Source organism: Pseudomonas sp. ANT_J12, assembly GCF_008370045.1.
GTDB lineage: Bacteria > Pseudomonadota > Gammaproteobacteria > Pseudomonadales > Pseudomonadaceae > Aquipseudomonas.
In genome coordinates this window covers 1-56,876 of the sequence record NZ_VOBN01000029.1, presented here as the reverse complement: position 1 = coordinate 56,876, position 56,876 = coordinate 1, and the positions used below count along the sequence as shown (strand labels likewise).

Below are 56,876 nucleotides of genomic sequence, written 5' to 3'. Positions count from 1 at the left end.
GCGATTCTGGGTGCCGAAATGACCCCGAGGCGCAAAACTCAAATCCCTTGTTCCCCGATTCGTAAATCTGCAATGAGTCACGTTCCGCCGATAATGATCGCGCTTGGATCAGTTGGTACCAGGAGGCATATGTCTCTAACTGCAAGATCGATTCGGCGCAGCCCTGGAAAACCCCGAGATGCGAGTAGGTCAATAACATCCTGACAAGACATTTAGTCACCTCGGCGCACTGCTGTGCGGTGAAGTAATGTTCGGAATCATCAAGGACAACAGAAACGTGGTTATCCACCACTTCGATGAAAGCTGTATACGAGTCATGGTCAGTAAATTCATGCCACTTCATTTGTCGTTCGACCCTAAAAACGACGTTGCTTGCAGCCAAATCCCCACCATTCATAAAAGCATCCGCAGATTAATTTGAATGCAAATACAAACGGCTCGCCACGCATAAAACTTTAGCAGCAACCAAAAATTTACCGACCCACTAAGAAAGATAGCTTTATCAGCTATCGCCCCTATCGACTCAGGAATACACGCTCTATCTCGCACCGAATATGAATTTACGATATTGCTCTGTGAAAGTCAGGAATGCAGGCTCAACAGGGTATCGAGTATTTTTTCTAATCGTGACTTCCACTTCATCCCAAGCACCTACAATTTTCTGCATATACCTATTATATTCACCTCGACCAAGCAGGCCTCTAACAACCAAAGTAGAAATATCAACTTTCCCATGAGACAAATGGAAGTGCGTAAATAGCGCACCAAGGTCTGCCGCCTGCTTCGTAAATTTTAGCAATTCTTTTCTCGTAGCCTTATAACCTAATCCTTTGCAGAGAAGCTCCAATGTTTCATAGATGCGCGGGATGATTAACTCAAGCCTAAAAATGGAGTTTGGGTGTGTGCCTGATGGATAATCTTCTGCGACTTTAAAAACTCCACCGTTGAAACGGTAAAAAACACAGGAAAGCCCACATAGCAAAAGGTAAGAAGCAGCAATCAGGTCAGACTCTGCGTGGGTTTTATTGACCCTTTTTGGATCTGCAAAATGTCTCAACAATTCAGATATGCATCTAGTGGTAGCCTCAGCATCAGCCGCTAGCTCTGTTGTATGGTAGAGGAGTGCTTCTCTCCCTTGGATTTTTTCGGGGATATCAATCTCAAGTTCATCCGCATAGGACATTCCCAGCATTGCATCCCCATCTGCTCTCACTACGCCGTGCTCTTGGTTCAAGTGCGCCAGCTCATGGAAATAAATCCAAGTCAGGGATGCCAAGAACATATTTTTAATGCAATTCTCTTTGGTGAACTCATCTGGAAGCAACGGCAAAGACATGAAATCCGCAGGAAATTTTGCTATTAATGTTATCGTCCGCCTATCTTGTGTAAACTCAATAAAATTCTCAGCATCACGATAAAGCTGACGAACAAGTTCGTAGTTAATTATAATCTTATGATCTGGCGGATCGCTAAAAACGGAGGACAATGGCGCTTGAGCGTTAAATTTCTTCTCTTCCGACCATACAACGGACAACTTCCCGCCTAACTTTTTATATTTACTCTCATTCAAGTCACCCGTAATAGCTGCAATCACATCCATCGCATAACAATTAATTTCGACATCACTCATGTAACTCATGCGCACCAACCAACTATTCTAATAATTATAACAACAGGACTAAATTTCATAATTTACTTCGGGGCTGCGTTTTCAAGCTTCAGCAAAAAATCGCCGTTCCGGTAAGACCACAGGCTCATGGATACTTCTCTATAAACTTCACCAACCCCATGCGCCTGCGTGCGTAACCCCGCGCCACTTGATGAGGACAGCTAGGTCGCAAAAATTGTAAGTTATTGAGTAGCTACACTCGAACCAGGAGACGGGCCTTCGCTGAAGGTGTAGTTAATGACGACGTCATTTCTGATCAGGACATCCAGAGTTTTCTGAGTACCCGTTGTCGTAACCTTCATCGTGACTACATAGCTTTGCGCATGCGCTGAGCCGTTCGTGTACGTATAGATCCACTTCTCGTCCGTTTCGCTCACAGCGCTCTTAGCGTATGGCTCACCGAAAAGCGATGTGAGCTCCGTAGTGGTCGTCTTTCCCTTCTCTAATCTGGTCACATTCGCTGAGGAAAAATCTCGGCCAGCTGTGAAGTGGGAAGTGGCGCATCCGCCGAGTATGAAGCATATTCCTATTGCTACGATGAGCTTGTTCATGGTCATCCATGGTGAACTGAAAGGTTTGAGACTAACGTTCGCAGCACCAAAATGCCATCACATCATTTGAGGAATAGATCATAGATTTGTGTGTGTCGCAGCTTATGAGCGCCCTTAGCCTGTAAGGCCAAGGCAATCTCCAAAGAAAATACGACGGAGATCCAAATACATGGAAAACAAAATACGTGCTGAAGAAAGCCTAAAGCGCATAGCTGCTTTGGCCGACACGCTGGAAGCAGAGGAAGGCGTCTGCCCTGTATCGAGGATCGAATTGGTCACTTGGATCGCTAACCAGCTTAGCGACCTTGACGTTCTCATTGCAGCCGGACAAGAGCCGCCACCGGCACTGCGCAAGCTCTACGCAGAGTGGATACGAGTAGCGTAACTTGTGCTGTGACCAAAACCGATCATAGAGTTCGGCCCATCCCGGGCATTTACCAGTCTGTGTACTGGTCTAGGACATGGCAGCAGGCATGAATCGGGAAACCGGTGAATACAGACTAAGAATTTATGAAGGCCGGTCAGGATGGCAAAGAAATCTCGCTTTTATGCAGTTGTACATGGACGTCAGACCGGTATCTTCGACAAATGGGATGGCGGAGCCCGCCTTGCTATCGATCATTTCCCTGGCGCTGATCACCGTGCATTCAGGACACTCGCACTCGCCGAGGAATGGTTCCGGCAGAACACGCGTAACCCGCACTCCCTTCACTCGCCGATCTATCACTTTGATACCGAAACGATCGCTAAGGCGCCAGGTGAAGTCGCCCTGCAAACGACGCTGGACGGTAATAGCTCAAGGCGAATCGTCGTCTACGCCATTATCGACCCAGAAACGGAAGAACCATTCTATGTTGGTGAGACTGGGCACTTCCCTCGTCGCCAACAAGCCCATCTGAGAACGGCGCACGAGAGAACGAAGCGAGCTGCAGCCAAGATCGCGCAGATTCTTGCCAAGGGACAGGTGCCCGTATTTAAAGCTATAGAATTCTGCGAGTCCAAAGAAGCCGCATTAGATGCCGAGACCAAGTGGATCAAGCACTATGTCGAGAGGGGGTATACCGTCTGGAATCGTCTGAGAGAGCATCGAGAAATTAAAGAACTCCATCGTGCTCCCAAGATGCAGATGGACATGATTATTGGAGACGGCCCTTTTTTACTCGGCCCTCACTCCTACCCTTCTCGGTTTGAACTCAAGACCAGGCTGCACAGTTACCTATCGCGAGAGCCTTTCGGTCGGGTGATCCATCCCACAGCGATCGAGAAGCTCAGCTTGATATGGGAAACGACTACGCACGCTGTACCAGCGCAAGAGTTCTGGGTCGTGCCTGGAGATAACTTTCCCCGTCTTCAAGTGATGCAGGCGGATGGAGCTATCGTCGATTTTGACTATACGACGGCGATTGACCGTATCTGCTGAGACCGATGACGCACCCGCTCCCCAGCGTCCATTTTGGGGCAGAAAGTCATCGGGTTAACCAGTGAACGACCAGATCATGGGAAAGCACACCTACAATGATCACCGAAGTCTCAGTTTGGCGTTTGGGAGCAACCCTTAAAGGAACGAATGCCGGCAGTGCCCGGCTGCTGACTGATCCCGGTAAAGCGGCAGCCACTTGCGAATAACATTGGTGTTGATGCCGTGGGTGATGGCGACGCTGGATATGGTCGCACCGGGTTGCAGGCATTCTTGAACAACCTGGGCTTTGAACGGTTTGGGATAAGAGCTTTGTTGGCGCATGGAAATCCTAACGTTAAGGGCGATCGCGTCCGCTTAAAATACGCGGACGCCATCGCCCTTAATGCTGGAGTTCGGAGGGTGACTTGGCCGGACGGTTACCTATCTACTCTCCATTTGCCGGTAGCATCACTGATGGCTGGCACTACCTGTCGTATCGGGTGTGGCAAAGGTGTCTTTGGCGGGTTTCCGACGCTACGGGGACTCATCTGAATGTGAGCAATCCCTTGACTACATCGATGATGCCACCAGAGGCAATCGCTCCGATGATGAGATGCTTCAGCTGGCCAAAGAACTCCCACTCAGCCAGACCAACTCCTGCGCCTAAGAGTAGGGTTGTCATTGCCAAGTAGCGCCAGGCAGGAGCAAACAGCATGAGGAGCTTGGGCACGGGGGTCTGCTTGAGCAGTTCGTCGACGTACTTGCGATACTCACGGCCAAGATAAGCAGCTATGACCAATAGTAAGGAGGCGAGAACGAAAGCCATGCCCTGCGTAAGCGGCACGAAAAACAGCGCACCGCAGCCGATGCTAAGCAAGCCTCCAAGCTTGGAAAGCTGCCCAAAATAAGCCCTTGCAACCTTGTAACCATTGGAGGGCATAGCGGGGTCGAAACTAATCTTCATGAACATGTACAAACCCTCAGTTCGCTTCTATCTAGCGGCACTTTCAGCAGCCTTTATCACCAACGCAGAGCAGCCTTCGCCACTATGTTCAGATCAGATCGTGATACCACAGTGCTTAGCTCAGGCGCGTGCAATACATTTTCAACGGCATGCACATCGGATAGTTTATCTTTGCGATGGACGTTCATTAGGTTCTCGATGAACTCCAAAACCTCGTAGCCCTCATCTTTGTCGACCTTCGCTCGGTCTAGTGGGCCGATGTATTTCCCATCACCCTTATCACGCTTCCATGTATAAACGTATTTGTCTTCCTGCAAATTGCTGCGCTTCAATTTAATGGCCAAGATCTGATCTCCTCAGTGTAATCAAAAGTAAGAACAGGGGTCGCTTACGACAGCCTGCATCCACGAAGAAAGAATGTTCGCGCCCAGATCAGCGCTTCAAATGAACGCTGATCCAGGCCTAGGCCTTTAGCTTGTGTGACACAACGAGGAGCACCAGCGGCAGCCATTCGACTGGCGATAGGTGAGCCGCGCCTGGCGTACCGCCGACGAGCAGGTTGCGTGCTGACCAAGATCGAGACGATTTATCGGTAAGGGCAGATAGCTGCAAGTGCTGGTATGCACCTCATGATCACCGTTGGTCTGGGCATTCTTATTGACCAAATACTGAGCCATGATTAGTTACCTCGCTCTTTGTTGGATTGCGAAAGAACCGACCCAGCGAGGGTCTTGGTCGTGGCGTTGTACTTCTCACTTTCCAGCACGTGGCTAGCCTTCGTTTCCATCTCGGCACTGGTTTGCTTGCCGGTGGAAGCTTGTGCCATCGCGGAGGCGGCCAGTTGCTTTTGGATAGCCGAAGCGCTCGAGCTGCGCAGGGTTTCGGAAGCCAAAGTAGCGACCGAAGAAGAGGTTTTTTTGGTGTTCTTAGACATGGTACTGCACTCCACATACTGCTCAATTTTGATAGCAGACGGGAACACCCTCTATCGATAACCTACGCAAGAGCGTTGACACCCCAGCATGAGTTATCTCTAATGCGCATCCCGCCAGTGTTTGCATTGGATTCAGGGATAGTAGGTGCGCGCGTTCCGTCTCCAAACATAGCGCGCGCACTTACTGACATTACCTTAGCCCACGGCAGCCAAACGAAACACAAGATGTGGTGTTTAGATTCGGCTTAAACACAAGATAATGTGCTATTTGGGGTTATGCAAGGTGGCAACCTGTGGATAACTTGTGCATTTGTGCCGAGTTGGATCCACAAAATAGACTGTACGTATCCACAGCCCTTGATTCTCAAGACTTTCTTTGAAAAAACCTGAAATGTCTTGTTACGAATTGTTCTGGCTATGTCCTTAGCCAGTGATTATCGAACTATACCCGAACTGAAACTGGCACATAAATGGCGCAGTAAAATGCCACTTTTATGACGAGGGCTATTCATTCCTCAAGGGCCCAACATGGTCATGTCGATTACAACAATCAGCCAAAAGCAGCCGTTCAAGCAATCGAACGGTAACGTAAATCCGGCCCCTTTTCTGTCTGCCCCCCTTTTTCCGTCCTTTTTCCACTTTGCAGGGCATAGCGATGCAAGCCGAGTTGAAGTCCACGCGTCATAAAAGGCAACATACTGCGCAAACCATAAGATTGTAACGCCGCAAGGAAGCCCTCATGGCCCGGACTATTTACAACAAGCCTACCCGCGCTCTGCTCAAGGACATGCTCGTGAGCTGGAATCTCCAACCAGGTCAAGTATTCACCGCTGCTCGCGCGATACAGTGGTTTGCGACGCACTACCCCAAACTGAAGCCAGGCAGTATCCGCGCGCATTTAGTCCAAGCTGCCACGAACGACCCTAGTCGCCTGCATCATCCTTCGACCAATAGCACTGATGACATTCTGTTCAAGGTTGCCCCTGGGGAGTTTCGACGCTATGAAGCGGGTAAGGATCCGGCGCCCATTCGTGAAATGGTAAAGGGTGATATTGCCGAGCAAGAAATAGAGGAGATTGAAAGCGGTTGCGACGGCTCCGACGAATCCATCCTGCCCGGCTCCACCGAGTTTCTACTGGAGAAAGACCTACAGCGTTACCTGGCGGAAAACCTTGAATGCATCGAGCCGGGCTTGAAACTGTACGAAGACGAAGACCTACGAGGCATCGAATACGAAGCGGGTGGAGGTAGACGTATCGACATTCTCGCCGTCGACCGCAATGGTGCTTTCGTCGTGATTGAGCTCAAGGTTTCTCGAGGTTATGACCGCGTAATTGGGCAATTACTGCGCTATATGAACTGGGTTCGGCGCGATCTCGCGGAGCTGGGGCAAAAGGTACGCGGCATCATTGTGTGTCGCAGCATGTCCGAAGATCTGCGACTAGCCTGCTCAAGCATGAAGAACGTAGAACTGTTCGAGTACAAGCTTTCCGTAGCTGTAACCAAAGTACCAGCGCTACAACTACCAGAATGAAGACAGGCACACGGTCAATCTAGCAGCGCACGCGCAGTAGGTGACTGAAACAAGGGAAGGAAATACAAATCGCCTCCTTTTGCTGCTTGCTTTGTCTTCCATCACTACGACTCACTGAAACTCAGGATAGATGATGCCTTTTTATATGATCACCTTCGGATTAACTCAAATTGATGAGCTGTACATTGGCAGAACCAACGAGGAGACCGTTGCGAGTGCAAGAGGGCTCATCGATCAATGGCCCGAATACGCTGCCATGTCCGATGAAGAAATCATCGAGCTAGCAAAAGCAGATGAGCTAGAGTTTGACCTTATTGAGATCCATGACACATGGCCAGGAGAGAATTTAGATCACCAGCAGCTAGTTGATATTTATGAGTCACAGCAAGGCGGCTGACTTTTTGATCAAACAGTACAAATAGGGCAGATCTATTTTTTGTAGATTTCCCGTTCTTACCGGCCTCATCGAGTCATTACCGGTAGCTTTGGGTCGTTCTCTGCCGGCCACTGATTCACCGCTCACACAACTTCTACCTAAGGACGCTCATGGCCGATTCCAGCACCAGCATTAGTAAAGCCATCACCACTAGCACCACCTTCGTCGATAAAGCGGTTGAATTTCGACACTTCATGCTGCTGATTTCCTTCCTGCTGGCACTAGATTCATGCCTCATGATTTTCTATAAAAAGAATCTGCTGCAGTCGTTCGGCAAATTGGACGCTCCCGAGGTGAACGCAGGAGGAGCATTAGTTTTCCTTGGTATCTTTGCGTTTTTGATGGCCCTGTTTTTTCCTGTTTTGCGTCAGGTTCTACTAGCATTCACCTCATGGATAAAGTTGCTGTGCCGAACCAAAGGCAAGGAGATCAACCATGACTTTCGCGATACGTCCACCGCGCGCCGTAAAGCGCTCATTCATAGAGACAAGCTAATCGTCGAGCTCTTGGACAAGCAGGAGGCACAAAGAAGGGATCACGAAACCAATATGAACATTGCCTTTGGTCTGGTGTTTATGTTTGCTATCAACTTTCTTAATCTGGGTACGGGCGAAGTGCTGTCGCTCACTCAGACAGCTGCAACGTTACTAGACACCATCACCGGTTTCTGGGCGAGTACGTTGATCCTAATGGCATTTGGTACGTTTAACTTCTTCTTATTAGTGATACTCGCCATGTCGCTTACCCCTGAAACCAGCGAAAAAATCTACCTGCCTGAGTCCGACGAGGAGAAGGCTGCGCGGATAGAAAGAGAAAAAAAGATGCGGCTGCCAAATGGTGTCTACCTAGGCTAAGGACTATTCATACTCTATCCCTGCCAAGCTGTCTCACCGTTGAGCGGTATCACGACAGCCTTCTCGGGCCGGCCAATGATGGGAACATCACTGGCGTGTATACGTAGACAGTGACCGTAACCCAGATAGGCCAACCCTGACAGTCTCGATCCTAGGTTTCGACACCAACCAGAACGTGATCTCCAAATGGGTTCACAACTACGAGCCTCTGGTCTCGGTTCGCACGACCGCACTGTCGCCAGTTGTTGAGATCGACGACTCGCTACCATTCCGCCGCGACAAAGACGTCGCACAGAAAGAAACGAAAGACACTGACTTGAAAGATGAATAACACGACAGGCTCCCTACCTTTGGGTGATGAGTTCTCACCCGACAAGCTCCGCCTCGCCAGGTGCGCGGCGGGGCAATCCCTTGCAGAGATTGGTGAGCTACTCGGTGTCACACGACAGTACGCGCACAAACTTGAAGTCAACGCGATACTCTCACGGCCACCACCTCCCGTGGGTGGTGGCACTTGCATCAAAGCCTACCATCAAGCTGGGCTTTTGCCGTTTAGTGGTAGTGGTAGTCGTTCGTTTTATGGTTGCGATGGCAACCTTTTGAATCAGTACCGCCGCTGTGCGCGAAGGCAGCAACGGACGTAATCGAAAGTAAAGCGGCGATCAAAAGGGCAGACAGTTTCATCAGGGCTTGCTCCATGCTTATGTTTTCTATATCCGTGAGACCTCTCAGCTCCGCAGCGTATGGCTAATTGCCTTCATTGGGCAAGCGACTTTCTTACTCTCCCTCCGGCAGTGCTGATATAGCGGTAAGGCGCTTCTGAAATGGCGGCGAAAACGGCGTCAACGTGAGGCAACGTGAGGCAACGAGTATTAGCAGGCGTCAGCAGTTCGCCCGATTTGGAACGCAATACGTAGGCCGCGAGGGCGCTACAGAAAAGCGGAAAAGAGAGTCGTCCCGGAATGACAGATAGCCCATCTCCGGCTTCACCAACCGCAGGTGGTCGATGACCATGGTCAGCATCGCCAGCCACTTGATCAGATCCAGGCTGCTGCTTCGGCTCTTGAGCGAGATATGTTGGTCGTAAAAGCCATCATCATGCCCAACCCAGGGTGACGGCGGTCAGCACGAGATAACGAATGCCCTTGGCCAGGGTAACTATCAGCAGGAAGCTCCAGATAGGCTCGCGCATCACTCCAGCAACGACCGTTAATGGATCGCCAATGATGGGCACCCAGCTCAGCAATAACGACCAGCGCCCATATCGCAAGTAGGATTGCTGGGCCTTTTCGAGCTTGCTCTCGCTCACCGGAAACCAGCGCTTGTGGCGCAATCGCTCAACGGAGCGACCCAACACCCAATTCAGCGTAGAACCGAGAACGTTGCCGAAGGTAGCGACCGCCAATAACGTCGAAGCGATGTACCGGTCTGAGACCAACATCGAGACCAGCACGGCTTCAGATTGCATTGGCAATAACGTGGCGGTACCGAATGCCGCCAGAAACAGACCAACGTAGCTGGTGAGTTCGAACACTCGGACTTCGCCTTATGCGGTCAGGCCCATCCAGCCATGGAAGCCCACGTACAGACCAACACCGATGATCAGTACGCTGGACAGGTACGGTGCTCGACGAGCCACGGTGCCCAGCCACGGCCAGCGATTGGAGGCCTGTTTAGCACCGATGGCTGCCGCAGCACCGACCGTGACTAAGGTAAGGGCCAAGCCGATGCTGAAGCACAGGACGAGCATGCCACCCAGCGCCACTTCTTTAACCTGAAGACACAGCAACAGAACGGTGATGGCAGCCGGACAAGGAATCAAACCGCCCGTCAAACCGAACACGACGATCTGGCCCGTGGTGACCTCGCGGTTGGTAAAGCGCTTACGGATATCGTTGGCATGTGCGCGCTCGTGCGCATCCTGATAGCCGTCAATCGACAACTCCAGACCTTCCAGTTCGGAATGCGCATGCCCGTGATCATGCTCCTGGTAGTCCAGATCATAATCATGGGAGTGGCCTGCATGCCCAAGACTCAGGCGAGCACTGAACTCATGAGGTTCCGGGATATCGACTGCCGACTCCAAGAAGCCTTCGCGCTCGACGAAAGAGAACGACTGGGTGCTCCCGTCTGGACGGGTAGTCATCAGGCGAACATCCGAGGCCGCCCAGGAGTGTCCGGTCAATGTCTTTAGGCGCCAATGCGGTGGCATACCTACTTCAAAAATCGACAGTTCGATGCGCCCGTGGCCGGTATCGATTCGATGGGTCTCGTCATGATGACCATGGTCATGCTCGCCGTGGTGGTGATCATCACCTTGCTCAAACTTGAACATCTGCTCACCGTGCCAGGTACGCCACAGCATCCACAGCGCAATTACGATAATCAATGCAGAGGACGCGAGCTGGAAGTACGGCTCAGTGGTTTGAGCGTCCAGACCTTTGCCCAGATGCATGCCGCCGATGGCGACCAACCACACCACAGCGGTGTGCGATAGCGTCGCGGCCAAGCCCAACAAAACAGCCTGTTTGACCGAGCCACGGATGGCCACGATGAAGGCCGCCATCATGGTTTTTGAATGGCCCGGTTCTAGGCCATGCAAGGCACCGAGCAGAATAGCGCTCGGGAAATACAGCCAGGCGTGACCCCCGCCTTGTTGCAGCAGTTCAGCGAAATTGGGCATTTCAGACCTAGAGGTACTTGGTGATTTGTTTGAACGCTTCCAGCGGTGCGCGCTCGCCATTGCCTAACGCCGAAACGGTGTCCTCAAGGCAGTGATCGATGTGATCCTGGATGAGCGTGCGCTTGGCTTGGCAGACCGCTTTTTCGACAGCGTGCAACTGCTGAGCAATGTCCACGCATTCACGACCCTCTTCGATCATGGTGATGATGCCGCGTAAATGGCCATCAGCCCGCTTGAGGCGCTTGATGATTCCCTCGTGACTTTGGTGGGTGTGGGGGTGGCTGTGTTCGTGTTCGTGCTCACTCATGACTTGAGCCTCAGGCCTCAATGAATTACGCTCGCATCCTATCCCCCCTGGGGGGATATGGTCAAACGTATCAAAGCCCTACTCAACGAGTTGAAATCCGAACGCTATGCTCAGCAGAACACTGACAACGACGGTGGTAATCGCGCTTGCTCTCGCCATGTTTGTGGCCTGGGCCGGGCATACCTATACGTTGTCAGTGATGTCGAAACAGCCGGCCTGGGAGATTGCGCAAGACGCTCATCACTCCCATGAGGAGCAAGCCGAGATGTCGTGTGCGAGCTGTTCGGATCACTATCACTCCACGTTGACCCCTGACCACCAACACGAAACGCCACAGCTCAGTTCTGCGTTGACTTTGTCTGCGCAGCCGAAGCTGTCCATGCGACTCGAAGCCCCATCCTATTCCGTTCCTCGTCCGCCGATTTTCTTGATCGAGCGGCCACCCCGTCCTTCGTTCGCATCCTGACCATGGCCGTACTGCGGCCTTTGATCCCTGCAACGTAGGATTGATCTATGCATTCGCACTCGATGAGCGGCGTTGACGCATTTACTGCGCCTTCGCGTCGCCTGCTACTGCTGTTGTTTTTGTTTGTCGCGGCACTTTTCCTCGCAATGCCCGAGGCGATGGCTCATGCCGTCGCCGAAGGTGATAAGGGGTTCATCCAGGAAAGCTCCGGCGTCATGTTGCTGCCCTTCATCTACATGGGCGCCAAGCACATGATGACGGGCTACGACCACCTGCTGTTTTTGTTCGGGGTGATCCTCTTCCTCTACCGTCTAAAAGACGTGGGGCTCTATGTCACGCTGTTCGCCGTAGGGCATTCGATAACGCTGCTGCTTGGCGTACTGACTGAGATCAGCATCAGCTCCTACATCATCGACGCCATCATCGGTTTTTCGGTGGTGTACAAGGCGCTCGACAACCTGGGCGCGTTCCAGCGCTGGTTTGGTTTCCAACCCAACACAAAAGTGGCCACGCTGCTCTTCGGCCTGCTCCACGGTTTTGGTCTGGCGACGAAGATTCAGGAGTACGAGATCTCGCCTGACGGCCTGATTCCGAACCTGATCGCCTTCAACGTTGGTGTCGAGATCGGCCAATTGCTGGCCCTTAGCGCGATTCTCATTTTGATGGGGTATTGGCGGGGCACCGGCAGTTTCTGGCGTCACGCCTATACCGCCAACGTCGCCATGATGAGTGCCGGTTTCCTGCTGATGGGTTACCAGATCACCGGCCTGTTTGTCTCTGCGTAAGGAATTCTGACCATGTTCAATTCTCCGCTTCCAACTGTTAATGAATTGCCTAGCACTCGCAAACTGGTGCGTTCGACCGTCATTGCACTGCTGGCTGCGGTCGGCCTGCTGGTGACCGTTGTCATGCCTTCGGAGTACGCCGTTGATCCAACGGGTGTGGGCCGAGCACTGGGACTGACCCAGATGGGCGAACTGAAGATCGTGCTCGCGCAAGAGGCCTTGGCAGATGTAGCCCCACCGCAACCGGCAGCGCTAGCTCCAGCTCCAGCTCCAGCTCCGCAGCTGGAGCCAATCCAACCTGCTACGAAACCTGCCGTTCAGCCAGTGGCGACACCTGCCCCAGCTTTGAAGACCAATCAAATGACCGTCACGCTCAAGCCAGGTGAAGGGACAGAAATCAAACTGGAGGTGCTGAAGAACAAGACTGTCAGCTATGAATGGACAGCGGTTGGTGGGCCCGTGAACTACGACACCCATGGCGAGCCCTACAACGGTGAAAAGGGTTACTTCCACAGCTACAACAAGGGCAAGCAGGTCAAAAGTGATAGAGGCGAATTCACCGCGATTTTTGACGGCACCCACGGCTGGTTTTGGCGTAATCGCAGCAACAACGACGTGACCATCTCACTGAAAACGACGGGCGACTACTTGAGCGTCAAACAGTAATCCGAGGCAGCGATGGCTGTTCCATTGCCGAAAATGCGGCCTCAACCTGACCGCAGAACATTTTTTCATCCGATTTCTTGAAGAGTCCTTCCATGAAAACCACAACAACGCTGACTCGATCAATGCTCCTGATCTGCTTCCTTAGCCTGATGACGGCGTGCGGTGGCGGTGAGAAAGGAGCAGCGTCCGAGAGCGCTGAGCACGGACACTCACACGAGTAACACCCTGAATAAAACAAGGCCGCATTTGCGGCCTTGTTTGTTTCTAGATTTCAACCTGCGTACCCAGATTGATCACTCGACTCACTGCCTTCACTGCAACACTCGTGGCCCCTGTGAACGACGCAGAAACTCGCGCAGGCTCAAACGCCCGCTGCCCCGCTGAAACGTAGCGTGTACGCACCGAGAGTTCACGGTTGTCAGCACCCAAAATTGCCCCTCGCGCTCAGCTTTGATCACCTCAGAAGTACGAATCAAGTGGCCGTCGCCAAAACTCCCATACTGGTCTTTTCGGTTGTGACCAAAAACCACGCCTATGCATCAGGTGGGCGGCCCTTCCTGTCGTACTTTGATCAAGAGTGACAAAGGTATCATTGGTAGGCATCCATTTTCTCGACGCCAACTGCTATTTCGGCAAATTGGGTAATGAACTGCTCGACTGGTAGAATTAGGCCAGCTACACAGCCACCACGAGAAATCACATGACCCCAGAATTGACTGAGGAAGAGATGCGCCGAGCGCTCTTCGGCAGCCCCGCGCCAGCAGAACAAATTATCGCCACTCCGGTACAAGCTCCTACGCCGGATATCGCGCCAGCTCAACCGGTAATACCGCCACAGAAAAAGAAGGCCGCGAAGACGTTCACGCCCCGCTTGAAAGTGACCCTGCGCGTCGGCAACGAGTTTGAAGGCAAAACACACGAGATGATCCACGAGGCTGATACCCTGAGTACACTCCTGGCAGAGCAGGAAGCTGTTAAAGCAGCCAGGAAAAAATATCGATACGTGGAAGTGGTTTCGGTCAAGTCAATGTAAAGCCACTAATTTGTCACTGATCCGTAGCTAGAAACACAGCTATATCCTTGACACGATGCTAAACCTATACGGTCAAAACCGGCCCTACGCCATTGGATATGCACGAAGGCAGCAACGAACGAATGTATGAAGAAAGCGTTCGGCAAATACATCCTTCGCGCCTGGAGCGAAACGCCATGAAGAGCAACCGATGCATTATCGACTATTAATTGCTACCAACGAAGCCACCGCTGTCCTAGTAACGCGCCTATAGCGGTCGGAACTAGCATGCCCAACATGTACCAAGCCCCCCAAAATGGAACCTCCATTTCAGGGCAATGCAGACAATAGGCGATCGTAGCCATCGCACCTGCCAACAGTCCACCACAGGCACCTGCCAGCGTCAGTCGCGTCGGAGCCAACCCGCGTAAGGCCCAGAAAACAGCGATGAATCCTGGAATCGAGAGCAAGGTAATGTTCATTGCGCATACCCGCCAAGTCTTACCCAGAATGATCGCGACGCGCGTATCGGGAGCTGCGGTCATGAGGACATAGAGGGTACCGGCCCACAGCGCTGCCACCGCCGCACTGATCAGGAGTTTTCCGGAGCCCGGAGTTACGCCAGGTCTTGCCAGGCGCGTCACCACGCTCAGAGCGCCGATCATCAGGCACAACGGAAAGGCGATCTTCGCCCAGAAGATCGGCGTTGCTGCCACTGTGGCCAGGTCTGGACGAACGCCCAATATGATCGTCACCAACAAGGTGGCAACCACCAGCCCCGCCAGCACCGCGACACCGAAGCGTTTGGCAAGCGCATGCCGGTCGACTGGGGTGACCCCGGAGGCGAGCATGCCAATAAAATCATCAGTTTTCATAGTGCACCTCTAATCTTCAGCGCCAGCGCTTTAAGCCCGCGATGGATGCCGATCTTAACGGCTGACTCCGACAACCCTGTCATTTGCGCAGTTTCAGTGACAGATAATCCCTCAAGCTTCACGTGCATGATCGGCAGACGCTGACGCTCAGGTAACTGCTCAAGCAACTTGCCCAGATCGCGACTGGCCTGCGCGGGCTCAAGATGAGGCTCGGCAAACAGTTCCGCTGCATCGTCGAGGGTGTCGTTGAAGACCTCGTGGCGCGACCGTCCTCGAAAAAAGTCTGTGAGCTTATAGCGGGTGATAGCAAAGACCCATGCCGTCAGTGGCTGATCCGTCCGATATGTATGGCGACCGTTATGCACGGCCAGCAATACCTCTTGCAGCAAGTCCTCGACTTCACTGGGCTGGCGTTGCAGCCGGGCTCGCAAAAAGCCGCGCACATGACCACTTAACGCCGACAGGAACGAGCGATAAGCCCGCTCGTCGCCCTCAAGGCCTGCGAGGAACAGAGCCTGAAGTTGCTTTTCTCGGCTGCGCAACGCGTCGTTATGTGTAGTTCGTTCCATCGTCTGCCCTGGTTACACAAAGGGTAAAAATATTTTTTGTACCTATACGACGCCAGCCCTGATGACAGGCAACGGATGATGCTAGCGCTCAAGGACATAAGGCAACAATCGGTCTCGCTTGCGGCTTATGAAAAGTTTTTGAAAAATATTTTTTGGTGGCTGTAACCGGATAGGAAAAGCCAGCGAACTACTTATCGGATCGCAAGTACAGCGCACTCCTGCACTGATACGACGACCCATCCCCATGATCCCGGAGTAACAGCTATGAACAATCTGAAACTTGCCGCCCTCGCCGTTGCCTTTTCTTCCTTCGCTGCCGGCGCCATCGCCGCAGAGACCCCAACCGCAGCCGGTTCCATGGATAAAGCAGGCGCCATGGAAAAATGTTACGGCGTTGCCATGGCTGGTCACAACGATTGCAAAGCCGGCGCCGGCACCACCTGTGCTGGCACTGCCAAAATGGACTACCAGCCTAACGCCTGGAAAAACGTTCCAGTCGGTACTTGCACCACTATCAAGACACCAAAAGGCACCGGCACTCTTACACCTATGTAATACCGACACCATGGGGCACACGCCAATCATGAACAAGCCATTCCAGATCGGGGCCGGACTCGGCCTCAAACCGAACCACTATGAGGTCGCACTCGAGTGTACCGTCGAGGGTCTCTGGTTCGAAGTTCATCCGGAAAACTACATGGTTGGTGGTGGCCCCCGTTTGGCATGGTTAGAGGCCATTGGCGAGCGACACCCACTGTCGTTGCACGGTGTCTCGCTCTCGCTGGCGGCGGACTGTCCGCCGGACGAGGAGCATTTGAAACGCCTGAAAATGCTCGCGGATCGCGTTCAACCGTCATTGATTTCCGAGCACCTCGCGTGGTCAGCGTGGCGTGGTCAATACCATCCTGACTTGCTGCCATTTCCCCGCACTGGCGAGGCGTTGCGGCGCATCGCAAGCAATATCCAACGCACGCAAGATGTACTGGGGCGTCGCATCGCGGTCGAAAACCCGACTCACTATTTACAACTTGAAGGTCATGACTACAGCGAACTCGACTTTCTCACTGAGCTGAGTCAGCGAACCGGCTGCGGTTTGCTGCTGGATGTGAATAACGTGCACATCAGCGCCCATAACCTGGGGTTCGACGCAGCCACTTATCTGGATGCTTTCCCGGCCAAAGCGATCATGGAGATTCACCTGGCTGGATTCACCCAAGACCCTGGCCAATCAACATTGCTGATCGATAGCCACGACGCACCTATCGCTGAAGGTGTCTGGCACTTATACCAGCGACTGATCGAGCGGATCGGCCAGCGTCCAACATTGATCGAGCGCGACGATCATATTCCTGATTTCGACGATTTACTGGCTGAACGCAACCGGGCACAGACCGTGTTGAACCTTGGGCAATACCAACGATTGCAGGTGGCGATATGAAGCCGTCGCTCGCAAGCTTTCAGGATGCATTCGTGGATGCGTTGTATGGCACCGAATCATCCCTCATGGAATCACTTACAAATCAGCCCGGTTTTACGGTGTATCGCAATACGGTACTCAAGGGCACGACTGATGCGCTGCTCGCCAATTTTCCAACTGTAGAGCGCCTGGTGGGCACTGACTGGCTCAGGAGTGCAGCCGCGATACACGCGCGACTGTCGCCGCCAACGGATGCCCGGTTGCTGCACTACGGCGCCGACTTCCCCGGCTTTCTCGACAGTTTCGCGCCTGCGCAAGACATGTCTTATCTGGGCGACGTCGCGCGTCTAGATCTGCTCTGGACACAGGTGCATTGTGCCGTTGATGAACCGGGTCTGGAGCTAAACGACTTGTCGCAGTTTCCCGAGACAGAGCTTGGCAACCTCCGTCTAACACCAAGTGCCTCCAGCCGTTGGCTCTGGCTACCTGATTGTCCCGCCTACACGATCTGGCGGGTCAATCGCGAACAACTGGAAATGCAAGAAGAACTCGACTGGCAAGGTGAAGGCGCGCTGCTGACACGTAAAGCCGGTCGCGTGCATTGGCAAGCCGCCAGTGCTGCGGACTGCGCGTTTCTCGACGCGTGCGCAGCGCATCTGCCACTCGATCTCGCGGCAGACAAGGCCATTGAAACCGAGCCAGACCTGAATCTGGAAAATCTCATTATCCGTCTGGTGAGTGCCGATGCATTCGCTGCGGTGGACTTGGGCCGACCCTCCTGAAAACTGATTACTGACATCATCAACGGAGCAAGCCATGGACACCCTCCAAACCCGCTCACCCGCCGCTGACCACTCCCTGCGCGGCCTCTGGAATCGCGTCGCGAACCGACTGAGCACACTCATCGGCGATTCGTTTTTGGTGCTGGTGGCGCGCATCGCCATCGCCGCCATTTTCTTTATGTCCGGACGCACCAAAGTCACGGACTTTCTGACAATCACACCGAGCACCTATGAACTGTTCCGCACGGAATATGCATTGCCGTTGATCTCTCCAGAATTGGCGGCACACCTGTCGACCTACAGCGAGCATTTGTTTCCTGTGCTTCTGGTGCTGGGTCTGTTTACCCGTTTATCAGCATTGGCATTGCTGTGCATGACGTTTGTCATCGAGGTGTTTGTCTACCCTGATGCCTGGCCAACCCATCTTTCTTGGGCAGGCCTGCTGCTTCTCATCGTTGCGCGCGGGGCTGGATCACTTTCGCTGGATAGACGACTGGGTATTCGATGAATACCTTCACTATGGAGCATGGTTTCAGACAGCAGTCTTGTTGAAGGTTTTCGGCAACCCGTGTATCGCCAAACGCTTCGCCCTCGGTGCGATGCAAATCACTCCAATACAACGCCCGCCTTCCGTAAGGCTGCAACTTCCAGGTCATTAATATGCAAAGCAATGCCGTCCGATTTTCCTGCGTAGGCTGCGGTATTTGCTGCAAAGGCAGACTGATACCGTTGACGTTGACTGAAGCGCAACAATGGTTGAACCGGGGGCATGACGTCGCGGTGATTGTCGAGGCCTTCGACGAGTCGAACTGGCCTCGTTCATCTCAGGAATTCGCACACGCCAGAGGTCGGTCGGTGAGTGTACGTTGCGGTGATTCCCGGATAAACGTCATCGCCGTATTTGCTGGCAAAGCCCTCGAGCAATGTCCCAACCTCAGAGCGGATAATCTGTGCGACATCTACGAAGAGCGCCCATTGGTTTGCCGAATTTATCCGATGGAAATCAACCCATTCATCCCGTTACGCCAAGACAACAAGGTGTGCCCGCCAGAAGCGTGGGAGAGCAACGACATTCTCTGTACCGATGGACGTGCCGATCCGGCGCTGGAGGCGCTCATCCATCAGTCTCGGCAAGCAGACAAATCCGACGCCTCAAGCAAGGTCGCCATCTGTGCGCAACTGGGATTGAATGTGACAAGTTGGAAAGACAATGCGCTGGCCGTTTACTTCCCGCAGAGGACAAAACTGCTGGAGGCGATTGACAGCGCCACAGGTGATCCAGAGGATTATCCCGATTACGAGTGGCAAGTGCGGGTCGATGATCCATCACTACGTGAACGATTGGTCATGGCGAATCTGTCGATGGCTGCCAATAATTCCACCGATTACATCTTCCATACTTTATGAACTGCCTTCACAGACCGACCATAAATGTATGCTGGACTGCTCTACACCAAAGATCGTTTATCGAACCGTGCTCGCATCCTGATTGAATAGCAGCTTGCGGGTTTCTTCATCGACCACCGGTGCAATGTTGATCTGTTCCGCCAACGCGTAAGCACGCTTTGTCGCAGGTCGATTAGCTATACGCTCAAACCAACGAGCCAAATGAGGGAAGTCGGCAAGGTCTTGCTGCTGCCGTTTGTAAGGGACAATCCATGGGTAGCTGGCCATGTCGGCAATGCTGTAGTCGCCAGCAATGTAGTCACGGCCATCCGCTAAGTGTTTATTCAACACGCCATACAACCGAGCGGTTTCCTTGATGTAGCGCTCCTGCGCATAGGCAATCGGCTCCGGTGCGTATTGGACGAAGTGATGGTTCTGCCCTGCCATTGGGCCCAACCCGCCCATCTGCCAGAACAGCCACCGCAAGGCTTCATTACGGCCTCGCAGGTCATCAGGAATGAACTGATGAGTCTTGTCTGCCAGGTACAGCAAAATGGCCCCCGACTCGAAGATCGGCAACGGTTGCTCACCTTCTAGCGGTTCTTGATCGACAATCGCTGGAATTCGGTTATTGGGTGCGATGTTCAGAAACGACGGACTGAACTGCTCTCCCTTCCCAATGTTCACCGGCACGATGCGATAAGGCAGCCCTGACTCCTCCAGGAACAGGGTGATTTTGTGGCCGTTAGGGGTCGTCCAGTAATACAAGTCGATCATGACCTGAAGCCTCTACTGAGAAATCTGCGGGAACATTGCCTTGCGAGCGTCAGCATCCATTTCTGTCTTGTAACTGTGCTGGGTCTTCAGCGCTTCAGCACGCTGGGCAGCCGGACGCGCATTGATGTCGTCGAGAAGCCGTTTGACGTTTGGAAGTTTTTCCCAAGCCTGTTCACCCAAAATGAACGGTACTGCACGCGACCAACCCCAGACCGCCATATCCACCAACGTGTATTCACTGCCTAGCATGTAAGGCTGATTCGCCAGGCGATCGTTGATAATCGACCAGTGACGCCAGGCCTCGAAGGTGTAGCGGGTCACGGCGTAGTCTTTGGGTTCGGGGGCGAAGTGCTTGAAGTGCACCGCCTGGCCAGAGTAAGGGCCAATGCCCGTGGCAACGAACATGAGCCAGCTATACATTTCGCCACGCGCTTTTAGGGTGTCGGCAGGCAAGAATTTCCCGCTTTTTTCGGCCAGGTAAAGCAGTATGGCATTGCTGTCGAACACTACGTTCTCGCCGTCAACCAAAGCCGGCGTCTTGGCGTTGGGGTTGACCTTGAGAAACGCCGGATCGTGTTGCTCCCCCTTTCGCGTATCGACAGGTATGAGCTCGTACTCAAGACCTGCTTCCTCCAGGAAAAGAGCGACTTTCGCGGGGTTGGGAGACGGGTGATAGTAGAACTTGATCATGTTGACTCCGAACAGTGGCTTTCAGTGAGTGTCGCAGAGCGCCAGGGGCGCAAGCCCAAGGCTGTTGAGTGCAATACCAATAGCGTCTGTTACACACTCAGGATCCGGGTTGATCCGTGCCAACACGCGAATCCCAAACAATATGCTGAGCAAATGATGAGCGCCCTGTTTTGCACCGATCCCTGTGGCGGCTTCGCCTTGCAAGCTGAATGCGCGTAGGCGGCTTTCAAAAAAACTGCGGATGCTCTCAAGTTCTTCTGTCACGGCCTGACGCAAGTCTTCGTCCTCTGCATTCATTTCGAGAGCAGAGTTCACCAGCAGGCATCCACGATTCAGCGGATCGTTCAGGGTGCGATACAGCACTTCTGCAAAGAAACCGGTAATGGCCAATCCTGGATCTGGCAACCCCTCCAGGCGTCGAATGCGCTCACGCACGCCGCACTCCAGATAGTGCTCAAGGGCGCGACGATAAAGACTGCGCTTATCGCCAAAAGCGTTGTAAAGGCTTGGCTGGTTGAGACCTGTGCATCGGACAAGGTCTCTGGTTGAAGTGCCCTCGTATCCCTGAGTCCAAAATGCCTCGACTACGGAGGTTAGAACCTTTGATTCATCGAATGTACGAGGCCGGGCCATTGACTGGGATGCTCTGCAGGTTTGTCGTAGACGGTAACACAGGTTTTGTATCGATCGACACAAAATAAAATTAGCACCTGACCACACGACTCACCTACCGGGCGGGCGTTCCAATGGCGCTAGCATTGGGATTGGGGAAGCGCATTCTCACCAGCTACGCTTGTAATGTCTGAAGCGCGTAACCACTGGAGGTTTACTATGCCCACGGTAAAAACTGCACTCGTCCTCGCGGGTGGCGGTAGCCTGGGAGCTGTTCAGGTTGGCATGTTGCAAGCACTGGTAGAGGCGCAGGTTTCATTTGACCTGGTGGTGGGTGCGTCGGTCGGTGCCATCAACGGTGCGTACTTCGCCGCCAAACCGAACGCGCAGGGAGTGGCGGAACTAGCGAACTTCTGGCGAGGCTTGCGCAAGGACGATGTGTTCCCATTCTCGGTACTCGACACGCTCACGGCGATACTGCAGCGACGCGGGCATCTGCTGCGCGCGTCAGCATTACAACGCCTGGTGCGCCGATCGCTGCCGGTCGAGCTGATCGAAGACACTGAATTGCCACTGCATATCGTCACCACCAATCTGCTCAGCGGTGCCGAAGAACTGCTGTCCAGCGGCAATGCCGAACAGGCGTTGCTCGCCAGTGCTGCAATTCCGCTGGTGTTTCCGACCGTGCGAATCGGCGAGAAGTTCTTGATCGACGGCGGTGTAGCCAGCAATACGCCGATTGCCAGTGCGGTTGCGCTGGGGGCAACGCGCGTCGTGGTGGTGCCCACCGGATTCGGTTGTGCTTGCCCGAAGCCACCGCTCGGGCTCGTGGCGCTAGCCCTGCACACACTGAATCTGATGAGCATGCGTCAACTGGTTCGAGACATTGAATTGTACGCCTCGCGGGCCTCTATCCATGTCGTTGCTCCATTGTGCCCTCTAAATGCATCAGTGTTCGATTTCAGCCAAACCGATCAATTGCTACAACGTGCCTATCAATCGACCCAAACGTGGATCGAAGAAGGCGGGCTGATTCGTACAGGGGTGCCGGATTCTCTACAGGCTCACACCCATCACGTTGATTAGGTAAATAGCCCTCCCCACCTAAACATATTTGCACTGCTGGCTGCTGCCAACTGCATTCATCCCGCAGGGTTTTACGAAATCAGTGACCATTCAATGTGCGGTTTTAAATAGCGGTAGCGCCCCGATAAAACAGGCGGAAACTTCCGGATATATAACACCCGAGCAGTACAGAAGAATTAACCATACCTTCTGATATAATTCAGAATTCAACTTTAATACTTCATAGGCGCCTCTTCATGCCGACATTTTCACGCCGCCAGATTATCGCATCGATGACGGCAGCCAGTGCTGCATTCGCCATCCAGGCACCTGCGTTGGCCATTACAGCCCCCTCACCCACCGCTGCAAACGACATCGAGATACAACTGCAAAAACTTGAGCGCGAGCATGGAGGAAGGCTGGGCGTCGCACTGATGAACTGCTCCACAGGGGCCATCGCTAGCCATAGAGGCAATGAGCGATTCCTTTTCAATAGCACTAGCAAGCTATTCATCGCAGCGGCAGTGCTAGCAAGGGTCGACAGCGGTGAAGAGACCTTTGATCACCGCCTCGTAGTCAGTGAATCAGACCTTGGTGGGTGGACACCCATCACCGAGAAACAACTCGGCGAGCCAGGCATAACAGTCGCAGAGCTATGTCAGGCAGCCGTAGCGTGGAGCGACAATGCAGCCGCCAACGTTTTGATTCGAAGCGTTGGTGGCCCGGAAGCAGTCACCGCATATTTGCGCTCTATTAGTGACGATACCACCAGGTTGGATCGTTACGAGCCAGACCTCAATGAACATGATCATGAGGGTGATGAACGGGACACCACCACACCACTAGCCATGATGAAGACTTTACAGCTACTGCTGCTCGGGGAAGTGCTTTTGCCCTCTTCTCGGCATCAGCTAGCGGCATGGATGATAGAGGGCAAGACTGGGGGTGCTCGACTGCGGGCCGGTATGCCAGCATCCTGGTTGGTCGGGGAGAAAACCGGTACTAATGGAGTGGGCAATGCCAATGATATTGGTGTCGCCTGGCCTGCTGATCGGGGCGCCGTGATCGCAATTGCCTATACGTTTATGCCAAATGCATCGAAAGAGCAATGTGACAAAGCTATAGCATTGATCGGAAAGATAGCTTCCAACGTATGAGCCAAAACGGGGAGCGTAGTAAAGATATCTTATCTACGCTCCCATTAACGACGCTAGCCGTATGATGAAGCAACGTCTCGACGATATAAGGTATTCGCAGCAGCTATAAAGACAGGAAAGAGTTAGTGATCTGAGCGTGTTGAATGGACTCGTCACTTTAAAAATAGGCGATGGCCGAAGTCAGCCAGAAACACATAACTACTTCAGACCATCCTTAGCAGCAGTAGAGACTTTTACTTGGACGATATTGCTGATGAACATACCCTAGCTCTACCAGCTATCTTTGCTCTGTAGAGTTGCTTGTCCGCCGCCTCTATCAAAGCGCTAATAGTAAGATCGCCAGTGGGAGTTACCGTTGCGACGCCAAGAGAAACCGTGACCACACTATTCACATCTGAAGCAGAATGCTCGATACCTAAAGCTCGGATGCGCTCTTGCATTCGCTCTGCCATTTCCACCGCGCCAGCAAGGTTTGTATTGGGCAGCACGCAGGCAAACTCTTCGCCGCCGTACCGAGCTACTAGGTCATACGGGCGCCTAACCGTTAGGGATAACTCATGGGCAACAGATTTCAAGCAGCCATCTCCCGCCTGATGCCCGTATTGGTCGTTGTAGCGTTTGAAAAAATCGACATCCACTAAAACGAGCGATAGCGGCTTTCGCTCTCTATAGCACTGGCGCCAATCCGCCAAAATATCCTCATCGAATTTGCGTCGGTTGGCCACTCCGGTAAGGCCGTCCATCAACGCCATTGAACGCAGCAGATCGTTCTGTAGTTTCAAGGTCAGATGTGTTCTTACCCGAGCTCTGACAATGGTGGGATTGATGGGCTTGCTGATGAAGTCCACCGCGCCAAGCTCCAGACCGGACACTTCATCTGACTCCTGCTGCTGCGCGGTAATGAATATGATTGGAATGCCCTGGGTCGCAGGGTCAGCCTTGAGTCGACGACATACTTCATGCCCGTCAATGCCCTCCATGACCACGTCCAGCAAAATCAGGTCGGGTAGTTGTAGCCGGCATAGCCCGATCGCCTGTTCACCACTGGTGGCCATGAACACATCACAGTCCTCACGAAATAGCTCATGGAGTACCCGGATATTTGTCGGTTGGTCGTCGACAATAAGGAGTTTTGGACGGCTATGGGGATGCGGCAACCAAGCTTCCATCGATTGTTCCATCAGGCATATCTCAAAAGTTCACGACCAATCGGCATCGCAGCCGAAAAGTCTAGCGACTGAACCATGGCAACAAGTTCGTCAAACTGTGGCCGCAGGGATTGAGGAGTTTTTGACGCCAGTGCGTCTGCCAGCTCTATGGCTTGTAGGTTGCCAGCTTCCAGCAACAATAAGATCTCCTCCATGCACTCTCTCCAATGCGCAGGCGCAATTGAATCCTCGCCTGTACTGATGTTTTCACGTGGACTCTGGCCAAATTCGAGATTCATCTGCTCAAGACTTTGTTGCAGTAACACACTTAATTGATCAATCCATATTGAGTCAGCAAAGGTGCTAGCGACAGATTCTGCACCACCGTGATTTAGTGCGTGCTCCAAGTTGCCGGCCAGCAGCGACAGTGCGCTTGCCCCCATGGTACCGCTGCTGCCTTTAATCGAATGGAGCACGAAAGCGGCCCCCGGGGCATCGTGGCGCTGGATCTGATCCCGCAACCGAATTAGCTGTTTTTCCGATTCCGGGCCAAAGTTACGCAGCACATTGCGGATCAAATCAAGATCACCGCCAAATCGATCAATGATCGATGCACGAGACTCGATCACGCCTTCGGCTGTATTGCCTTGCCTCAAAAATGGAGAGGCTTGGTTTTCCTCACGGCCCGTTTGAAAAAGTAACGTTGCGACGAGTTGCTCCAGATTTATGGGCTTGCCGACATGCGCATTCATCCCCGCCGCCAGGCAAGCCTCACGGTCTGTATTGGAAGCATTTGCGGTCATCGCCACAATCGGCAACGCTGCAAAGCGCGAATTCGATCGAATGCGACGGGTCGCCTCAAAACCATCAATATCCGGCATCTGGATATCCATTAGCACGGCGTCGAAGGGCACACTCTCAGCCAATACCCTACTCACACCTTCAAGCCCACCTTCAGCCAGCATCACCTCAGCGCCCTCGCCTGCCAGTAACTCATCGGCAACCTGCCGATTGAGCATATTGTCTTCCACTACCAATAGCCGCAGCCCGGCAAGACGGCGCGGCCTGTCAACGGCGGATCTAGATGGAGATGATTGCAAAAGACCTTTGCCATCGAATGCTCGCAGAACAGCATCGGCTAACTGTTTAGGAGTAACAGGCTTGGTAAGAAATCCCACGAAGGGGGCGTCTCCCATTTGATGGGCATCGGCCAGCACTTCGCGGCCGTAAGCGGTGATCATAATGACCTTTGGCGGTGGCATGCCGTTGCCTTGCTGCTGGATCAATTGCGCAGCGCTCAGCCCATCCATATCGGACATCCGCCAGTCCATCAGCACCACGTCGTAGGCTTCGCCTCGCGCCCGGGCTTTTTTTACCGACTCAACCGCTAGTGTGCCATCACTCACGTGATCGGCCTTCCATCCCATTGCGTGAACGGTTCTCAGCAGCAACTCACCTGCCATGGCGTTGTCGTCAACGATCAATATCCGCATAGATACATCGACTTTTGGACAGACCGACCTCAGCAGCGAAGTCTTAGCTACATCCAAGGTTATATCGAACCAGAAGCGACTACCGGCGCCCTGTTTGCTCTCCACCTGAAGCTCCCCGCCCATCAAGTTGACCAGCCGCTTGCAGATCACCAAGCCCAAACCTGTGCCGCCAAAACGACGAGTGGTCGACGCCTCGGCCTGAGTAAAACCTTCAAAAATTCGCTGAAGTTGTTCAGGACTGATACCAATGCCTGTATCAGAAACGGCAATGCGCACGCTCACAGAGCTTTCTGTGCGCAACAGTTGCTCGACGCTGACCACTATCTGGCCTTCCATGGTGAACTTGAGAGCATTACCCGCTAGGTTTATCAGCACCTGTTGCAGCCGCAGGCTATCGCCTATCAGGTCGTTGGGTAGATTAGAGTCCAGGTCGAACATGACCTCGACCTCTTTTTGACCCTGGTTGCCTGCCAACACCACGGCGAGGTCACGCATGAGTGGTTCGAGCTCGAACGGGTGCACATCGAGTTGCAGCTTGCCGGCCTCAATCTTGGAGTAGTCGAGGATGTCATTGAGCAAGCCCAGCAGCGATTTCGCAGCGGTCTGCGCTTTGGTCACATAATCGAGCTGACGGCCATTCAGGTCAGTATTTTGCACCAACTGCAACATACCCAACACAGCATTCATCGGCGTGCGTATTTCATGGCTCATGTTGGCCAGAAAGGCAGACTTAGCCGCACTCGCTGCATCGGCCTGCTCCTTAGCGTAAAGCAGGCGAGACTCCAGTTCGCGTTGGATAGTTATGTCACGATTGATACCGGTGACACGCAATACGACACCACCATTATCGCGTTCAATTTGTGCGCCTGCATGGATATAGCGTATCTGGCCATCAAGCCGAACAACACGAAAAATCGAATTGTATACATCCAGCCCCTTGACTGCGGCACTCAACTGTCCCGCCGCTGCCACAACATCGTCTGGGTGGACGCGAGAGTACCAATGCTCATAACTCAGACCCGTATTGCGTAATAGCAGGGGCAGATCATAAAACTCGAACATACGGTCATTCCACTGCAGGGAGTTGTCCGCAAGTGTCCAAGACCAGATACCCAGCTCCGCTACCTCAGCGGCCATCAACAGATGATCACGCGCCGCCATCAGCTCGCTGCGTTGTTTCTGTGTTCTCTCCAAACTCGCAGACTGCTCCTTTTCGGCGGCTTTACGCTCGGTGATGTTTAGCGCCATACCCAGGTAGCCGCTCAACTCGCCATTCTCATCACGCATGGCCGTGACCACCAGAGTGATTGGGAGCTGCGAGCCGTCCTTACGGATGTACGTCCATTCCCGTGTTTCTGCACCTTCAAGTTCCGGTTTATAGACGAGCACTTGGAAACCCTCGATTAACTGAGCGAACTCCTTGGTCAGCTCAGCGCCACGAGCAGCGACTTCCTCCGGTAAATGGAGTAACGCAGGCGTATGTTTATCCAGTAACTCATCGGCGTCATAACCCAACAAATGCTCTGCGCCTTTGTTAAACACACGGATTACACCGTCAAGGTCTGTCGCGATGATCGAGACCTCAGTGGCCGAACGCAGCACAGAGCCCAACAACAGATTGAGTTGCCGCAACTCAGAAGTCCGTTGCGCTACCTGCTCCTCGAGATTGGAATTGAGATCGAGAATTCGTGCCTCTGCTGCTTTTTTTGCAGAGACATCCCTTATCGTTTTGGAGGCTCCAACGACGCGACCACCCTCGCCATAAATGGGTGAAATACTGGCGGAGACATCAATTAGCTGGCTATCCTTTCGACGGCGCTGGGTATCGAAGCTGGTGATTCGCTCCCCCGTTTTTATGCGTTCAAGAATATGAGCTTCCTCAGCTACAAACTCTTCAGGAACAATCAGGCTGACCAGTGTCTGACCTACTGCCTCCTCGGCGGTATAGCCAAAAAGGTGCTCGGCACCCTTGTTCCAATTGGTGACGATACCATCAAGCGTTTTTCCGATAATGCCATCGGCCGAGCTTTCGACGATTGCAGCCAGACTTGCCTGCTCGGCCAATATCTGACGCCGACGTTGGCGACTGACACCCACTACACCAACCAGAGCAGCCAGTAGAAGGGTGACTAAACCACCAAGAATGAGCAGTGCTTTCGGCGAGACCTGATGCAAACGTTGGATGAACAGCGGATTTGCGCCGAGTTCAATTTGCCACCGCCTCCCATATACCTCCCGCTCCAGCTGATGGGTCATCAGCGATTCATGGCTAGTAGAGTCGTCGGTACTTTCATAAAAGAGCACCTCTTGTCCTGGGACTGTGATATCTCTCATTCGCAGATGCACAGTCTCATTTTCAATACGCAGACCTTTGAGTACCTCCTCCATTTGCAACGCGGCATAGCTCCAGCCAAATGCTGCAGCATCGCGTTCGGCGGCGGTCAGCGGGGTCACTCCTCCCCGGTAAATCGGCATCAGAACCAGAAAAGACTGCTGTGGTTTACCCATTGCCTGTATCAGCGTGATGGGGCCGGTGATCTGCGCTTTACCGCTTTGCATAGCGTATTCGGCGGCTTCGCGACGAGAAGTCTCTGAGGCAATATCCAGGCCGATTGCAGCTTGGTTACTTTCAACAGGCGCGACATACTGGATGACATAGCGCTCGCCTGAATCGGGTGATATTTGGCGAATGGAGAAATCTGCTTTCCCATCGGCGCGGGCTTGTTTGAGAAAAACGCTTTCGTCGCGCTCCGCCACCCGCCTGACAAAGCCCATCGCCCGTGCGCCAGGGAACTCAGATGCAAGATCGCGCGTTTGGATATATCGGTCGAAAACCTCGCGACTTATGCCATGTTCACCCGCTGTCAGCACGGCACCACGAGCACCTCTCAATCCGTATTGGTAAAGATTGAGACGCGTTAAGACCAACTCTGCAGCATCCTCGGTGGTTACTGCGAGAGCTTCTGTAGCCCGCTGTTCGTTGATGCGCTCCAGGATCCAGCTTCCTAGGATGCTTGCTCCGCCCCCCACTACCAGAGTGATAGCTACTCCCCAGCCCCATGCAAAAAATTTATATTTTTTTCTCACCTGCATAATTCCGTTGCAGAAGGCATTCGCCTTAATTATTAAATGTCGAACCCTGGCGGGGGGCCTGAAGCTTAGTTCGCATACATAACATAGGCCTTAAACCGAGAGGGGGAAAATCAGCGGTTTTATGGAAAATTGTTCGGTGCGCCCGGTTCTGAGGGGTTGAGCGCAGGTTTTGCTGAAATTAATGTCTCCAGGTTACCGGTATCCCCAGTACCAGTACGGTATGGGTTTCCATCCGACCCAATATCACTCTGAATCGGCCTAGGTTTCTTAGACACCAGAGTAAGTTTGCTCTTGGTCGACTCCCTCCTGCCGTGACCAGCAGAGGTCGTCCGATTTCCGTCTGTCATGACGGACTGAGATCGGCTACGTATCCCGCGCGCCAGAGCATCAGCGTCCGCTGATCATCCCTTGCTACATTGGGCCTTTAGCTGGCGCTACTCCCCGGATAAAAATCGTCTGGCGATCATCGCCACTGCTTCCGCCGGAGACGTCAGGGCTGTATCTATATTAAATGGTGCGTTATCCCACGCCTCATATTCATGATCCAGTACAGACTGCCAAGTTGGTGGAGCCAGCCCAAGAATATCAGTCTTCCTGGCTTCAACCCGTCGCTGGTGTTCATGGTTATCAGAGCATACGATCTGGATATTCACTAATGGAACACCAGACCGTGTAGCGATTTCGCTCCACGCTTGTCGGCTTTCGATTACTGGGTTCACACAGTCAACTATGACCGTGTTGCCAGAACGAAGATTGGTCAGAGCAAGCTCATTAGCGACCATGTAACCGCTCCGCCCCACGTCTTGTGCCAGAGCACCGGAATTTCGGATAGCCTGCTCAATCGTATCGATCCGCAGATACACGGCACTTGTTCTGGTGGCAAGGTCACTTGCGATAGTCGTTTTTCCGGTACCTGGAAGGCCGCTGAAGACAATGAGCATTCTATGTTCTTCGGTTGGGAGTTATCCCAGTCTAGTTGGTTCCCAGATATGCGGCAGCAATTGGGAAATATCGGCGCTCTTGGATCGTTTGCTTTTGGCCGGGTACCACCTATCCCAGAAGGCGCATCCAGGTGTTCTATTAGAGCTCGTAGCAAGTGTTACGGGCGGTGAGACTCAGCAGTCTGTTCGCCCATGGACGCCGTATTAGATTCTTGCGATTCCGAACTCGAATGAGGCTTATATTCAGCAGTACAGTTTCCTTAAGGAGGCGGCCGTGTATTCAAACCTATCCCAATGGCGACGAATCCGTAAACGGGTGCTCTCGTTAGGCGAGTCGATCCACTCCGTGGCAAAGAAAGAAGGGATGAGCAGGTCGACTCTGCGGAAAATCCTCATCTTCGAATCTCCGCCCGGCTATGGTGGCCGGAGCATCCCGAAGCCACAGCAGAGAAGTCTTTCTCTTTCCCCATCCATCCCCCACGTTGACATAGTGCGGCAGCGTTGGATGGAGTGGCTGTATGACCTTGAACGTGGAGCCTTGCCGAGCAATTCATTACAGTCAGCTCTATACGGCTTGGGCCGCTATCGGCGCAAGAAAGTCCTCGCCGTTATGGCACGCAGAAGCGGGTTCACCATCAACGCAATTGTCGATCATCTCGGCCTGTCCAAAACGACAGTCAGGAGGTGTTCCGCGTTATTCGACACTGGAGGGCTCGATGCCCTGCTCGGCAGAAAGAAACTACCTCGTAAGGCTGACGACGATGCTTTCAGGGCGGCCTTGTTCAGTCTCTTGCACGAGCCGCCGTCGCTCTCAGGATTCATCCGAACGACCTGGAGAATGGCCGATCTTAAAAAAACCCTCGTTGCCAGGGGATTCTCTGCGAGCGATGACGTTATACGCGAGGCAATTCGAAACACGGGATTCCGGTGGAGGTCGGCCAAGGTTGTTCTCACCAGCACCGATCCGGAATACCGGCAGAAGCTTCAACGCGTCCAGGATGTTCTTTCACACCTGGGTGACAACGAGCGCTTCTTCTCTATTGATGAATACGGGCCATTCGCCGTAAAGGCCAAGCCCGGACGCATTCTTGCCGGGCCCGGCGAGAGCCCTAGCGTGCCTCAGTGGCAGAAATCGAAGGGATGGCTGATAGCGACCGCCGCCCTAGAGCTTTCACACAACAGGGTGACGCACTTCTACTCTCGGGCAAAAAACACAACTGAGATGATCAGGATGGCCGAAATACTCCTAAACGAATACCGTACTGCGAAAACACTCTACCTCTCATGGGACGCAGCTTCCTGGCACATGTCTAAGCAGTTACTGGCTTTCGTTGATAAGAACAACGCTAGGGCCGACGGCATGCCCCGTATTGAGCTAGCGCCGCTGCCTGCCTCAGCACAGTTCCTGAACGTCATTGAGTCAGTGTTTAGTGGAATGGCTCGGGCGATCATCCACAATAGTGATTATTCGTCGGTGGAAGCAGCGAGCGAGGCCATTGACCGCTATTTCGAGGAACGCAACCGCTATTACGCTGAGAATCCAAAACCGGCCGGGAATAAGATTTGGGGGAAAGAGAGAACAGAGGCCACCTTCGATCCGGCCAACAACTGCAAAGATCCAGCCTACCGATAGCAAGACGGTATTGAAACGGGATTGGCGGCTTCGACCCCAAGTAGGCGAACGGCCCTGGAGTACCTACTGCGCATAGAGGTTGCAGATATAAAGGCCTAATAAGTTGTTCCATACCGAAGTGCTAGGAACCTTGCCTCATGTGTCATCCATTACCATGCGAAAGATGCTGTGGGAGTTCTGATTTATAGCAACAAAACTCAGCACCAATTTTACATTGAGGAAGCAAAGGGAATCCTGCACCATTGTCCATTCCTGGATGGTTTCAATGGATGGATTCAAGGCATGCTGGATGCAAACGCAACTCATATTTCCCTAACGCTGGAGGGCGTATCTGTTGACCTCCAGGTACTCAGTTTTGTTGGCCGCGAAGCCCTCAACCAGCCGTTCAGTTTCGACATCGAACTGGTCAGCCACCGCCCCGACCTGAAACTCGAAGAGCTGCTGCACAAGCCCGGCTGCCTCACCTTCGGTGCCACTGGTAAAGGCATCATCCACGGTCTGGTCTATCGCATCGAACAAGGCGACTCAGGAAAGAAGCTGACCCGCTACAGCATCAGCCTGGTGCCGCAACTCGCCTATCTGCGACACAACCATGATCAGCAAATCTTCCAGCACCTGACCGTGCCGAAGATCATCGCCCAGGTTCTCGAAGCGCGCGGCATCCTCTCCGATGCCTACAGCTTCCAGCTCGGCGCGATCTACCCGGAACGCGATTACTGCGTGCAGTACGACGAATCCGACCTGCATTTCATCCAGCGCCTGTGCGAAGAAGAAGGCATTCACTTCCACTTCCAGCACTCCGCCAGCGGCCACAAACTGGTATTCGGCGATGACCAGACTGTCTTTCGTAAACTCACCCCCGTGAGCTACCAGCAAGACTCCGGCATGGCCGCCGAGAAACCAGTAATAAAGCGTTTCAACCTACGCCTGGAAACCCGCACCACCCGCGTCAGCCGTCGCGACTACGATTTCGAAAAGCCGAGTATCCTGCCCGAAGGCGCCGCCAAGAGCGAGTTCGCTCCAGACTTGGAAGACTACGACTACCCTGGCCGTTTCACCGACCGTGCACGCGGAAAACAATTAGCGACCCGTGCCCTGGAACGCCATCGCAGCGACTACAAACTCGCCGAAGGCAAAGGCGATGAGCCGACTCTGGTCAGCGGCCACTTCTTGGCCCTGAGCGAGCACCCGCGTGCCGAGTGGAACGACCTCTGGCTGCTGCTGGAAGTAATTCATGAAGGCAAACAACCGCAGGTGCTGGGCGAGAACATCACTAGCGACGTCACCCACAGTAAGGACGACTTCCACCAGGGTTACCGTAACCGCTTCCTAGCCACACCCTGGGACGCACACTACCGCCCGGCACTTGATCACCCAAAACCCAAAGTCCTTGGTAGCCAGACCGCCATCGTCACCGGCCACAAAGGCGAGGAAATCCACACCGACCAATACGGCCGCGTCAAAGTCCAGTTTTTCTGGGATCGCGACGGCCAAGGCGACGACAACACCACTTGCTGGCTACGCGTCGCCACCGGCTGGGCCGGCAACGCCTACGGCGGCATCGCCATCCCGCGCATCGGCATGGAAGTGCTGGTTTCGTTCATGGAAGGCGACCCCGACCAACCACTGATCACCGGCTGCCTGTACCACAAGGAAAACGTTGTCCCCTACGACCTGCCGGCGAACAAAACCCGCAGTACGTTCAAGACGCTCAGTTCACCGGGTGGCAAGGGCTACAACGAATTCCGGATCGAAGATAAGAAAGGTGCGGAACAGATTTATCTGCATGCCCAGCGCGATTGGGATGAAAACATCGAGCACGACCAGAAGATTCGCATCGGCAATGAACGGCATGACACCGTTGAGGCGAATGTTTTTAGTGAGTTCAAGGTTGAAGAACATCGCATTACGCATCTGGATCGTAGGTCTGAAGCGCGGGCGGATGATCACCTGACGGTTGCGGTGACCCAGCATGTGAAGGTCGGGACGGCGCAGTTTGTTGAGGCTGGAACGGAGATTCACTACCACGCAGGGGAAAAGGTTGTGGTTGAGGGCGGCATGGAGCTTACGGCGAAGGCTGGCGGGAGCTTTGTGAAGGTTGATGCCGGAGGAGTGACAATCAGTGGTGCGCAGGTCAAGACCAACTCAGGCGGATCGCCAGGTGTTGGCACGGGCATTCAGATATTGGGGCCTCTTTTGCCTAGTCAGGCCGATAAGGACAAGTTCGGGAAATTGCTCGAAAATGCCCCTCGCAGTCACAAAGCACGGTATTTGCTTCAGGACGAAAAAACAGGCGAACCGTTAGTAGGAAGCCCTTACACATTGAGGCTGGCCGACGGCACGCGTATCGCCGGTTACACCAACGAAGAAGGGAAGACCTTTCAGGCCCATAGCACCGACCCGGCCGAAGTGGAGTTGTTGACACCTCTTCGTAAGCCGGAGCCTGAAGAGCAATTGATCAGGGCGGGTGAAAGCGCTCCAAAGGAAATGACCCTGGATTTCAAAAACGCCAACTCGGAGGGCTGATACATGGCAGTCATGCAACCACCTCAAACGCCGCAGGGCTGCACCAACACCAGCATTGAAGGCACGATCAAACAGGCTCCACTACCCAACCCGGACAACAAGCCTTACTTGATGGAAAAAGCGAATTACGCTTCGAGGTTTCCGAAGTTATCTATCAAGAAGGCAAAGGACGGTGGCGTCACAGGTTTGGAGCTCAAACAACTTGTTATGAGTGGGTTGATCCGGGCGGACGAGTACCGCTGGGATTTTCTCTGGGACTACAAAGCGGAAGTCTGCTTTGACATGGCATCCCTTCCACCCAAACCATTTCTTAGCTCCTCGTGGTTCGGCGAAGATGAGAAACCCGATCCACTGCGGCGCCATACCTTATTTCCGTTCCCCAAAGGTTCGGTCAAAGGCTTGCTACGACGCCCAGACGTCATCATCGTAAAAAGTCGTAGTATTCGCTGGCCGGGACAAGCAGGGTCTGATCATCAGGGCGCTGCTCATCCGAACAATCTAGAACGGCTAGTAGAAGTGAAATTTCCAGGGGACAAACTGTACCCCGAACAGGAGCGAGCTTATCTGCTAATCGCCGGGGGCCGTGGCCGGTTCTCAGTTTTAGAGATCAACGACTGCCGCGATGATGATGATCGTGAACGAGACCGTCAGTACAACAGAGAACACAAACCAACAGGTGAATTCAATCCTCTGCAATGGCCAACGCTTTTGCCGCCTCGCAATTACGGTGAAGCATCGAGGCCCGCGCCCGTTCCAGTGCCAGCCTACGGCCCAACAACAACACCAAGGCCCGCACATGTCGAAAGCTGGACTCAGCAAGTTCAGTCTGCTGTAGATGGTCTTTTAGAGCAGGGTGCTGAAGGTATCAGGCAGCTGTCGCAAGAAGTCCAACAGCATTTGGAGGATGCAGCTACTTGGTTAGGTACCAAAGGTGACTGGGTTCGTCGTGAATCGCAGAAAACATGGGAATGGATGGGTGAGACTGGCGCTCAGGTAATGCGCTGGACGGATGAGCAATTACGAGCCATCTGGAAAGAGGTGCAACGATATACAGATATCACATTGGAAATGCTGCGGCAGATTGACTGGATACAGGTCTTAATAGACGTGGGTATTGCTGTAGCCACCGTGGTTGTAGCTTTTGCTATAGGGGCAGCAGTTGTCGCTGCCGGCATCCCTGCTGGCCTCGTAGCGGGCCTGCTGGTCATTATCCGTTTAGCTCAAGTCTCCTGGGCCCTGCTAGCCACAATTTTGGGCGGAGCTGCAGTTACCGCTACAGCAACCGCCGGCTAAATGAGAGATCACATGAACATATTGGAAAAGCTGGAACAACAAGCTCCCGACCTTACCTTCGAGTTGCCGGACGGAAAACCTGTGGTCAGACTAGGTCTGATCCTTACCTTGTATTTCAAACAAGGTTACACAAGCGAAACCAAAGAAAAGCTCCTGGAATGTTTTCGCCGTTTTTACGGCGAGCATCAGACAAAACTAAAGTGTTTGGTCTACGGGCGTCATAAAAAGCTGACCACTGACAACTTCGAAAAAGCCCAACAAGCCATTTTAATGAGTGGAGGAAATGACGAATTCAGCTTGTTTCTAGGTAGTGCTTCTAACGAGACCGAAGCGGATGAATATTCTCTTTGCGCGATGAACTCCTTTGAAGTACACGGCGACAAACTCCGTTCCTACATCAAACTTGTGATGCCTTGGAGCATCCTAACGGAGCCCGACGGTCGGTCAAAATTCCGGGAGTGGGCTGAATATTTATGTGATCAAATCAAAGCGGAGCACGGATATGGAGGTCTTTCGAGCATCCTGCCATATGACTACCACAGCTATATTCCTACCGAGTATCAATTGGCTCAGCAATACTCTGGACTGGAAGTCGACTCCATGCCCCACGCCTCGTCAATCGAGTTGCTGGACGCCATAAAAGGGGTCAATTGGTTCACCATTTTAGGAACTGATTTTGTGAGTCGTCTAGGCGGCGAAGCCGCGCTTCGCCATGCGTTCAGTGGTCGCGGAGATATTGAAATCCTGACTTATAGCAACGGTCTTATTATTAAAGCTGGTGAGTACCCAGAACTCGGAAAAATGGAAGATGGCCCTCCTGCAGCTTATGTAGCAGTGAACAAAGTAATCAAACAGATACGAATTCAGCAACCCGATCAACTGCATCCCTACTCGCCATATGGGGATGGCTTCGAGGAGAAAAGTACCACTCGATGGTATGCGCGCTTCGATCAAGACGATTCAAATGTTGTTGCACCCTCTCGCATTGAGTCTGGCCAAACTTGCACCAAGGAGGGGTACTGGTTCACTCCTGCGCAAACGAACTCACGCCGCCATTTCCGACAAGGCGAAATTATGCCAAATTTCAGTGGCTCAGACTGGGGCGCTACACTCTGGTATTGGTCGGGCGAAGAGTAAAAAACCTGAGATGGGCGGTAGAGAGGTCTCAATGAGCGCACTGAAAAAACTAATCGCCAGCGCGCAAAACTTGGAATTTTGGCTACCGGATAACACACCTGTCGTCAGGCTGGGGCTGATCGCTACGGTGTATTTCAAAGAAGGTTATTTGCTTGAATACAAGAAAAAAGTCATGGAGTGCTTCGACCGCTTCAAGGAAGAATTTGGTCAATATCTAAAGGGGCAATTTGATGGTCGCTATAAAAAACTGACCGACGATAGTTTCAAAAAAACGACTCTGAAGATTCTTGGAACTGATTCGAACGAACAATATGAATGGCACATTAGCAGTGCTCCGACCGCAAATGAAGCCGCTGAGTACAGCCTTTCGGCATTGAATTCTTTCGAAGTCCATGGCGACCAGAAACGCTCTTATCTGAAGCTCACTTTGCCTTGGGTTTTTTTGCAGGAAGCTGATGGCGCTGCTCGATATCAGAACTGGCTGATTTACCTCTCTAACCAGGTTAGGGCTGAACATGGTTATGGCGGCCTTTCCAGCGTTCTACCCTATGACTTCGATAGCTACATGCCTATGGAATTTCAGCTTGCTCAGCAGTTCTCCGGACTTGAAGTGGACTCTATGGTGCACAACTTTAAGCGAGAACTGCTCGATCACATTAAGGGCGTGAACTGGTACACCGTTCTTGGAAAGCAGTTTGTGGAGCGGCTCGGGGGCGAAGACCGACTACGTCATGCTTTTGGTGGACGTGGCGATGTAGAAGTATTAAGTTACGAGAACGGACTGATCATCCGTGCGGGTGACCTCCCCCAGTTGGGCGCAGAAAACGAACAGCCTCCCGCTGCCTATGTGGCGGTCAATCGAATCGTCAAACCGTTACGTATACCAAATCCAGATCAACTGCACACCTACTCTCCTTACGGAAACTGCTTCGAAGAAGACAGCACCGCCCGCTGGTACGCTCGCTTCGACCAAGAAGATAGTCAATCAAAAACTCCCGCACGCCTTGAAGCCGGTCAGCCATGCAGCGTGGCAGGTTACTGGTTCAGTCCAGCTCAATCCGACTCCCGACGTTATTTCAATCAGGGAGAAATCCTGCCGAGTTTCAGCGGCTCAAGCTGGGGCGATACGCTTTGGTATTGGTCGGGTGAGAAGTAACACAATGGCCGTTGCCGGTCAGAGGTCACTTCCGAAGGCTGGCAACGCGTCGCCATACCCGCTAGCGAATTTTTAACGGCTTAGTACGTTGAAATGCATCCGAGTCAAAGCAGCAAGAGGTTGATCGGGGCGACGCGTTTGCCCAAGCTCCATGGCTGTATGCACGCAGAACCGATGTCTAACCCTCGGGATGACTTGTACTCCATATGTAAGAATTCAGAGGCAACACCCAGGCTCACGCTCAAAACCGATCTAGATAAGCGTTAGCAAAAAGGGCGCGTAAACGCCCTTTTGTACTCAAATCAAAATCATCTGGTCAGCCAGGTCTCGACAGTGTCTGAGCCGTGTTCAGCTTTCCACTCTTTCAGAGTCTTGTGATTGCCACCTTTGGTTTCGACGACTTCGCCGGTGTGCGGGTTTTTATAGACTTTCACTTCGCGTGGCTTTCTCGTACCGGATTTTGCCTCGGTAGCTGGTACGCGACTGCCAGCTTTAGGGTCAAGCAGGTTGATCACGTTCAGCAGACTGTAGCCGTACTCGGCGAGCAGAGCACGTAGCTTGGTTTCAAATTCAATTTCTTTCTTCAGGCCTGCATCGCCCTTCAAGGCTTCAAGAGCTTGGAGCTGCTCGGCCAAGTGTTTTTCGAGCTGGCGGAATTCTGCGAGTTTGGACATGCTGAAACCTCGGATAATCTAGAATTTAGTGTATGAAAAAAATTACCTACTGACTAGATAATCGCTGAAAACATCCGGTTATTTCTTCAGCTATTTTCATTTGTTCTCCACCGTATTCATGGCAATTGGCGTCGGAGGCACGTTAGCGTCCTTGCATTTAAATTATCTCGATCACTCAGATTTTGGCAGAAACCCTTTAGCGTAGTCGAACAGCCATAGCGCACCTGGAATTAGCGGCACACAAAACTTTGTGTAGGTATGTTGCATGAGATCTGCCAGCCACCATCTTTTCAAACGTTCTGACCGCGCCATCTTCCAAGCAGACAATTGCACTTGAAGAAATATAGCTAAAGCAACGAACCCAAGAGAAATTATGACAGCAGGTGACGAGAATGATTGTCCCCACAGGTTGTAAACCAGCAAAGCGGATACAATTCCTATCAACAGCAGGGGGAGCCATACAAAAAACATCAGAAAGGAATTTTTCTCATCTTTAGCGTCCTTTACTTCTAGCAATGCTTCAGCCGCGCGCGCCCGAACTAATGTCGCATCAACCTCCACTGACTTTTCTGTTAGCGTCGCTTTCAGGCCCAGCATTTGTTCAGCCAACTGAAAGGATTGATTATTAGAAATCTCAAGGCTATTAACAAGCGCTTCTGAGTTCATTCTTATTTTAGCTGCTTCATTTATAACTTCTAATTCGATCTTCTCGGTTATTTCTATGCGCTTATCGCTACTTATAATACTTACCCTTAAGGCCTGATCAGCCAAAATCGAGGTTAAAGCCTCATGCCCAAGCCCATCTATATTATCGTAAGTCGTGAGTGCATTAACGATGCTAATAGTCACAGCTTCATCTTCCTTATCGAAGCCGTGGACAAACAGTGGCATTTTTAAACTATCAAGAACACTATTATCCAAAAATTCGCTACGAGGAACCCAAAACTGCAAAAGCTGAATAAGATTTGTGGGGTATAGCACAACTGGCAGAGAGTTTCTGACTGACTTTCTCTTTTTCAGATCAAAGCTAAGCAATCTTGAATCCAAAGTTACACCCCAGAAACTTTCCTCCAATAAGCTTTCGGCGCCTGAAGAACGATGATCCTTAATAGCATACCAAAGAACCAAATCATGATTTAACATCTCATAAGATTTGCCACCTTCTCTCTCCCCTTCTGTCTCTAGAAGATCGTTTAGGTCGTCTATAAAACGCTGATCTCTGTAGTAAAAATCTAACGGCCATTCCAGTATATCAATCCCTTTATCTTTGAGTACAAAACGCAATCCTTCAATATAAGCATTGAAATAAACTGTAGGCGACAGTCCTCCGGCTTGATTGCTTTTCTCAAAAAACTTCCTTGCAATACCTGAAATATTTGTATCCAGAGCCGCTCTCGATAGACCTTGAGAATAAACTCGACTCTCCAACCGATTCATCTGAATCGATAATGCGGCTTTAATTTCTTCCAGTGTAGTAGGCAGTACATAAAGCCTTATATCTACACTTTTAACTTTTCTGATCAATTCCACGAGCGACGCCGCAGCATCGTTCGCAGAGTCGTCAAGCCCCAAAATGGCAAACACGAAGTTGGTGTCCAGCACCAGCTTTATATCTTTACTTTTCCTCTTAGCCTCTAATACGGCCAGCGTCTCCGGCTTCAACTGAGTGGCTTCTGCAAAAAAATGCGCCGACAATAGACGCAATATGATTGACTTAACAAATCCTTCCTTAGAGCTAAAGAATTTTGCAATAGCTATTCTTAGACCATCTCTAAGTTCACGAGGCTGACCGAGAATAAAGTTAGTTAGCCAATCACCCTCTCTCTCAAACTCTCCATTCACAAGAAGATTATATGTATTAGCGCCAACCTTATGAATTGCCTCTTTTAACTCCGCATAGAAACCTAGCCAAACATTCTCGTCAATAGGTTGACCACAATGGAGACCTGCCGCTGTAATAAACAGCTCTTGCGCTTGCCTATGTTCTCCTTCTGCATGCTTACTGAGTTCTGAAAGCGCGCGACGTCGTTCATCACAAAGAATATACGTTAATTTACGCTTGTCATAAATGACATCTCTACTCGCACTTAATGCACTCAGCAACTTTGTAGTATTTATGGCTGGCGCATCAACGCCTAACTCCTGACAAATCAAGGCGTGCAGGTCGGACGAAGTAATCGGGAGATCATATTTCCAGAGAAATACTTCGATGATTTGCGTCATCGACTTGCTCCACCATCCCGTTTCATTTAATGACACATGGTGAACTAACGAAATTATATCTTCGCTTAATGGGTTTGTGATCATTTGAACATGATCTCTTCTTGTTGACCTACTATATGTCGTGGCAACGTTTTGCTTGGGCATTGGATTCTGATTTTTATTGAGGCAGATTCAATATATGAAATAAACAGTTTTTGAATATGCAAGATTCTGAAAGAAACAAATTTGGCGCGCACAAGAACACCCCCAACCACATCAGCAAGTTTTTTACCTGTGATCAGGTCATCAAAATATCTATGCCTGACAAAGGAGTGCGTACTTAAATGGTGAGAGTTAAAGTTGGTTACTAAATATAAATTTGAAAAACCACTAAGGAAGCTTTGACTTATAGCTGTCATATATTTACTCCCTTAGATGCTGAGCTCACTTTTCCATCAATAAACGATGGAAATGTACCGCGTTATCTTGATCTCCGCAATAGCAATCTGCCTTCACGGCTTTTAGCTCACTCCGAGACTCTATCATTACAGGCTGAGGCAACTCCTAGATACCATCCAAGATAGCCAAAAAACATGGTTCAGCAGCAACTATTACTGAGCCATAATTTCAATAATTTTGTTTTTTCACTCACTTGACCGGATACGCCACTTCGTCGCTGACGAATCGCACCTCACTTGCAATAAACCGTCCAAAGCTGATCAACGCGCGTTGTGAAGCTCTGACTCATCATCTCCCGGCGCATCCCCCAGTCCGGATCGGTCGGCACACTAGCCAAGCGCATCGTCCCCCTGCCCCACTTCCCATTTATAGCATCCAGCACACCCATGACTTTCTCGGTGGATCCTGGTTGAGAGATAGAAAAAAGGTCGTCAATGTATTCGCCCTTCTGACAGAGGCTGACCAAGAGAACCTCAGCTTTGCTGTACTTGAATCCTGGCCGGTAGACCCGATCCACAGCGTCCACCGCAGTTTTGTCATCAACCGAACATCCTCGGTGGGATAAGCCCCTTACACTGCGGCTTCTTCAAACCACAAAGGAACAAGCTTTTTGTCCCGCCATTCCTCGGTGAGAATAACCCCAGGAATTTCGCCCCACACCCCAGAGTCCGCATGGTCAAGTACGATGATTTGCAGACGCCCTTCAGATGAATTTACCGCAGCTGCGAGGGCAACAAAGACTTTCCTGACCGCATCGCGATCTTCGTCATCGAGCTCATGCTCCTCTTCATTTTTCGCCGCACGTTTCACCGGGAAATACACCTGGCTCGGCTGATCGAAGATCAGGAAATGGGGTACTGGATGCTCCACATTCTTCTTGCTCATGAAGAGCTTCTGCAACGCCAATAGCATGGCGACGTGGTAAGCGAGCCAGTTGGCACCACTGCCCACCTCCCAGAGGAAATCATCTCGGCCATCATGACGAACCTTGATGGCAAGGTCGGTGATCGACAGACCAATACGGGCGTCTTTCCATTCGGCATCAAGATCGGGGGTGATCTTGGCGCAGTAGTCACTGAGTGAGTTCAAGATCTTGCGGGTTTTCTCTCGTACCTGATCTATCGAAACCATCGGCGCAAGGGCAGCAATTTTGTCCTCAACTTCTTTAAGCTTTCCAGTCAAGCCGTCGTCTACCTGCGCAGCTTGGTAGTTCTTAACGGCCTCCTGAAGCCGACCGAGGTATCGGTCAACGTCAGACTGCCGGAGGGCCTGGCCTTTAGCTTGAGTATCTAGAGCCTCGATTGCTTTGATTTCCGACCTGATTGCATCGAGTTCTTCAGCATCGGTACGCACTGCATTACGTAACCTAACCAGCTCACTCTCCACAGATGCCGAGACAACTGGGGTTTGCTGGGCAAGAGTCTCGATACCATGAAGCGCCTCGCATAGCGCACTCAGCTCAGCTGACGCCGTGAGTGAATGAGACCCGAGCAGATTAGCCTTCGAAGAGATGTCATCACTCACAAGCCCCTTCAACCAGGTCGATAACGACAGCCTCTCTGTCAGGGTGTCCAGCGAACCTAAATATGCATCGGCCTCACGCTGTACTCGAGACAGCTCATTGAGCTTCTGCCGCCCGGCGAACAGATTGGTCGCGATAACCTGCTCGCGCTTCTTCAATTCGCCGATGGTGTTGATTGAGGTCTGGATTGCCTCGAATTTAGGCACAGAATCTCGCGAGCTTTTCTCCAGGATTTGATGGAGCTGTGTCAACGCCACGCCCCAGTCATCAGACAGCGATGCATCCACGGGTACCAACCCGTACTCGCGCGCCTGGTAAAACCAGCTACGTGCCTCGGAGCGCAGTCGAGCAGAGGCATCGAAAAGTGTCTTTATCTCTGACTGCAGCTGCTTCTGCTGACGCTCGAGTTCTTTCATTTCCCAAGTAGCGATCAGGGTTTGGGAGGTCACCGCGCCGAGGATGAAGGGAAAAATGTCCTTGAGCTTTTCTCTATGTCCCGCTGTATCAGCTTTGTAGAACAGGACGTCCGGGTTGGCCACGATGTTCTGAGGCTGGAACGTGAAAGCCATGAGATCCCGAAAGCTTGGGCGTGTCTTGAATCCATAGCGCACGCCTTCTTCAAAGCCGATGTTGGGCAGACCCGAAAGCCTATTCAAAATGTCCTTTACACCCGCACGATTTGAATTTTTTTGCTCGATTCTGGCAGGAATCTCGATTTGTTCCCCTTCCAGCACAAACATGTCATCGGTAGATTTTTGGTTCCCAGGCTCCGCGCGAGCAAAAAGCTTCAAGCCTTCATCGGTATCCACCAAAAGCCCGAACCACGCACAAGTATTGCGAATCGTACCTACTGGGATAGCGCACTTTTCTGAAGCCAGGCAGTAGTCAATGATTGGAATTACCGCCGACTTACCTGCTTTGGAAGAACCACTGATGACGTTGACTGCCCCCGGAGTGAATTCAACATCCCGGTATTTTCGGCCGTTCTTGGGCCACAAAATCAATCTGAGCATTTGTAATTTCATTAGAAACCAATCCGTAGTGCAGTCTGGACTTCCTGAATGGTGAGCGAACTGCACCAAGCACCTAGTTTGTCAGCCTGCTTGGCGAGCGACCTGATTCCTTCCCGGGTTCCTCGGGGAAAGGGTTTTGAGCTGAAATCGACCAGCGCATTTGAATGATCAAGAGCGAGGAGACCACCCTCGATCGCGATGGACAGGCTGGATAGTGATGTGCTTCGCAACATGAGCATCCGCCGTTGGATAGCCAGCAAAGTTTCCTGACGTTGGGAGAACTTGGCTACAAACAATCGCATCCCGGAAGTGAGAAAGGTCTTGTCCAACACCGAGCGCAGGGATTCATTGAAAATCACGGGCAACACGAGAAACAAAAGAGGCATTAAGGGCAGTTTTCCGCCACTAGCACGCTTATATCCCTCGACAAACTTCCACATCAAAATCGCACCCAACGCGGGATTCTGCACCAAGTAGACTTCATCAATGGTTTGAGATGTTTGCCTTTCGGGGTTGGAAGGATTAGGTGCGTCCATGCTTACTTACCTTTAATCTATTAGCGTTTTTTGACAAATTTTATCGAAGAACCGAAATTGATTATTCAACCAGCCGGGGCATTCCCCATACACCAGCACTTAATCATCAAGAAGCTCCCGATAACGAGGATGCCAACCAACGTCTTTTGAGTTAGAACAATCTTGATAAGTACCCCTAATAAAAAACTCTGGTGAATCCACATCGTTAAGCTTGGCGTCTACCGCCATACATTTGAGGTGCAAAAGCTGCCCTCTATCAAGCTCAGGACTAGATAAAAACTGCATGCGAATTTCTTTATTCAGTAGCGACCACTTAGTCAAAAGGCGTTTCTTAAAATCTTCAAACTCATTACCGTAAACCAACCCTTGCTCTGCCCAGCGTATTTTATTGGTTTTGGCCTGGAGATAGTCAGACATAGCCTCGGAAAATTTCTCCTCCTCTACTTCGATCAACTCTAGCTGCTTCATCATCGTTAGGACTTCGGATCGACTATCTTCCATCTCATCATTTGAAGGAGCTGGCAAGGTGTATTTAAGGAGATAATTGAACGAAAATCTATTATTAAAGTTTGACATCCAGTCACTGAATTGGGATCGAGGTATGGCTGGATATTGCTTAGACTTGATGAGTTCATCGGAGGTGTTTTTCACCCATCCGATAGCAGCATGACATGCGTCATCCAGAAGTACATCCGGGACGGATATCGATAAGCAATCTTTGATACCATCGATCAATTTATCATTGCCAGTTTCAAGCTCAAAGGCGATGACGAGCTTAACGAGCTTGTCGGGGTCATATGCGAGGAATTTTTCAATATATTCCTTACAACCCTCAGGTTTCTCTTTGAGGTACGCCTTACGTATTTCCTCTACCGCTTCTCTAACCTTCGCCTCGGTGTGAGCGTAACTTAGATCATGTGCGTACTCGCCCTCCTTCTTTTGGAGAACATATAGACGAAACCGAGTTTTTGTCAGATCGATTGCCCCGGATTCGATAGCATCGATCCAGTTTGAAAAGGTTTTCCACAAGTCTTTGGCAAAATTCGCAATGGGATTGCTGACAAGTCCGCTTTTGGACTGTTCCACCACTGCAAAGCCATCCGGGTGTGCTACGTCTACGTCGTCTAGCACTTCAAGGGCGACGACGGAGCCTCTGGGCGCCTGGCAAAGGTGCAGACACATTCTAGTGGACTGTAAGGAGTAGCCCAGGTATGAACCCGGTGCACTGGATTTTACTGGTTTGTTCTGCATCCCTGCCTCTACTCCTCGCGATCCATATGCCACATGTCCGTGTTCGATGACTTATCAAGCTCAATACTCCTTTGTACAGAAGCGGCTTGGCAAGTTTGGATATCACTGACGATCAGTTGCAAATTGCCATCATCGTAGCGCAATAGATGTGTCTAGGGAATAACGATGCTACTGAAGGCTTCGGGTCTGCGGCAATTTGGTCGGTACTCCCGGTACTGCCAAGGGGGAGCCGAAAATGGTAGCGCTCATGATCGATGTCTAAAACCATAAAACTGTATATTTATACAGTAGCCACTAACAACGTCTTACGGTCGACCTCCGACGATGGATTTTCGATAGGGGGGATGGAGAGCAGATCTGATTTGGGCAGAGTTTTTTGCCGAAACTGGAAGCTTGGGTACAGGCTAAATCAAATATGAATCTCAATACGTGCAGGACACTTTTCATAAAAAGCCGAAGAATTGACCAGCACTCCTCGCTTGGGCTTATAAATTTTTTAACTATTCTTTCTGCTCGAAGTTGACTTTCTGTCAACTCGCCTCCCACGCAACCCCCAAGTTATACGGAGTTATGTAAATTTAGCTGACCATACGTACAGTACGGCGCATATACAAAAATATCCATGAATGCGCTTCAGTAAATTTTCTTCAATTCTGCGCCTTGATTTTCTCATTTCATCTGTTAACAATTGGCAAATTGACGTGCTGATCCAATCAAATTATTTGAGAGCAAAGAAGCGCATGAAATACGAAATTTGGTTTGTGATTATTGATACCACAGTTAATGCTGAGTCCTTGAACGACCGGCAAAACCTGGGTGTGCTGCAGATGGAAACTGTTAACACTTCAGATAATCCGCTCTATAAGCACTGTAGAAACATTCGCGAGCTCGAAGTGGCCTTTGAGCGATATCGCAACTTCCCAACCAGTGATGACGTCGTGCAATCTCCGCACGCTAAGTTTAAAGTCCTTCGAATCGATCCTGTCCCGGTTTATTCGTAAATCTTCCAGATCAAGTCCTCGTCACGACTTACATCTCAACGTCAACAAGTCACGGTATCAATTCTCCCATCAGACGCACCGCCATCTACTGAAGTACAGGCGGTGTGAAGATGTAGCGGCCCGGCGCAGCTCGTAGGAATGTCTTGAGAGTAGCCCTCCCAACGTCTTTCTTGAACGATGCAACTACGTAACGCGAGCGCATGGTCGTAAGCACCCAGAAACGGCCTTCTTTTTGAGCGAATCGGATATGCGATGTACTCATCAGATGGCCATCTTCGAAGCGTCCAAACTGATCCACTCTCTCATGACCGAACACAATGCCGATGGCCGAATATGAGGAAATGAACACGTCACGGAGGTACGCCGTGATAGGAACGCGGCCACCTGGGAGATAAATCGATCCTCGTAACGCTGCTTAATGCTGACGTGATACCAGTGCGAAGCTAGTCTCCGAGACACAGCGTGCCAGTGAGCGAGTCCTTCTCCGAACATACCAGGAAGTCCCGCTATTTCATCAGTGTGAGTTCTGAACATATCGTGTCTCGGATTCAAACCATCGTCGAAGCAATGCCTAGGCATGGAGGCAGTACAAAGGTTATTCAGGAAGAGTTTACCGCTCCATACTTACTTATGGAGCTTGCTAAAGCGACTTGAGAGTTCCGCTGCACCGACGGTTTTCCAAGACTCTGGATTGGATGTCTTTTTCAACATATTCCAGCCAGCCCACAGAAAAAACAGCGCAGCCAGGGCTGCCTCTACCAGGGCGACGACACTTGTGTACTCCATTATCATCGGATGCTGCCCCCCAATAAAATTCATCATGGGTACAATAGAAACCATCCAGCCGACAGGAAAAACAATGCAAAAGGCGAGGACTGCGTAAAAAACCATCAAAAGCGGGACAGTCAGTCTAATGTGGCTCGCGAACGTCTTTGCGCCGTTTTCTTTCTGCATGCCATAAACAATGCCGGAATTCTTTTCCTTGTTTGCAGAGTTTTTGAATAAACCGTAAAGAGTTACGACCTCCTTGGCATTCATCTCCTCATACATTTTCTTGGACAGCGTTAGATTCGGAAGAACCTGGCCATCAATGCTGATGACTGCCTTGTAGCTATCTCCATGATCCGAGTTTACCTTTACGTAGTCGACTTTGCCGCTTACTTTTACACAATCAAATTTGATCACAAAAACTCCTTTATTTCATTAGAAGCATCTGAAACATGACCTAAGGCGAAGATCATAAAATCCAGACGAAGAGGTGCCATGAAGCTTGCATGATTACAAGCCTCGCCAATATCAAATCTTGTAGTTACGGAAATCAAAGATTCGTGGTGCTATCTTATCCACGTTACTTCATGGAATCACACAAACCACTTCTGCCTCACCCCTATTACACGGCGCAACAACGCATCTTGAGCTCCTTGTCGAAAATATCTAGCACCACCCTTTTTACTCGCAAATCAAACGTCGTTGCCTTGGAAGCCATTGGCATAGCGATGCTTTCCGATAAAAAAGAGAAAATTGTTTTTAAGCTTGCCGTCGTTTCATGGCCATCCCCCATGAGCACGTAAATTGTATTTTTTGTCTAAAACATCAGTCCGTCCTGGAAAGAGATGCACATGCTCGACCGCACCCAGTCGCCGGGCTGAAATCTTCCCCTACTGTCCTTCACTACTTTGTGGGCAAAACGAAAAGCAGGAGGTGGCCGGCAGGATTGACTTTCGCAAGCTCGTCTTGGGTCAGTGCTGCTCTAAAGACTATCCAATTCTCTACCAGGCAATACGCTTTGTTCGGGAAGCGCTCAACTACTAGGCGGACAACGGCTTCGCGGAAAGACAATTTTCCAGGGACGGATGTGGGAGCTTCACTCCAGATCCCGCCATCAACAGTCCCCTCATTCATCCGCTACCTCATCCTGCGAATATTCGTTGTATCGACAGAGCACAACCTATAGCGATAAGTCGCTACGCGGAGTGGGCACAGCGAACTAATCACTCACTTAAATCAATATATAGATTTGAGTGAGTCTACGCAAACGCGGCATACCGTCTCCTTTTGTGGGGATACTCGAAATGTCGCTGCGTAGGCCTTATGCGGCAGTTCTCCAGCTGCTGCGCAACCGGCAAGGCCTCTCCCAGCAAGAAATTGCTGGCAAGGTCGCACAATCTCATGTGAGTCAGCTCGAAACGCTCAAGACCACGGCTACTGTAGACGTTACGAATGAGCTGGCCTCGGCCCTGAATGTCAAAGCCATAACGTTCTTCACGTTGGTAATCGCGGCAAATGAACAGCGGGCGCCCAGGGATGTACTGCTATCAGCTCTTGCTGAGCTTGAGGCATTGAAGCTCGCTGATGAGATCCTGCCAGAGCAGCCTCGACAGCTCGAACCACCTCGGGTGGCTGCTGCAAGAGAGAAGTGGCTAGCGATCCAAGCGCTGAAAAGCAAGGGATACAGTCAAAGCCAAGTCGTACTTGAGCTCGGCTACTCAAAAGCCACGGTATGGCGTCTGTGGAGCAATGAGCCTGGTGTGTAACGCAGGCTGACGGGATGGGGAGTAATACGGGCAGAATGACAGTAAGGAATCCCGCTAGCGGCGATTCAAGCACGCTAACCTGCAACCTAGCGATGATCAGAGTAGCCGAGAACAGGCGGCTGGGATGATGTCCAAAAACCATCCGAAAGCTTGATGCGTTTGTTAAGGCTCAATGGAAGCATCGACATATCCTTTCGTGAGCATCTGATTGCTGCATTGGAGGGGCACGAACCTGGTGTCACATTTGACACCTGTGCTCATGACTTCACCGGGGACGATCTGCTCAGACAGTCAACGTCGACGAATGCAGAAAAACTTTCAATATCGAAGACAACTAGGTTCAAAAGGAACACCTCTGATCCACCTCGCTATTTCATTTGCGATGCCGACGGGGAGTATCACTTTCGGTCAGCACCACTAAGCCCCGCCTGACCTCGGCTAGCCTGGTCGCGCAGTCAGGCTCCCACTTTGCCGAGCCTCCCCAGTTCCTGAAGTCCTGGCGTTCCTGACGCCAATAGGTCAACAAATCGCTGCCTGTCAGGCGCTGCTGGGAACCACTCTGCGATCTCGACATTGCAGTGCTGCGAATCGCTCAAGGCCCACCTAACAACCATATCTGCGGCGGCTCTGAAGTGATCAGCCATATAAATCGTCAGGCCTTCCACTGGCCAGCCTCTCTTAACCAGGGATGGGGTGGCATCAAAGATCCCAGCATCACCAAAAAAAACCATGGTGTCCGGATAATGGATACCTGCAACCGACAGCTTCAGCACCCCGGAGTCGCGATCAAAGTAGGCAATCGAATGCCACCCGCCTGTAGTACCGCCTGGTGAAGCAAAGTTGATCGCTGCTTTGCCTGTAATGTAGTGCTCACAGGTAATACGCGAAAGGTCGTGGTCGAACTGTGGCTTATCTATCAAGGCAACGTATCACCGCACACCAGGGCCTCGCGACGTCGTTTGACTCCACGCCTACCCCCTCGCCAAGATGGCCATTGGCATAGCGCTAGCACGGGATCTGGAGGTAAGGATGCAAGACGTCGAGAGCTTTCTCCGGATAGCCATCGAGCGCGCTGGATATGCAGCCGTTGTTGAGCTTCTCGGCGACTCCGTGCAGGAGATGGAGCTCGACGAGAATCACAAGGGTCTCTGGCTGAGTTTCAAGAAAGAACGCATTGTCGTTAGGCACGATTCCTCCGGCTTTGTCTGTTTCAAAGTCGATGTTGCCAAAGAGCGGCTTGCATTGCTTCATGAAGCCCAGAAAGCAACGCATTTCGTCGACTTTGAGGCTCCTGGAATCGCCCCTGATAGCTACGCTTTAGAAGTCGCTGTCGTCTTCCCTGGCGGTGAGTATCAAACTCTCATCAAACCTGCGAGCTACTGGGATCACTGGAGCTACGATGCTCAAGACATGCATTACCTGAGCCGTGAGCAGTTGATCAATCAGGGCCAACCATCCTTAGCAGTCGCGCAAGAGATGAATCGCCTGTTTGACGACAAAACGCTGTGCTCGGACAATCCGGTTGACTGCTTCTGGTTGGATGTCTTGTTTGAGGCAGCCGGTATTGAGCCGACCTTTGCCGTTCAGCCAATTGAGTCTTTTGTTGGCCGGGATGCAGCTGGTGAGATTTACGATAGGTTGCCAGTCAGAAAAGGCCACCGTGCGCTACAGGATGCCCAAGCACTTTCAAAGGCCGCTGCCGATCACTTCAAATAATCTTAATGGTTCTGCTGGGCACCTTTGCATTCAAACGAGCCAGTTTTCACGAATTACTGAATTTATTTTATGGGTATACGAGTTACATACCCAGTTGGATTTTCTGGGCTAGCAGGGCAGTTTTGAGATGTCCTACCGATCATCTTCAGACATACACAAAAAAATTGTTGAGGACATGTAAGATCATTGCAACAATACAGATATGCCAGTCGTTGAAAGGAATGCAGCATGAAAATATTGTCTGTCCCAGAGTTTCAAACCTTGATCGCAAACAAGGGGTGGTGCCACGAAAACAGTACAGAAATACTCGCTGAGACAGATGACATGGTTTATGGCTGGGGCCGCGTATCGTCTAAGTTCGCTGGCCTAGAGATTACATATGACGAGACCTACTCATACCTGCTGGGTGACAAATCCAGCTTTAACTCAGGCACTGAAGGTTTGGACAATCCAATTGTGCTGACTAATTTCAACGTGATTGATGAACATGGTGACACCATTGATCAATGGAATCTCCACACAATACTTCATTATAACTTCTACGATGTTGACTACCGCGAAATACGAGCCTCTATCGAGGTTGATCAATAGAAAACAGCCAGGCACTGCGGGGCTTTTCTTTGCCTGAAGGTTTGACAGCAAAGAACCCCTGCCATTGAGCAAGATGCTTGAAATTATTTTAAGAGTATGCGACTGGTATACGCACCTGTGATTCCAGAACAGCAGATCTGCCATTCATACGAAGAGAAAAACATGAGTAAACAAACTGGCGCACAATTCCGCGAAATCTACAAGCCGAACTACTATTACAATGACAAGCTTTACAGAGCCACCAGTAATGGCCATGTCGTAAATATTCAGACCTGTAAGATATCCACTAACTATCGGACTGTTCGCCAGGTATCTCAAGCCGAATAGAATGAATTCTTTAGTCGTCGAAAATCAGATGAGCCATCATTCCGAGACTGATCAGGAATTATTGCTAAGTTTGCGGCCAGCAAATATTGAGACTAAATTATGAAGCCCTTGCTCAGGCCAATCCTTAGTGGCATATCCAAACTCCCGAGACATGCTAAACTTGAAGAAGAGAAGTTCATCTAAGCCATCAAAAAATCAAGACCTATAAGGTCACTGATCGCAGTGGCGTAAGCATTGACCTAGAAGAACTCAGAAAAAAGTCATGGCCAACAGAGAAAGACAAAAGGACTTGGTGCACAGGGACTGAGCATCTGTTGATTTGACAACAAAGGCTCTGAAGTAGAACTTCTGAGCCCTACCCCATAATTACTTATTGCTGCTTGAAGTGAATTACGTTGACAGACAACGACTCAGTGTACTGAAAGATCATCCGAACAGATCCATACACCTCGGGATCTAAACTGTAAGCATCCCAACCGCCCTTCTTGCCAAGCACTGGAAGCGTTACAGGGCCTCTTGAGTCTACCGGAGTGCCGAATCTTTCTCTCACCCAGCTCTGGTTGATATGCTTGATCAGAGGCTCAGGCAAAGGGCCTTTATACTCCTTGGTGCCCTCAACAGTTTTGAGAAGTGTCACATAGACATGTTGAAGTATCTTCCCTTCAGAAAAGCCTAGGCTCAAACCGTCTTCAATGGACATGTATGGTTCATCATCGCCCTTAAATTGAAATTGAAGACTCTTATTCGGAATAACACTTTCTACCACTAAAATCGAATGGCTCTTGCCTATACCCTTTGCACAGTCTTCTATTTTAGTAGTCATTCGTACCACCCCTGCTCTTTGTGCAGATTATGCAATTCTTCGCGAGACATTTCAATATCACTTTCTGCGTAATTCTCTTCGAGCAATCCACGCTTAATAGCGTCAAAGTTACTATCAACTGCTGCCTTTAGATTTGATGCGTCGAGCCTTTGCTTGACCTTTACATTTCGTCCTGCATAGGTTTCGCTATATTTTCTGTGAACCGATTGCGGAATCGCGATACTTGGCGCCTGAGACAGCAGATATCTAATCCTCTGGCGTCACGTTGTCGAAGTTATCAACGATATATGTTCTTAGGGCTGCTTGAGAGGTGATGTGATCAATATCAAGCGTATCCTTCACACTTCGGCAGATCCTTGTACACCCCAACTTCTAATGGCTTTACTGCCGGCTTCGCAAAAACAATGTAAAGCGGTGGAATACCTGACTTTGGCGGGAATACCAGGATGCAGTCCTGCCAGGTTATGTCATTTTCGGCGGGATAAATCTCGATCTGGGTATCAGTGTCCTCGGCTATTGGGTGTACCAATACTTTTGAAAGCTCGTCTGAAACACCAGGATACGGCGATGGGGCAGTGATTACAGGGCCATCATTTGGAGTCCAGATGATAGTTACGCCGCCCACATGCGCTTCGATGTGCTGCTTTTCCCCGCTCCACTGAGCATTCACAACAGGAACACTTGCCATCCCAGATGACTGGGCCGTATGTATTCCGTAGACCTGAGTCTCTCCTTTTCCGTCCCTTCGGAATTGGAAGCGAACCCTCGTCGCCGCCTCACTCATACCTATCAGTTGCTCTTCGGTATAGAGACTGCCGTCAGCTATGTCTCTAGGCAAGAACGCGAGAAGTAATCCGGTAGCGATCGAACCAGCTGTCACAGCACTGCGAAGGGCCCAACTGCCAAGTCCTTTAGTGCCAAGCTGACCAGCGATTCGACCAAGGTACGTTATGCCACCGGAACCAGCCTCAACACTTGCGGGGGCCCCAATAGCCCCAAGAACCGCGACCTTACCGAAATTTTCTGCTGGTTCTTTACCCTTCCCTGCTTCTATCGAACCAGCAGGGACTGTGCAGGACTTCGCGAAAGCGCATAGTTTCGGGGGCTTGTAACCGCTTAGATTGTTGGTTGGGATGCCCGCCGTGAATTCGCTTTTATACGATCCATCGCTGATGGCTTGAGCCCAGATGTGGGTCGCGGCCTGGGCTTTGGCAGCAAAATCAGGAGCAATTGCAACGCTTATATCTTCTGCGGCCATGGTGCTGGTCTGGGTGGAGATCAGCCGGTTGCTACCGAAGGGGCACCGCACTGGACAGCATGGCCATGTGTAGCAATAGCTACGAACTCGTCGATGACTGTGGGGTTACCCTCCGCGATAAATCCCATCGAACTGCATTTGGGACACCACACTGGGTCACTGATGGGTGCTGCCTTTTGATACTCGACAGTCGTATTTGTTGAGCCTTTGACTACCTTGCCGCCAGTAGTCGTAGGGTCTCCTTCCCTGATAACAAAAGCCATGGCATTCCTTTGATGGTCGAGCAAAACTCCGATGTTACCAAGCGCGCCAAGCTGAAGATGTAGGAAAAGTCCTAAAGTGAAACTTGTTCAGATTGTTTTCCATCACCATCGAGATCAACAGCCGTTCATCTTAGCCATGGCTGGGACAACCCTATCCATAAATTGGCGCTCTTCGCTGTAGAAAAAAGCCGACGCGTAATGGATGGCAGGATGCCTCGACTGTTCCTGCCAGGATAGATACCAGGCATCAGGTTTATCCACGTAGATCCTTGGACGGCCTGGGAATTGATCGGCAATAATGTCCACCACCAGACCATCGACCTCCAGCCACGCATGGGAGGCACCGTCCAGCATCGAAGATACGTAGTAAAACTCACCAATCCCCAGGGAGTTTAGGTGGTCGCCCATCAGCTCTGAAATGATTCCGCAGCACCCGCTTGGGAAGCCCTCAATGTGCATCGGAGCCCCATGAACGCTGATCACGTGCTCAACAGCTGCTCGGAATCTTTGCACAATTGAAATCACGGAACATCTCAACATGAACTGGATACCCGGATGGGAAAACGTCTCTCCTTTTGGCTTCAAATAGCCAGGAAACTCGCGATCTACCTTCTCGTGGAGATCGTTGTACATCTCGTCTATCAGTGGTGCGAAACGCTCCATACCAGACCGGTAGAACTCGCGAGAATCCCCGCCCGGTGACTTACTTTCAAGCGCTGCCTTGGGCATCCAGGAGTCATCCGAGGGGTTTTTCCTGTAACCAGCTGCGAGCCTGCAAAGCTTCTGGTAAACGATCAATCTATTGAGGTCACCATAATCTGGCGTGGGGCTACCAAGTGAGTGTGCGACTGAGAGGCCTATCACCAACTCCTTCAGCGTCAGGCCAGCACGCTGACCACTATGAATCAGTTCCGAGCAGCGCTCCGCCGAATCAATCAGGATGGGCCGACCTACGAGCGCATCCAGGGCAGAGAACTGCTCGACTTCGCGATTCACATCCATGAAACCTCCAAAACAAAAGAGCCCCGCAGGGCCCTTTGTACTCAAACTGGCATCACTTTGCCAGCCTGGCTCTCGCCCAATTACCGCTGCCCTTCAGGCGGTCTGACCGAATCCTGCCCAATACATCGAGACATCCAGTAAGCCGTGGCCAATGGTTTTTGTCTCAGGATCGTAGTACGCCTGGTAGAAGTTGAAGCTTTTCCGCTCAGCGTTTCGGCAATGATCCTTGATGATGTCTATGGCTCTCAACTTATCCTTCAAAGGCGTTTTGATTCCAAAAATAAGCCCATCCAAGTTTTTGAACTTGTACTTTAGTAGCCTATCTTTCGGAGCGGAGAGATCGATATGGGATTTGAGAATGATCCGATATTCTTGCTCTGCACGCCATTGGGCAAGCTTCGTTGTGAGTGCTAGGTCGAATCTTTTCCAGTGCCTATCTCTGTATTTATGTCCGTCTGAGAGGAACCACTGTCCAGCGCTACTGTACTCACCCTCTACACCTTGATACCAAAACTCGGTTTTCTCTTGACTTATATTGCCCAAGGACGTGAAGAAATTGATCTCAACATGTTCTCGATTGTAGTGAACCTTCTGAAAAGTCATCCCCTGATACGTTTGAGAGATTCCTTTGTTACCTAAGCCCGCCGACCCGTAGAGCTCTAGATTGATATTGTCTGCAGCTCCAGAAACTTTGTATTTTAGGCAAATTCCAGTGTGATTTTCGCCGTAGGTTCCCCAAATAGAAGAGTTACTTGCATCTTCCATAAAGCAGGCAACATACCAATCAGGGTACATCAGGCGTTCGATGCTCTCGCAATAACGCGGAGGAAATGTAGTGATCAACTGGTTGTATTCTACGTACTTAGGGTCACCAATGAGGGACGAATTGATCCGATATGCAGCGGCAGAAACGGCAATACTGGCATGAGCTTCCGTCTTCTGGCTTTTAGTGAGCCTCTTCCCAATACCCTTGATTATGCCTGTACTGATTCTTTGCCATTCTCCAGGATCAAACGGCCTCTCGGGATATGACATCGAAGACAGATTATGCTGATGATTTACTTCGAATACGATGCTGAGAATGTACCAGTGGAGCCATTGAAGGTAGCTAAGTAGCTCGGGTTTGAAGCATTTACGGCGCCTTTTTGCTAGGGCACTAACAAACCCGTCAATCATTCCGTCCGAACAAAGGAGCTTGTCCATGGCGTCGAAGGCGACTCTGTGTTCACCCTCCAATGTCTCTGGGCTGACATGGACAACTAGGTCAGGAGGAACATCCTCACCATAGACCTCGCCATCGACTTGCCAGCTCCTTATGGCCAAGGTCAGCAGGTAGTGCCTGAACAGGTTCAGCCAAACAATCTTGTCACCCGACCAGTAGATCTCGCGATACCCTTCGAGCGGATCATTGAGTTGGCTAGGTGGCGAAAAATAGATGTGAAGCTTTTCCAACTCGCCAGGTTTTGCCGGGCAATCTCCCTTGGCCTCCTCCCCCAGAAGCCTATCGATAGACCGGAATCTGTATACGTACTTTTCCATGTGCGCTCTCATAAAAAAGGGCCCCGCAGGGTAATGCCGATCAGTTAAGCCCTTTTACTTGACCTTTGGCCGCAAGAAATCAAAATCCGATGCCTGTATTGGCATCGGATTTTTTTATGCGTCTCGCTCGGGCACTGGAACTGACCCACAACATC

Annotated in this window: 57 protein-coding genes and 5 pseudogenes (1 of these 62 running past the window's edge); 26 read left to right on the top strand and 36 right to left on the bottom strand. The window is 51.4% G+C overall.

The genetic code is table 11. The annotated features are described in order from the left end of the window. The 3 genes from FQ192_RS31290 to FQ192_RS31280 all read right to left on the bottom strand — a co-directional run. On the bottom strand, positions 1–397 hold the 5' portion of the coding sequence (locus tag FQ192_RS31290) for a hypothetical protein (protein WP_109521221.1). 230 nt of this gene lie to the left of the window's left edge; 397 of the gene's 627 nt are visible here — the first part of the coding sequence; it begins with the start codon at positions 395–397; its stop codon lies beyond the left edge, outside the window. Positions 398–538: 141 nt separating this feature from the next. Beyond that, positions 539–1,630 carry a hypothetical protein gene (locus FQ192_RS31285; RefSeq protein WP_109521220.1) on the bottom strand — a complete coding sequence of 364 codons (1,092 nt, stop codon included), beginning with the start codon at positions 1,628–1,630 and terminating at the stop codon, positions 539–541. A 221-nt stretch (positions 1,631–1,851) separates the two neighbouring features. Further along, positions 1,852–2,220 carry a hypothetical protein gene (locus tag FQ192_RS31280; RefSeq protein WP_109521219.1) on the bottom strand — a complete coding sequence of 123 codons (369 nt, stop codon included), beginning with the start codon at positions 2,218–2,220 and terminating at the stop codon, positions 1,852–1,854. Positions 2,221–2,389: 169 nt separating this feature from the next. Here FQ192_RS31280 and FQ192_RS31275 point away from each other — a divergent pair, with 169 nt between their 5' ends. Together FQ192_RS31275 and FQ192_RS31270 are read left to right on the top strand one after the other, a co-directional pair. Next, entirely contained in the window at positions 2,390–2,605 is a 216-nt protein-coding gene (locus FQ192_RS31275; RefSeq protein WP_109521218.1) for a hypothetical protein, read from the top strand. Between the two features lie 141 nt (positions 2,606–2,746). Continuing rightward, on the top strand, positions 2,747–3,640 hold the full coding sequence (locus FQ192_RS31270; RefSeq protein ID WP_109521217.1) for a viroplasmin family protein: 894 nt from the start codon (positions 2,747–2,749) through the stop codon (positions 3,638–3,640). A gap of 135 nt (positions 3,641–3,775) precedes the next feature. Here FQ192_RS31270 and FQ192_RS31265 read toward each other — a convergent pair whose 3' ends face one another. The 4 genes from FQ192_RS31265 to FQ192_RS31245 all read right to left on the bottom strand — a co-directional run bounded on the left by FQ192_RS31265 (position 3,776) and on the right by FQ192_RS31245 (position 5,517). Beyond that, positions 3,776–3,961, bottom strand: a complete 186-nt coding sequence (locus FQ192_RS31265; protein ID WP_109521216.1) for a transposase — start codon at positions 3,959–3,961, stop codon at positions 3,776–3,778. Between the two features lie 202 nt (positions 3,962–4,163). Beyond that, a complete protein-coding gene (locus FQ192_RS31260) occupies positions 4,164–4,589 on the bottom strand; it encodes a hypothetical protein (RefSeq protein ID WP_109521215.1) in 426 nt (141 codons plus the stop codon). A gap of 50 nt (positions 4,590–4,639) precedes the next feature. Beyond that, positions 4,640–4,927: a hypothetical protein gene (locus FQ192_RS31255; protein ID WP_109521214.1), complete on the bottom strand. Its 288-nt coding sequence runs from the start codon at positions 4,925–4,927 to the stop codon at positions 4,640–4,642. 335 nt (positions 4,928–5,262) lie between these two features. Continuing rightward, positions 5,263–5,517 (bottom strand): hypothetical protein, encoded by a 255-nt coding sequence (locus tag FQ192_RS31245; RefSeq protein ID WP_109521212.1) that lies wholly within the window; start codon positions 5,515–5,517, stop codon positions 5,263–5,265. Between the two features lie 739 nt (positions 5,518–6,256). Here FQ192_RS31245 and FQ192_RS31240 point away from each other — a divergent pair. The 4 genes and pseudogenes from FQ192_RS31240 to FQ192_RS34745 all read left to right on the top strand — a co-directional run. Continuing rightward, entirely contained in the window at positions 6,257–7,051 is a 795-nt protein-coding gene (locus tag FQ192_RS31240; protein WP_109521211.1) for an endonuclease NucS domain-containing protein, read from the top strand. Between the two features lie 133 nt (positions 7,052–7,184). Continuing rightward, entirely contained in the window at positions 7,185–7,448 is a 264-nt protein-coding gene (locus FQ192_RS31235) for a hypothetical protein (protein WP_109521210.1), read from the top strand. 149 nt (positions 7,449–7,597) lie between these two features. Beyond that, the gene (locus tag FQ192_RS31230; protein ID WP_109521209.1) at positions 7,598–8,341 is read left to right on the top strand and encodes a hypothetical protein; all 744 of its coding nucleotides are present in this window, start codon (positions 7,598–7,600) and stop codon (positions 8,339–8,341) included. Between the two features lie 323 nt (positions 8,342–8,664). Further along, positions 8,665–8,826: pseudogene (locus FQ192_RS34745) on the top strand (helix-turn-helix domain-containing protein); the annotation flags it as partial. A gap of 67 nt (positions 8,827–8,893) precedes the next feature. On the opposite strand, the gene FQ192_RS31215 reads toward FQ192_RS34745, so the two are convergent. The 4 genes from FQ192_RS31215 to FQ192_RS31195 all read right to left on the bottom strand — a co-directional run bounded on the left by FQ192_RS31215 (position 8,894) and on the right by FQ192_RS31195 (position 11,331). Then, on the bottom strand, positions 8,894–9,025 hold the full coding sequence (locus FQ192_RS31215) for a YHYH domain-containing protein (protein ID WP_109521267.1): 132 nt from the start codon (positions 9,023–9,025) through the stop codon (positions 8,894–8,896). 412 nt (positions 9,026–9,437) lie between these two features. Then, positions 9,438–9,875, bottom strand: a complete 438-nt coding sequence (locus tag FQ192_RS31205) for a YqaA family protein (RefSeq protein ID WP_109521208.1) — start codon at positions 9,873–9,875, stop codon at positions 9,438–9,440. Positions 9,876–9,887: 12 nt separating this feature from the next. After that, the gene (locus tag FQ192_RS31200; RefSeq protein WP_109521207.1) at positions 9,888–11,024 is read right to left on the bottom strand and encodes a nickel/cobalt efflux protein RcnA; all 1,137 of its coding nucleotides are present in this window, start codon (positions 11,022–11,024) and stop codon (positions 9,888–9,890) included. Between the two features lie 7 nt (positions 11,025–11,031). Next, the gene (locus tag FQ192_RS31195) at positions 11,032–11,331 is read right to left on the bottom strand and encodes a metal-sensing transcriptional repressor (RefSeq protein WP_109521206.1); all 300 of its coding nucleotides are present in this window, start codon (positions 11,329–11,331) and stop codon (positions 11,032–11,034) included. Between the two features lie 513 nt (positions 11,332–11,844). On the opposite strand from FQ192_RS31195, the gene FQ192_RS31185 reads away from it, so the two are divergent. Both FQ192_RS31185 and FQ192_RS31180 read left to right on the top strand, forming a co-directional pair. Further along, positions 11,845–12,582 carry a HupE/UreJ family protein gene (locus FQ192_RS31185; protein WP_109521204.1) on the top strand — a complete coding sequence of 246 codons (738 nt, stop codon included), beginning with the start codon at positions 11,845–11,847 and terminating at the stop codon, positions 12,580–12,582. A gap of 12 nt (positions 12,583–12,594) precedes the next feature. Beyond that, positions 12,595–13,248 (top strand): transmembrane anchor protein, encoded by a 654-nt coding sequence (locus FQ192_RS31180; protein ID WP_109521203.1) that lies wholly within the window; start codon positions 12,595–12,597, stop codon positions 13,246–13,248. 311 nt (positions 13,249–13,559) lie between these two features. Here FQ192_RS31180 and FQ192_RS34735 read toward each other — a convergent pair. Next, a pseudogene (locus FQ192_RS34735) lies at positions 13,560–13,784 on the bottom strand (hypothetical protein); the annotation flags it as partial. 164 nt (positions 13,785–13,948) lie between these two features. Between FQ192_RS34735 and FQ192_RS31170 the strand changes: the two are divergent. Next, positions 13,949–14,281 (top strand): hypothetical protein, encoded by a 333-nt coding sequence (locus tag FQ192_RS31170; RefSeq protein WP_109521202.1) that lies wholly within the window; start codon positions 13,949–13,951, stop codon positions 14,279–14,281. 212 nt (positions 14,282–14,493) lie between these two features. Here FQ192_RS31170 and FQ192_RS31165 read toward each other — a convergent pair whose 3' ends face one another. Then, positions 14,494–15,135, bottom strand: coding sequence for a DUF1109 domain-containing protein (locus FQ192_RS31165; protein ID WP_109521201.1), 642 nt, complete (start codon positions 15,133–15,135; stop codon positions 14,494–14,496). After that, positions 15,132–15,704 (bottom strand): sigma-70 family RNA polymerase sigma factor, encoded by a 573-nt coding sequence (locus FQ192_RS31160; RefSeq protein WP_109521200.1) that lies wholly within the window; start codon positions 15,702–15,704, stop codon positions 15,132–15,134. Before FQ192_RS31160 ends, FQ192_RS31165 begins: the two co-directional genes overlap by 4 nt. A gap of 264 nt (positions 15,705–15,968) precedes the next feature. Between FQ192_RS31160 and FQ192_RS31155 the strand changes: the two genes are divergently transcribed. From FQ192_RS31155 to FQ192_RS31135, 5 genes are all read left to right on the top strand, one after another. Then, a complete protein-coding gene (locus tag FQ192_RS31155) occupies positions 15,969–16,259 on the top strand; it encodes a DUF2282 domain-containing protein (RefSeq protein ID WP_109521199.1) in 291 nt (96 codons plus the stop codon). 28 nt (positions 16,260–16,287) lie between these two features. After that, a complete protein-coding gene (locus tag FQ192_RS31150; RefSeq protein ID WP_109521266.1) occupies positions 16,288–17,142 on the top strand; it encodes a DUF692 domain-containing protein in 855 nt (284 codons plus the stop codon). Then, a complete protein-coding gene (locus tag FQ192_RS31145) occupies positions 17,139–17,903 on the top strand; it encodes a DNA-binding domain-containing protein (RefSeq protein ID WP_109521198.1) in 765 nt (254 codons plus the stop codon). The genes FQ192_RS31150 and FQ192_RS31145 overlap by 4 nt, the downstream gene beginning before the upstream one ends. A 34-nt stretch (positions 17,904–17,937) precedes the next feature. After that, the gene (locus FQ192_RS31140; protein ID WP_109521197.1) at positions 17,938–18,411 is read left to right on the top strand and encodes a DoxX family protein; all 474 of its coding nucleotides are present in this window, start codon (positions 17,938–17,940) and stop codon (positions 18,409–18,411) included. A gap of 152 nt (positions 18,412–18,563) precedes the next feature. Then, positions 18,564–19,310 carry a YkgJ family cysteine cluster protein gene (locus FQ192_RS31135; RefSeq protein WP_109521196.1) on the top strand — a complete coding sequence of 249 codons (747 nt, stop codon included), beginning with the start codon at positions 18,564–18,566 and terminating at the stop codon, positions 19,308–19,310. A 57-nt stretch (positions 19,311–19,367) separates the two neighbouring features. Here the strand turns inward: FQ192_RS31135 and FQ192_RS31130 are convergent, their stop codons facing one another. From FQ192_RS31130 to FQ192_RS34730, 4 genes and pseudogenes are all read right to left on the bottom strand, one after another. Next, on the bottom strand, positions 19,368–20,066 hold the full coding sequence (locus FQ192_RS31130) for a glutathione binding-like protein (RefSeq protein WP_109521195.1): 699 nt from the start codon (positions 20,064–20,066) through the stop codon (positions 19,368–19,370). Between the two features lie 12 nt (positions 20,067–20,078). After that, positions 20,079–20,756 carry a glutathione S-transferase family protein gene (locus FQ192_RS31125; RefSeq protein WP_109521194.1) on the bottom strand — a complete coding sequence of 226 codons (678 nt, stop codon included), beginning with the start codon at positions 20,754–20,756 and terminating at the stop codon, positions 20,079–20,081. Positions 20,757–20,777: 21 nt separating this feature from the next. Beyond that, complete coding sequence (locus FQ192_RS31120; RefSeq protein ID WP_256672421.1) at positions 20,778–21,191, bottom strand: TetR family transcriptional regulator C-terminal domain-containing protein; 414 nt, start codon at positions 21,189–21,191, stop codon at positions 20,778–20,780. Between the two features lie 39 nt (positions 21,192–21,230). Then, positions 21,231–21,389 (bottom strand): annotated as a pseudogene (locus FQ192_RS34730) (TetR/AcrR family transcriptional regulator); the annotation flags it as partial. Between the two features lie 198 nt (positions 21,390–21,587). On the opposite strand from FQ192_RS34730, the gene FQ192_RS31115 reads away from it, so the two are divergent. Further along, positions 21,588–22,454 (top strand): patatin-like phospholipase family protein, encoded by an 867-nt coding sequence (locus FQ192_RS31115; RefSeq protein ID WP_109521192.1) that lies wholly within the window; start codon positions 21,588–21,590, stop codon positions 22,452–22,454. A 236-nt stretch (positions 22,455–22,690) separates the two neighbouring features. After that, positions 22,691–23,590 carry a class A beta-lactamase gene (bla, locus tag FQ192_RS31110; protein ID WP_218585810.1) on the top strand — a complete coding sequence of 300 codons (900 nt, stop codon included), beginning with the start codon at positions 22,691–22,693 and terminating at the stop codon, positions 23,588–23,590. A 233-nt stretch (positions 23,591–23,823) separates the two neighbouring features. Here the strand turns inward: bla and FQ192_RS31105 are convergent, their stop codons facing one another. The 3 genes from FQ192_RS31105 to FQ192_RS31095 form a co-directional block, all read right to left on the bottom strand. After that, complete coding sequence (locus FQ192_RS31105) at positions 23,824–24,771, bottom strand: diguanylate cyclase (RefSeq protein ID WP_109521191.1); 948 nt, start codon at positions 24,769–24,771, stop codon at positions 23,824–23,826. Beyond that, the gene (locus FQ192_RS31100; protein ID WP_109521190.1) at positions 24,771–29,324 is read right to left on the bottom strand and encodes a CHASE domain-containing protein; all 4,554 of its coding nucleotides are present in this window, start codon (positions 29,322–29,324) and stop codon (positions 24,771–24,773) included. Before FQ192_RS31100 ends, FQ192_RS31105 begins: the two co-directional genes overlap by 1 nt. A 434-nt stretch (positions 29,325–29,758) precedes the next feature. Then, complete coding sequence (locus FQ192_RS31095) at positions 29,759–30,265, bottom strand: AAA family ATPase (protein WP_109521189.1); 507 nt, start codon at positions 30,263–30,265, stop codon at positions 29,759–29,761. Positions 30,266–30,611: 346 nt separating this feature from the next. Between FQ192_RS31095 and FQ192_RS31090 the strand changes: the two genes are divergently transcribed. The 5 genes from FQ192_RS31090 (at position 30,612) to FQ192_RS31070 (ending at position 38,010) form a co-directional block, all read left to right on the top strand. Continuing rightward, positions 30,612–31,898, top strand: coding sequence for an IS630 family transposase (locus FQ192_RS31090; protein WP_149661937.1), 1,287 nt, complete (start codon positions 30,612–30,614; stop codon positions 31,896–31,898). A gap of 282 nt (positions 31,899–32,180) precedes the next feature. Further along, complete coding sequence (tssI, locus tag FQ192_RS31085; RefSeq protein WP_256672420.1) at positions 32,181–34,424, top strand: type VI secretion system tip protein VgrG; 2,244 nt, start codon at positions 32,181–32,183, stop codon at positions 34,422–34,424. Between the two features lie 3 nt (positions 34,425–34,427). Continuing rightward, positions 34,428–35,717: a VRR-NUC domain-containing protein gene (locus FQ192_RS31080; protein WP_109522540.1), complete on the top strand. Its 1,290-nt coding sequence runs from the start codon at positions 34,428–34,430 to the stop codon at positions 35,715–35,717. A 12-nt stretch (positions 35,718–35,729) separates the two neighbouring features. After that, complete coding sequence (locus tag FQ192_RS31075) at positions 35,730–36,854, top strand: DUF3396 domain-containing protein (RefSeq protein ID WP_109522541.1); 1,125 nt, start codon at positions 35,730–35,732, stop codon at positions 36,852–36,854. A gap of 31 nt (positions 36,855–36,885) precedes the next feature. After that, positions 36,886–38,010, top strand: coding sequence for a type VI immunity family protein (locus FQ192_RS31070; RefSeq protein WP_109522500.1), 1,125 nt, complete (start codon positions 36,886–36,888; stop codon positions 38,008–38,010). A gap of 308 nt (positions 38,011–38,318) precedes the next feature. Here FQ192_RS31070 and FQ192_RS31065 read toward each other — a convergent pair whose 3' ends face one another. The 7 genes and pseudogenes from FQ192_RS31065 to FQ192_RS31035 form a co-directional block, all read right to left on the bottom strand. Next, positions 38,319–38,684, bottom strand: a complete 366-nt coding sequence (locus FQ192_RS31065; protein ID WP_109522499.1) for a histone-like nucleoid-structuring protein, MvaT/MvaU family — start codon at positions 38,682–38,684, stop codon at positions 38,319–38,321. 171 nt (positions 38,685–38,855) lie between these two features. After that, the gene (locus tag FQ192_RS31060) at positions 38,856–40,907 is read right to left on the bottom strand and encodes a hypothetical protein (protein WP_109522498.1); all 2,052 of its coding nucleotides are present in this window, start codon (positions 40,905–40,907) and stop codon (positions 38,856–38,858) included. Positions 40,908–40,987: 80 nt separating this feature from the next. Further along, a complete protein-coding gene (locus tag FQ192_RS31055) occupies positions 40,988–41,305 on the bottom strand; it encodes a hypothetical protein (protein ID WP_146199023.1) in 318 nt (105 codons plus the stop codon). 272 nt (positions 41,306–41,577) lie between these two features. Then, a pseudogene (locus FQ192_RS31050) lies at positions 41,578–41,909 on the bottom strand (DUF4113 domain-containing protein); the annotation flags it as partial. 6 nt (positions 41,910–41,915) lie between these two features. Further along, on the bottom strand, positions 41,916–43,892 hold the full coding sequence (locus tag FQ192_RS31045) for a DUF3732 domain-containing protein (protein WP_109522497.1): 1,977 nt from the start codon (positions 43,890–43,892) through the stop codon (positions 41,916–41,918). Next, the gene (locus FQ192_RS31040; protein WP_109522496.1) at positions 43,892–44,416 is read right to left on the bottom strand and encodes a three component ABC system middle component; all 525 of its coding nucleotides are present in this window, start codon (positions 44,414–44,416) and stop codon (positions 43,892–43,894) included. Before FQ192_RS31040 ends, FQ192_RS31045 begins: the two co-directional genes overlap by 1 nt. A 99-nt stretch (positions 44,417–44,515) precedes the next feature. Further along, entirely contained in the window at positions 44,516–45,667 is a 1,152-nt protein-coding gene (locus tag FQ192_RS31035) for an ABC-three component system protein (protein WP_109522495.1), read from the bottom strand. Between the two features lie 626 nt (positions 45,668–46,293). On the opposite strand from FQ192_RS31035, the gene FQ192_RS31030 reads away from it, so the two are divergent. After that, a complete protein-coding gene (locus FQ192_RS31030) occupies positions 46,294–46,668 on the top strand; it encodes a hypothetical protein (protein ID WP_146199022.1) in 375 nt (124 codons plus the stop codon). A 624-nt stretch (positions 46,669–47,292) separates the two neighbouring features. Here the strand turns inward: FQ192_RS31030 and FQ192_RS31020 are convergent. Beyond that, a complete protein-coding gene (locus FQ192_RS31020; RefSeq protein ID WP_256672416.1) occupies positions 47,293–47,853 on the bottom strand; it encodes a hypothetical protein in 561 nt (186 codons plus the stop codon). A gap of 89 nt (positions 47,854–47,942) precedes the next feature. Between FQ192_RS31020 and FQ192_RS34130 the strand changes: the two genes are divergently transcribed. Continuing rightward, positions 47,943–48,239, top strand: a complete 297-nt coding sequence (locus FQ192_RS34130; protein ID WP_178129296.1) for a hypothetical protein — start codon at positions 47,943–47,945, stop codon at positions 48,237–48,239. 14 nt (positions 48,240–48,253) lie between these two features. Here the strand turns inward: FQ192_RS34130 and FQ192_RS35245 are convergent. After that, a pseudogene (locus FQ192_RS35245) lies at positions 48,254–48,570 on the bottom strand (hypothetical protein). A gap of 170 nt (positions 48,571–48,740) precedes the next feature. On the opposite strand from FQ192_RS35245, the gene FQ192_RS31010 reads away from it, so the two are divergent. Then, positions 48,741–49,202, top strand: a complete 462-nt coding sequence (locus FQ192_RS31010) for a helix-turn-helix domain-containing protein (RefSeq protein ID WP_109522492.1) — start codon at positions 48,741–48,743, stop codon at positions 49,200–49,202. A 455-nt stretch (positions 49,203–49,657) separates the two neighbouring features. On the opposite strand, the gene FQ192_RS31005 is transcribed toward FQ192_RS31010, so the two are convergent. Beyond that, positions 49,658–50,119 (bottom strand): hypothetical protein, encoded by a 462-nt coding sequence (locus FQ192_RS31005; RefSeq protein ID WP_109522533.1) that lies wholly within the window; start codon positions 50,117–50,119, stop codon positions 49,658–49,660. A 112-nt stretch (positions 50,120–50,231) separates the two neighbouring features. Between FQ192_RS31005 and FQ192_RS31000 the strand changes: the two genes are divergently transcribed. Both FQ192_RS31000 and FQ192_RS30995 read left to right on the top strand, forming a co-directional pair. Further along, entirely contained in the window at positions 50,232–50,918 is a 687-nt protein-coding gene (locus FQ192_RS31000; protein ID WP_109522531.1) for a hypothetical protein, read from the top strand. Between the two features lie 228 nt (positions 50,919–51,146). Continuing rightward, positions 51,147–51,509 carry a hypothetical protein gene (locus FQ192_RS30995; RefSeq protein ID WP_109522530.1) on the top strand — a complete coding sequence of 121 codons (363 nt, stop codon included), beginning with the start codon at positions 51,147–51,149 and terminating at the stop codon, positions 51,507–51,509. A gap of 697 nt (positions 51,510–52,206) precedes the next feature. Here the strand turns inward: FQ192_RS30995 and FQ192_RS30990 are convergent. The 5 genes from FQ192_RS30990 to FQ192_RS30975 all read right to left on the bottom strand — a co-directional run bounded on the left by FQ192_RS30990 (position 52,207) and on the right by FQ192_RS30975 (position 56,721). Next, on the bottom strand, positions 52,207–52,659 hold the full coding sequence (locus FQ192_RS30990; RefSeq protein WP_109522529.1) for a DUF6392 family protein: 453 nt from the start codon (positions 52,657–52,659) through the stop codon (positions 52,207–52,209). Between the two features lie 325 nt (positions 52,660–52,984). Further along, positions 52,985–53,917 (bottom strand): S-type pyocin domain-containing protein, encoded by a 933-nt coding sequence (locus tag FQ192_RS35240; protein WP_372242376.1) that lies wholly within the window; start codon positions 53,915–53,917, stop codon positions 52,985–52,987. Between the two features lie 20 nt (positions 53,918–53,937). After that, positions 53,938–54,180 (bottom strand): PAAR domain-containing protein, encoded by a 243-nt coding sequence (locus FQ192_RS35235; RefSeq protein WP_256672415.1) that lies wholly within the window; start codon positions 54,178–54,180, stop codon positions 53,938–53,940. A gap of 114 nt (positions 54,181–54,294) precedes the next feature. Beyond that, a complete protein-coding gene (locus tag FQ192_RS34715; protein ID WP_256672414.1) occupies positions 54,295–55,182 on the bottom strand; it encodes a hypothetical protein in 888 nt (295 codons plus the stop codon). A 93-nt stretch (positions 55,183–55,275) separates the two neighbouring features. Further along, the gene (locus FQ192_RS30975; RefSeq protein ID WP_178129294.1) at positions 55,276–56,721 is read right to left on the bottom strand and encodes a DUF2971 domain-containing protein; all 1,446 of its coding nucleotides are present in this window, start codon (positions 56,719–56,721) and stop codon (positions 55,276–55,278) included. Between the last annotated feature and the right edge of the window lie 155 nt (positions 56,722–56,876).

Coding starts and splice junctions, on each gene's coding strand:
- FQ192_RS31285 (WP_109521220.1), bottom strand. CDS start 1,630: ATGAGTGATGTCGAAATTAATTGTTATGCGATGGATGTGATTGCAGCT.
- FQ192_RS31280 (WP_109521219.1), bottom strand. CDS start 2,220: ATGAACAAGCTCATCGTAGCAATAGGAATATGCTTCATACTCGGCGGA.
- FQ192_RS31275 (WP_109521218.1), top strand. CDS start 2,390: ATGGAAAACAAAATACGTGCTGAAGAAAGCCTAAAGCGCATAGCTGCT.
- FQ192_RS31270 (WP_109521217.1), top strand. CDS start 2,747: ATGGCAAAGAAATCTCGCTTTTATGCAGTTGTACATGGACGTCAGACC.
- FQ192_RS31265 (WP_109521216.1), bottom strand. CDS start 3,961: ATGCGCCAACAAAGCTCTTATCCCAAACCGTTCAAAGCCCAGGTTGTT.
- FQ192_RS31260 (WP_109521215.1), bottom strand. CDS start 4,589: ATGTTCATGAAGATTAGTTTCGACCCCGCTATGCCCTCCAATGGTTAC.
- FQ192_RS31245 (WP_109521212.1), bottom strand. CDS start 5,517: ATGTCTAAGAACACCAAAAAAACCTCTTCTTCGGTCGCTACTTTGGCT.
- FQ192_RS31240 (WP_109521211.1), top strand. CDS start 6,257: ATGGCCCGGACTATTTACAACAAGCCTACCCGCGCTCTGCTCAAGGAC.
- FQ192_RS31235 (WP_109521210.1), top strand. CDS start 7,185: ATGCCTTTTTATATGATCACCTTCGGATTAACTCAAATTGATGAGCTG.
- FQ192_RS31230 (WP_109521209.1), top strand. CDS start 7,598: ATGGCCGATTCCAGCACCAGCATTAGTAAAGCCATCACCACTAGCACC.
- FQ192_RS31215 (WP_109521267.1), bottom strand. CDS start 9,025: ATGAAACTGTCTGCCCTTTTGATCGCCGCTTTACTTTCGATTACGTCC.
- FQ192_RS31200 (WP_109521207.1), bottom strand. CDS start 11,024: ATGCCCAATTTCGCTGAACTGCTGCAACAAGGCGGGGGTCACGCCTGG.
- FQ192_RS31195 (WP_109521206.1), bottom strand. CDS start 11,331: ATGAGTGAGCACGAACACGAACACAGCCACCCCCACACCCACCAAAGT.
- FQ192_RS31185 (WP_109521204.1), top strand. CDS start 11,845: ATGCATTCGCACTCGATGAGCGGCGTTGACGCATTTACTGCGCCTTCG.
- FQ192_RS31180 (WP_109521203.1), top strand. CDS start 12,595: ATGTTCAATTCTCCGCTTCCAACTGTTAATGAATTGCCTAGCACTCGC.
- FQ192_RS31170 (WP_109521202.1), top strand. CDS start 13,949: ATGACCCCAGAATTGACTGAGGAAGAGATGCGCCGAGCGCTCTTCGGC.
- FQ192_RS31165 (WP_109521201.1), bottom strand. CDS start 15,135: ATGAAAACTGATGATTTTATTGGCATGCTCGCCTCCGGGGTCACCCCA.
- FQ192_RS31160 (WP_109521200.1), bottom strand. CDS start 15,704: ATGGAACGAACTACACATAACGACGCGTTGCGCAGCCGAGAAAAGCAA.
- FQ192_RS31155 (WP_109521199.1), top strand. CDS start 15,969: ATGAACAATCTGAAACTTGCCGCCCTCGCCGTTGCCTTTTCTTCCTTC.
- FQ192_RS31150 (WP_109521266.1), top strand. CDS start 16,288: ATGAACAAGCCATTCCAGATCGGGGCCGGACTCGGCCTCAAACCGAAC.
- FQ192_RS31145 (WP_109521198.1), top strand. CDS start 17,139: ATGAAGCCGTCGCTCGCAAGCTTTCAGGATGCATTCGTGGATGCGTTG.
- FQ192_RS31140 (WP_109521197.1), top strand. CDS start 17,938: ATGGACACCCTCCAAACCCGCTCACCCGCCGCTGACCACTCCCTGCGC.
- FQ192_RS31135 (WP_109521196.1), top strand. CDS start 18,564: ATGCAAAGCAATGCCGTCCGATTTTCCTGCGTAGGCTGCGGTATTTGC.
- FQ192_RS31130 (WP_109521195.1), bottom strand. CDS start 20,066: ATGATCGACTTGTATTACTGGACGACCCCTAACGGCCACAAAATCACC.
- FQ192_RS31125 (WP_109521194.1), bottom strand. CDS start 20,756: ATGATCAAGTTCTACTATCACCCGTCTCCCAACCCCGCGAAAGTCGCT.
- FQ192_RS31115 (WP_109521192.1), top strand. CDS start 21,588: ATGCCCACGGTAAAAACTGCACTCGTCCTCGCGGGTGGCGGTAGCCTG.
- bla (WP_218585810.1), top strand. CDS start 22,691: ATGCCGACATTTTCACGCCGCCAGATTATCGCATCGATGACGGCAGCC.
- FQ192_RS31105 (WP_109521191.1), bottom strand. CDS start 24,771: ATGGAACAATCGATGGAAGCTTGGTTGCCGCATCCCCATAGCCGTCCA.
- FQ192_RS31100 (WP_109521190.1), bottom strand. CDS start 29,324: ATGCAGGTGAGAAAAAAATATAAATTTTTTGCATGGGGCTGGGGAGTA.
- FQ192_RS31095 (WP_109521189.1), bottom strand. CDS start 30,265: ATGCTCATTGTCTTCAGCGGCCTTCCAGGTACCGGAAAAACGACTATC.
- tssI (WP_256672420.1), top strand. CDS start 32,181: ATGCTGGATGCAAACGCAACTCATATTTCCCTAACGCTGGAGGGCGTA.
- FQ192_RS31080 (WP_109522540.1), top strand. CDS start 34,428: ATGGCAGTCATGCAACCACCTCAAACGCCGCAGGGCTGCACCAACACC.
- FQ192_RS31075 (WP_109522541.1), top strand. CDS start 35,730: ATGAACATATTGGAAAAGCTGGAACAACAAGCTCCCGACCTTACCTTC.
- FQ192_RS31070 (WP_109522500.1), top strand. CDS start 36,886: ATGAGCGCACTGAAAAAACTAATCGCCAGCGCGCAAAACTTGGAATTT.
- FQ192_RS31065 (WP_109522499.1), bottom strand. CDS start 38,684: ATGTCCAAACTCGCAGAATTCCGCCAGCTCGAAAAACACTTGGCCGAG.
- FQ192_RS31060 (WP_109522498.1), bottom strand. CDS start 40,907: ATGACGCAAATCATCGAAGTATTTCTCTGGAAATATGATCTCCCGATT.
- FQ192_RS31055 (WP_146199023.1), bottom strand. CDS start 41,305: ATGACAGCTATAAGTCAAAGCTTCCTTAGTGGTTTTTCAAATTTATAT.
- FQ192_RS31045 (WP_109522497.1), bottom strand. CDS start 43,892: ATGAAATTACAAATGCTCAGATTGATTTTGTGGCCCAAGAACGGCCGA.
- FQ192_RS31040 (WP_109522496.1), bottom strand. CDS start 44,416: ATGGACGCACCTAATCCTTCCAACCCCGAAAGGCAAACATCTCAAACC.
- FQ192_RS31035 (WP_109522495.1), bottom strand. CDS start 45,667: ATGCAGAACAAACCAGTAAAATCCAGTGCACCGGGTTCATACCTGGGC.
- FQ192_RS31030 (WP_146199022.1), top strand. CDS start 46,294: ATGCGCTTCAGTAAATTTTCTTCAATTCTGCGCCTTGATTTTCTCATT.
- FQ192_RS34130 (WP_178129296.1), top strand. CDS start 47,943: ATGATTACAAGCCTCGCCAATATCAAATCTTGTAGTTACGGAAATCAA.
- FQ192_RS31010 (WP_109522492.1), top strand. CDS start 48,741: ATGTCGCTGCGTAGGCCTTATGCGGCAGTTCTCCAGCTGCTGCGCAAC.
- FQ192_RS31000 (WP_109522531.1), top strand. CDS start 50,232: ATGCAAGACGTCGAGAGCTTTCTCCGGATAGCCATCGAGCGCGCTGGA.
- FQ192_RS30995 (WP_109522530.1), top strand. CDS start 51,147: ATGAAAATATTGTCTGTCCCAGAGTTTCAAACCTTGATCGCAAACAAG.
- FQ192_RS30990 (WP_109522529.1), bottom strand. CDS start 52,659: ATGACTACTAAAATAGAAGACTGTGCAAAGGGTATAGGCAAGAGCCAT.
- FQ192_RS35240 (WP_372242376.1), bottom strand. CDS start 53,917: ATGGCCGCAGAAGATATAAGCGTTGCAATTGCTCCTGATTTTGCTGCC.
- FQ192_RS35235 (WP_256672415.1), bottom strand. CDS start 54,180: ATGGCTTTTGTTATCAGGGAAGGAGACCCTACGACTACTGGCGGCAAG.
- FQ192_RS34715 (WP_256672414.1), bottom strand. CDS start 55,182: ATGGATGTGAATCGCGAAGTCGAGCAGTTCTCTGCCCTGGATGCGCTC.
- FQ192_RS30975 (WP_178129294.1), bottom strand. CDS start 56,721: ATGGAAAAGTACGTATACAGATTCCGGTCTATCGATAGGCTTCTGGGG.